General features: G+C 36.1%; 42 protein-coding genes, 1 CRISPR repeat array and 2 riboswitches. Of the genes, 6 read left to right on the top strand and 36 right to left on the bottom strand.

Annotated elements, in window-relative coordinates:
• Window positions 1-265: 265 nt before the first annotated feature.
• Window positions 266-2,938: direct repeats of the CRISPR family, unit length 30 nt; unit sequence ATTTACATTCTACTCTAGTTCTATTAAGGG.
• A 185-nt stretch (window positions 2,939-3,123) separates the two neighbouring features.
• The 10 genes from cas2 to JOC73_RS12660 form a co-directional block, all read right to left on the bottom strand.
• Window positions 3,124-3,402 (bottom strand): CRISPR-associated endonuclease Cas2, encoded by a 279-nt coding sequence (gene cas2 / locus JOC73_RS12615; protein WP_204403813.1) that lies wholly within the window; start codon window positions 3,400-3,402, stop codon window positions 3,124-3,126.
• 4 nt (window positions 3,403-3,406) lie between these two features.
• Window positions 3,407-4,399, bottom strand: coding sequence for a type I-B CRISPR-associated endonuclease Cas1b (cas1b, locus tag JOC73_RS12620; RefSeq protein WP_204403814.1), 993 nt, complete (start codon window positions 4,397-4,399; stop codon window positions 3,407-3,409).
• 10 nt (window positions 4,400-4,409) lie between these two features.
• Complete coding sequence (cas4, locus tag JOC73_RS12625; RefSeq protein WP_204403815.1) at window positions 4,410-4,901, bottom strand: CRISPR-associated protein Cas4; 492 nt, start codon at window positions 4,899-4,901, stop codon at window positions 4,410-4,412.
• Window positions 4,902-4,914: 13 nt separating this feature from the next.
• Window positions 4,915-7,167, bottom strand: a complete 2,253-nt coding sequence (gene cas3, locus JOC73_RS12630) for a CRISPR-associated helicase Cas3' (RefSeq protein ID WP_204403816.1) — start codon at window positions 7,165-7,167, stop codon at window positions 4,915-4,917.
• A gap of 28 nt (window positions 7,168-7,195) precedes the next feature.
• A complete protein-coding gene (gene cas5b / locus JOC73_RS15190; RefSeq protein WP_243427972.1) occupies window positions 7,196-8,128 on the bottom strand; it encodes a type I-B CRISPR-associated protein Cas5b in 933 nt (310 codons plus the stop codon).
• Window positions 8,115-8,993: a type I-B CRISPR-associated protein Cas7/Cst2/DevR gene (cas7i, locus tag JOC73_RS12640; RefSeq protein ID WP_204403817.1), complete on the bottom strand. Its 879-nt coding sequence runs from the start codon at window positions 8,991-8,993 to the stop codon at window positions 8,115-8,117. Before cas7i ends, cas5b begins: the two co-directional genes overlap by 14 nt.
• Window positions 8,993-10,681: a type I-B CRISPR-associated protein Cas8b1/Cst1 gene (gene cas8a1, locus JOC73_RS12645; protein ID WP_204403818.1), complete on the bottom strand. Its 1,689-nt coding sequence runs from the start codon at window positions 10,679-10,681 to the stop codon at window positions 8,993-8,995. Before cas8a1 ends, cas7i begins: the two co-directional genes overlap by 1 nt.
• Window positions 10,682-10,692: 11 nt before the next feature.
• Complete coding sequence (cas6, locus tag JOC73_RS12650; RefSeq protein ID WP_204403819.1) at window positions 10,693-11,427, bottom strand: CRISPR-associated endoribonuclease Cas6; 735 nt, start codon at window positions 11,425-11,427, stop codon at window positions 10,693-10,695.
• Window positions 11,428-11,534: 107 nt separating this feature from the next.
• Window positions 11,535-12,482 (bottom strand): helix-turn-helix transcriptional regulator, encoded by a 948-nt coding sequence (locus tag JOC73_RS12655; protein ID WP_204403820.1) that lies wholly within the window; start codon window positions 12,480-12,482, stop codon window positions 11,535-11,537.
• 279 nt (window positions 12,483-12,761) lie between these two features.
• Complete coding sequence (locus JOC73_RS12660) at window positions 12,762-16,520, bottom strand: phosphoribosylformylglycinamidine synthase (RefSeq protein ID WP_204403821.1); 3,759 nt, start codon at window positions 16,518-16,520, stop codon at window positions 12,762-12,764.
• Between the two features lie 117 nt (window positions 16,521-16,637).
• On the opposite strand from JOC73_RS12660, the gene JOC73_RS12665 reads away from it, so the two are divergent.
• Window positions 16,638-17,534: a LysR family transcriptional regulator gene (locus tag JOC73_RS12665; protein WP_204403822.1), complete on the top strand. Its 897-nt coding sequence runs from the start codon at window positions 16,638-16,640 to the stop codon at window positions 17,532-17,534.
• A gap of 202 nt (window positions 17,535-17,736) precedes the next feature.
• Here JOC73_RS12665 and JOC73_RS12670 read toward each other — a convergent pair whose 3' ends face one another.
• From JOC73_RS12670 to JOC73_RS12685, 4 genes are all read right to left on the bottom strand, one after another.
• Complete coding sequence (locus JOC73_RS12670; protein WP_204403823.1) at window positions 17,737-19,215, bottom strand: DEAD/DEAH box helicase; 1,479 nt, start codon at window positions 19,213-19,215, stop codon at window positions 17,737-17,739.
• A 358-nt stretch (window positions 19,216-19,573) separates the two neighbouring features.
• Complete coding sequence (locus JOC73_RS12675) at window positions 19,574-20,161, bottom strand: DUF3793 family protein (protein WP_204403824.1); 588 nt, start codon at window positions 20,159-20,161, stop codon at window positions 19,574-19,576.
• Between the two features lie 207 nt (window positions 20,162-20,368).
• Window positions 20,369-20,566 (bottom strand): hypothetical protein, encoded by a 198-nt coding sequence (locus tag JOC73_RS12680; protein ID WP_204403825.1) that lies wholly within the window; start codon window positions 20,564-20,566, stop codon window positions 20,369-20,371.
• A gap of 290 nt (window positions 20,567-20,856) precedes the next feature.
• Complete coding sequence (locus tag JOC73_RS12685; RefSeq protein ID WP_204403826.1) at window positions 20,857-21,048, bottom strand: hypothetical protein; 192 nt, start codon at window positions 21,046-21,048, stop codon at window positions 20,857-20,859.
• A 209-nt stretch (window positions 21,049-21,257) separates the two neighbouring features.
• Here JOC73_RS12685 and dapG point away from each other — a divergent pair, with 209 nt between their 5' ends.
• Entirely contained in the window at window positions 21,258-22,478 is a 1,221-nt protein-coding gene (gene dapG / locus JOC73_RS12690; RefSeq protein ID WP_204403827.1) for an aspartate kinase, read from the top strand.
• Between the two features lie 104 nt (window positions 22,479-22,582).
• Here the strand turns inward: dapG and JOC73_RS12695 are convergent, their stop codons facing one another.
• The gene (locus tag JOC73_RS12695; RefSeq protein ID WP_204403828.1) at window positions 22,583-22,927 is read right to left on the bottom strand and encodes a YerC/YecD family TrpR-related protein; all 345 of its coding nucleotides are present in this window, start codon (window positions 22,925-22,927) and stop codon (window positions 22,583-22,585) included.
• A 248-nt stretch (window positions 22,928-23,175) separates the two neighbouring features.
• Here JOC73_RS12695 and JOC73_RS12700 point away from each other — a divergent pair, with 248 nt between their 5' ends.
• On the top strand, window positions 23,176-23,406 hold the full coding sequence (locus JOC73_RS12700) for a hypothetical protein (RefSeq protein WP_204403829.1): 231 nt from the start codon (window positions 23,176-23,178) through the stop codon (window positions 23,404-23,406).
• Between the two features lie 48 nt (window positions 23,407-23,454).
• Here the strand turns inward: JOC73_RS12700 and JOC73_RS12705 are convergent, their stop codons facing one another.
• From JOC73_RS12705 to JOC73_RS12790, 18 genes are all read right to left on the bottom strand, one after another.
• Window positions 23,455-24,252: a methyl-accepting chemotaxis protein gene (locus tag JOC73_RS12705; protein WP_204403830.1), complete on the bottom strand. Its 798-nt coding sequence runs from the start codon at window positions 24,250-24,252 to the stop codon at window positions 23,455-23,457.
• A 165-nt stretch (window positions 24,253-24,417) separates the two neighbouring features.
• Window positions 24,418-24,612, bottom strand: coding sequence for a hypothetical protein (locus JOC73_RS12710; protein WP_204403832.1), 195 nt, complete (start codon window positions 24,610-24,612; stop codon window positions 24,418-24,420).
• A gap of 154 nt (window positions 24,613-24,766) precedes the next feature.
• Complete coding sequence (purD, locus tag JOC73_RS12715) at window positions 24,767-26,020, bottom strand: phosphoribosylamine--glycine ligase (protein ID WP_204403834.1); 1,254 nt, start codon at window positions 26,018-26,020, stop codon at window positions 24,767-24,769.
• 375 nt (window positions 26,021-26,395) lie between these two features.
• Window positions 26,396-27,922 carry a bifunctional phosphoribosylaminoimidazolecarboxamide formyltransferase/IMP cyclohydrolase gene (gene purH / locus JOC73_RS12720; RefSeq protein WP_204403836.1) on the bottom strand — a complete coding sequence of 509 codons (1,527 nt, stop codon included), beginning with the start codon at window positions 27,920-27,922 and terminating at the stop codon, window positions 26,396-26,398.
• A 14-nt stretch (window positions 27,923-27,936) separates the two neighbouring features.
• Window positions 27,937-28,557 carry a phosphoribosylglycinamide formyltransferase gene (gene purN, locus JOC73_RS12725; protein ID WP_204403838.1) on the bottom strand — a complete coding sequence of 207 codons (621 nt, stop codon included), beginning with the start codon at window positions 28,555-28,557 and terminating at the stop codon, window positions 27,937-27,939.
• Window positions 28,545-29,582: a phosphoribosylformylglycinamidine cyclo-ligase gene (gene purM / locus JOC73_RS12730; protein ID WP_204403840.1), complete on the bottom strand. Its 1,038-nt coding sequence runs from the start codon at window positions 29,580-29,582 to the stop codon at window positions 28,545-28,547. The genes purN and purM overlap by 13 nt, the downstream gene beginning before the upstream one ends.
• 12 nt (window positions 29,583-29,594) lie before the next feature.
• A complete protein-coding gene (gene purF, locus JOC73_RS12735; RefSeq protein WP_204403842.1) occupies window positions 29,595-31,028 on the bottom strand; it encodes an amidophosphoribosyltransferase in 1,434 nt (477 codons plus the stop codon).
• A 73-nt stretch (window positions 31,029-31,101) separates the two neighbouring features.
• Window positions 31,102-31,812: a phosphoribosylaminoimidazolesuccinocarboxamide synthase gene (gene purC, locus JOC73_RS12740; RefSeq protein WP_330613197.1), complete on the bottom strand. Its 711-nt coding sequence runs from the start codon at window positions 31,810-31,812 to the stop codon at window positions 31,102-31,104.
• Window positions 31,813-31,834: 22 nt separating this feature from the next.
• Window positions 31,835-32,347 (bottom strand): 5-(carboxyamino)imidazole ribonucleotide mutase, encoded by a 513-nt coding sequence (gene purE / locus JOC73_RS12745; RefSeq protein WP_204403844.1) that lies wholly within the window; start codon window positions 32,345-32,347, stop codon window positions 31,835-31,837.
• Window positions 32,348-33,517, bottom strand: a complete 1,170-nt coding sequence (locus tag JOC73_RS12750; RefSeq protein ID WP_204403846.1) for a 5-(carboxyamino)imidazole ribonucleotide synthase — start codon at window positions 33,515-33,517, stop codon at window positions 32,348-32,350. It abuts the gene before it with no gap.
• 179 nt (window positions 33,518-33,696) lie between these two features.
• A complete protein-coding gene (locus JOC73_RS12755) occupies window positions 33,697-35,049 on the bottom strand; it encodes an NCS2 family permease (RefSeq protein WP_330613198.1) in 1,353 nt (450 codons plus the stop codon).
• Window positions 35,050-35,212: 163 nt separating this feature from the next.
• Window positions 35,213-35,314, bottom strand: a riboswitch (purine riboswitch).
• A gap of 141 nt (window positions 35,315-35,455) precedes the next feature.
• Entirely contained in the window at window positions 35,456-36,988 is a 1,533-nt protein-coding gene (gene guaA, locus JOC73_RS12760) for a glutamine-hydrolyzing GMP synthase (protein WP_204403848.1), read from the bottom strand.
• A 33-nt stretch (window positions 36,989-37,021) separates the two neighbouring features.
• Window positions 37,022-38,479, bottom strand: coding sequence for an IMP dehydrogenase (guaB, locus tag JOC73_RS12765; protein ID WP_204403870.1), 1,458 nt, complete (start codon window positions 38,477-38,479; stop codon window positions 37,022-37,024).
• Window positions 38,480-38,678: 199 nt separating this feature from the next.
• Window positions 38,679-38,780, bottom strand: a riboswitch (purine riboswitch).
• Between the two features lie 220 nt (window positions 38,781-39,000).
• Window positions 39,001-39,147 carry a hypothetical protein gene (locus JOC73_RS12770; RefSeq protein ID WP_204403850.1) on the bottom strand — a complete coding sequence of 49 codons (147 nt, stop codon included), beginning with the start codon at window positions 39,145-39,147 and terminating at the stop codon, window positions 39,001-39,003.
• A gap of 71 nt (window positions 39,148-39,218) precedes the next feature.
• The gene (locus tag JOC73_RS12775) at window positions 39,219-39,539 is read right to left on the bottom strand and encodes a S41 family peptidase (RefSeq protein WP_330613200.1); all 321 of its coding nucleotides are present in this window, start codon (window positions 39,537-39,539) and stop codon (window positions 39,219-39,221) included.
• 193 nt (window positions 39,540-39,732) lie between these two features.
• Window positions 39,733-40,128: a thioesterase family protein gene (locus JOC73_RS12780; RefSeq protein ID WP_204403854.1), complete on the bottom strand. Its 396-nt coding sequence runs from the start codon at window positions 40,126-40,128 to the stop codon at window positions 39,733-39,735.
• Between the two features lie 50 nt (window positions 40,129-40,178).
• The gene (locus tag JOC73_RS12785; protein ID WP_204403856.1) at window positions 40,179-40,379 is read right to left on the bottom strand and encodes a hypothetical protein; all 201 of its coding nucleotides are present in this window, start codon (window positions 40,377-40,379) and stop codon (window positions 40,179-40,181) included.
• A gap of 11 nt (window positions 40,380-40,390) precedes the next feature.
• A complete protein-coding gene (locus tag JOC73_RS12790; protein ID WP_204403858.1) occupies window positions 40,391-41,488 on the bottom strand; it encodes an aldo/keto reductase in 1,098 nt (365 codons plus the stop codon).
• Window positions 41,489-41,679: 191 nt separating this feature from the next.
• Between JOC73_RS12790 and JOC73_RS12795 the strand changes: the two genes are divergently transcribed.
• The 3 genes from JOC73_RS12795 to JOC73_RS12805 all read left to right on the top strand — a co-directional run bounded on the left by JOC73_RS12795 (window position 41,680) and on the right by JOC73_RS12805 (window position 42,619).
• Window positions 41,680-41,886: a hypothetical protein gene (locus tag JOC73_RS12795; RefSeq protein ID WP_204403860.1), complete on the top strand. Its 207-nt coding sequence runs from the start codon at window positions 41,680-41,682 to the stop codon at window positions 41,884-41,886.
• A gap of 94 nt (window positions 41,887-41,980) precedes the next feature.
• A complete protein-coding gene (locus JOC73_RS12800; protein WP_243427970.1) occupies window positions 41,981-42,259 on the top strand; it encodes a hypothetical protein in 279 nt (92 codons plus the stop codon).
• Window positions 42,260-42,337: 78 nt separating this feature from the next.
• Window positions 42,338-42,619: a spore coat protein gene (locus JOC73_RS12805; RefSeq protein ID WP_243427971.1), complete on the top strand. Its 282-nt coding sequence runs from the start codon at window positions 42,338-42,340 to the stop codon at window positions 42,617-42,619.
• Between the two features lie 90 nt (window positions 42,620-42,709).
• Here JOC73_RS12805 and JOC73_RS12810 read toward each other — a convergent pair whose 3' ends face one another.
• The 3 genes from JOC73_RS12810 to JOC73_RS12820 all read right to left on the bottom strand — a co-directional run.
• Window positions 42,710-45,799, bottom strand: a complete 3,090-nt coding sequence (locus tag JOC73_RS12810) for an S-layer homology domain-containing protein (RefSeq protein ID WP_204403862.1) — start codon at window positions 45,797-45,799, stop codon at window positions 42,710-42,712.
• Between the two features lie 130 nt (window positions 45,800-45,929).
• Window positions 45,930-46,088 carry a hypothetical protein gene (locus JOC73_RS12815; RefSeq protein WP_204403876.1) on the bottom strand — a complete coding sequence of 53 codons (159 nt, stop codon included), beginning with the start codon at window positions 46,086-46,088 and terminating at the stop codon, window positions 45,930-45,932.
• Window positions 46,088-46,343 (bottom strand): hypothetical protein (locus JOC73_RS12820; protein WP_204403864.1); only part of this gene is annotated, 256 nt, incomplete at its 5' end. The genes JOC73_RS12815 and JOC73_RS12820, both read right to left, overlap by 1 nt.

Genomic DNA, 46,343 nt, shown 5'->3' on the forward strand with positions numbered 1-46,343 from the left:
ACAATCCAGTAGAGCAGGCAACAACTAACCTCTACTGGATTTATTGTATCAACTATTGGATTTAGTTTCTATACGTCGATTCTTTGGCGGTTACAACACGACTACCGGGATCAAACTTTAAAACAAATCTAAAAACACTGGATCTGATGTTACCATGGGATTCGTTAGTTCAGCAAATATGCAAAAACAATTAAGGGGATGACAAATGTCATCCCTAAAATTTTGCAACCCATCAAATATTGGACGCTTACATTATTTAGGATAAATTTACATTCTACTCTAGTTCTATTAAGGGCCTTTAAGAGCAGATTTTACAAATGCAATACCTTTAATTTACATTCTACTCTAGTTCTATTAAGGGGTGGTCAATAATGCCACGTCCTAAATCAGTCACTAATTTACATTCTACTCTAGTTCTATTAAGGGCGTCGTAAACCACAGGCAATGGCCAACAATATTACATTTACATTCTACTCTAGTTCTATTAAGGGTGACTCTAGAACATGTGAAGATAATATGGGTATACGATTTACATTCTACTCTAGTTCTATTAAGGGATATTATTGATGAGTTAGAAGGACTTGATATTAATGCATTTACATTCTACTCTAGTTCTATTAAGGGTACCTCAGACGAACAAATTGAAGAAGAATATAAAGAAATTTACATTCTACTCTAGTTCTATTAAGGGTATCAGATAAAGTATTCTCTGTCTTCCAAGTAGCTACATTTACATTCTACTCTAGTTCTATTAAGGGGTTCTGGAGCTATTCTAACAATATCTTCTTTAGATATTTACATTCTACTCTAGTTCTATTAAGGGGTAATATTGTTGGCCATTGCCTGTGGTTTACGACGATTTACATTCTACTCTAGTTCTATTAAGGGTTGATTTCCATAATTAATTACATTTAAGCTATGCCAATTTACATTCTACTCTAGTTCTATTAAGGGTGAATGAAGGGGGTTCTGGGGCACAACCTGTTACCTCATTTACATTCTACTCTAGTTCTATTAAGGGAGATGGGACTCTACACACAACCAAGGCACAGCGAACATTTACATTCTACTCTAGTTCTATTAAGGGATATTGATTGCATTTATTGCTACGTCTACCTCTTCAGATTTACATTCTACTCTAGTTCTATTAAGGGCTGAAGTAAAACAAGCTGAAGCCAATGCCCTAGAGGGATTTACATTCTACTCTAGTTCTATTAAGGGGGTGATACGCCATTGCTTAGAGTGGATTTTTTAAATAATTTACATTCTACTCTAGTTCTATTAAGGGTTAATCATTAACGCTCACCTCACCTGTTAAAATCCCATTTACATTCTACTCTAGTTCTATTAAGGGCTAAAAATTGATTGTTGCAATAATCCTTTATCCATATTTACATTCTACTCTAGTTCTATTAAGGGTTGAAGTAAAGGGGGAGTAGTATGGGTGCTAAAAGTATTTACATTCTACTCTAGTTCTATTAAGGGCCATGATGACATTCTTCACTTACAAAAAATCTAATATTTACATTCTACTCTAGTTCTATTAAGGGATAGTGATCAAGCTATCTTAGATTTTCTTAAGACTATTTACATTCTACTCTAGTTCTATTAAGGGATTGATCAGGAAATAAGAAAGGTGGGGTTGAAGTAAATTTACATTCTACTCTAGTTCTATTAAGGGGAAGTGATCAATAAATTTTACATACTTGGAAAACAAATTTACATTCTACTCTAGTTCTATTAAGGGTAACGGCAATACTAAATGTCGCAACAGCCTTTCCACATTTACATTCTACTCTAGTTCTATTAAGGGCCCAAAATGTTAGAATATCAGAAAAGTATAGTAACGAATTTACATTCTACTCTAGTTCTATTAAGGGGAGCTACTGAATCACCTTCATGACTTACTAGAGCATATTTACATTCTACTCTAGTTCTATTAAGGGTAAGTAGAGTTCTAATATTTCCGTTTTGGACAATTTTATTTACATTCTACTCTAGTTCTATTAAGGGATACTTAATAAAATTAATCAAAAGGAGAATTGAAAATTTACATTCTACTCTAGTTCTATTAAGGGTCAAAGATCTCAGGGTTAATGCCCATTGTTCTGTTGTATTTACATTCTACTCTAGTTCTATTAAGGGAACGCCCAGTACGGGCTAGCTGCATCATATTATCCATTTACATTCTACTCTAGTTCTATTAAGGGTTAGACCACCTCCAGAGTAGTCGGACTTGATTTAAAAATTTACATTCTACTCTAGTTCTATTAAGGGCGGATGATGGAGTTAGTCCAGGGCGACTTAGAGCAGATTTACATTCTACTCTAGTTCTATTAAGGGTTGCTGCTTTCATAAGTTTCCTCCTTATTTATCTAAATTTACATTCTACTCTAGTTCTATTAAGGGGGTCCTCATACAGGTGAATATGAATTTGGTAAAGATAATTTACATTCTACTCTAGTTCTATTAAGGGTTAACTCTCAGTGTCTGAAGCTTATCTATTAGCTCTATTTACATTCTACTCTAGTTCTATTAAGGGTTGAGTCGTACCATATGTCCCCATTCACAGGGGCTGAATTTACATTCTACTCTAGTTCTATTAAGGGGGTACCGTAGGACTGCTAGGGGACGGCGTAACAGACATTTACATTCTACTCTAGTTCTATTAAGGGCACAATTTAAAAAACGAAAAACAAGAGGTTTATTAGAATTTACATTCTACTCTAGTTCTATTAAGGGTGACCAGATGGATTTACGGCATTTACACTTTCCCCATTTACATTCTACTCTAGTTCTATTAAGGGTGAGCTTGTAGTAACCCGCTCACTTGCGCTTCGCTATTTACATTCTACTCTAGTTCTATTAAGGGTCCACTACTTTGTTAAGATTGTTCTTATCTACACATATTTACATTCTACTCTAGTTCTATTAAGGGGCGTTTTAACCAAAATATTTAAATTACTTAAGTGTATAGCCTATTTCTGTCTACCTATCATTTTATTATGTATTTAGGGTCTAATTTCCATTGTTACTTAGCAGTAGTTATCTCGCATGCTGATAAAATAGCCGATTGTCGATCTCCAATACTTTTTACACTACTAGGGGTCGACAGATTGATTACTAAAAAAAATTAGATGTTTTATCATCTTTTACACCCAAGAATTCTTTAGTTAGCCATTTTTCATCTCTACTTTTAAATATAATGAATGAGTCTTTATGATCCCTGATGTATTCATTTAGTTCTTTCTTTAATTTCATTAGATTAACTTCCGTTAAATTTCCTTCAAAGACGGATTTTTGTATATGGGTAAGATATCTCTTACATATTTTAAAGGTATTTCTTTGAACTTTTGGACCATCCTTGTCCATCATTATATCATACATTAAGACTATATACATAGTATCACCACCAAATCCTAAAACCACTATATTCTTTCTCGCCGATTATATCTTTTATGAGCTTATAGCACTCTAGCCTTATCAGATATCTATAGGAGACTTCTCTTCCTAAATCTCTGTGGGCTATTGTCCTTTTCAATCTTGAATCATACTCCATAAGGATTATTTTTTTTGCAGATTCCTTTAAATACAAGTAGTTAGAGTCCTCTTCAAAATCATCTTCAGTAATCTGATTTTTATTTAATAGTGAAAAAATCATTCTATCTCCAATTAAAGGCTTGAAAATCTCTGCAATATCTAAGCATAACGAAAATCTTTTTATCCCTGGCTCATGTAAATAGCTTATTGTTGGGTTTAGCTGAGTTTTATATATCTCCGAAAGTACAGTTGTATAAATAAGGCTATTCACAAATGAGATTAGTGAGTTAATCATATTATCAGGGGGTCTTTTTACCCTTTTATGAAAATCAATCTCTTGCTTTACAATACTGTTCCAAGTAGAATAATAGATTTTTCTAATATTCCCTTCAACACCCATCAGTTCATTAATGCTATTTGCAAGATTCAATCTATTAGTCAAACTCTGTATATCAGCCATAGGGGTGTCCAACTCTATTCCCCTGCCATTGTAGTACCTCAAGTTTCGATAAATATTATATGCGGCAGCCTTTAAAATCTCTTTTGCCAGTTTTATTCTACTATCTTGATTGTCATACTTTTTCACTTGATTTACCAGCAAAAATCCACTAACATTACTTTCTCTAGGATAAAAAGTACCACTATAGAAGCCATAATAATTGAAAATATGCATTATTATTTTTTGCTGAGATAAGAAATTTAGAAGCTTAGTATTCATCCCTACTTCCCCAAATAAATAAATTTCATCTGTTACCTCTGCCTTTAAATTCTTTTTGTCCCCCTCTATAGTTCGTATTTCTATGTTGTTATCTTTCCGACGCAAATCCCCATCCTTGAAAACATAAAATGTCTCTCCCATAGCCTCCTCCTTATATATAACACAGTTCATAATACGCACATTTTTTACATACTGCTTTATTGACCTTATCAGGGGGTAGCTTTAAGTTGACGATCCTTTGTATATCCTCTAAAATCTCTTCTATTTGTTTTTCATCCTCTTCCTCTAAGAATACATTCTCCCGTTTCCTTAATAAAGGATAATCCAGTATCCCTTTTTCGATTGCAACCCCTTTATGTTTAAGTACCCACATGTAATATTTAATCTGCCACTTTGAAGCTTCCTCTATTTTTCTTGATTTCTTAACTTCATGGATTACCTTCCAATCCTTTAAAAAATCAATATTTATGGTTTCATCTATCAAAATATTTTTCTTTTCTCGACTATAGGACGTCTCATCTATTATTTTTCCCATATTTACTAAATCGCTACTATGCTCCATCGTCATGTCATTTATAAAAAACCAAAGTTTTCTTTTGCAAACAAAATAATAGTAGACCATTACCCCTGTAATTTTCTTCATGATCTAACCTCCATTAGATAAAATTACTTTGTGGATGCTTTTCAACAGGTTCTTCCTTTTCTAAATACTCCACCCCAAGTTCTTCTGTGTACTTACATTCAAATATCGGAATAGACTCATATTTGCTAATTATCAGTTCTTTAATAATGTTACCCCACACCTGTTCGGAACGAATACTTACAGTAAAGTTCATTAAATTATTTCTTGCTACAATTTTTCTACCTCTTATCTCTTTTCGTTCTTGGTCTTTGGCTGTAGTGGGATATTCTTCTAAAAGCGTGTTTATATATTTTTGTATCTCTTCTTGATTGTTCTCATATACTTCCTTTGGAATGACTGTCTTAGACTGGATGTTTCTAAACATTTCTTTCACTTTACTTTTACATAATTCATGGTCTTCAAAGGATTTAACATAGTCCAAGTTCTTTTTTATTTCCTTATAGTATTCAGTATCCTTTAAATTTTCTTTAGTATATAACTCACTTACCAACTGCATCTTTGTTTCTTCATTCAAAGGTCCCTCAATATTCCTTAAAGCATCTTTGGATAGCTGGTAGATTTTTTGATCAATAACATAGCCCACACCACTACATTTATTCTCTCCACCATCAAACACAAAACAGTTGTAGCCCTGCTCTTTAAACTCTCTACCTCGATAACACCTACCCAACCTCTGAAAAAGACCGTTTAAGTCCGACAACTCTGTAAATAAAATATCAAAATCAATATCTAAAGAGGCTTCTACCACTTGAGTAGTTACCCATATCCCATATTCTTCGGTATTTTTTTTGTCCCCTATAAATAGTATTTTATCTTCTTTGCCTTTACGGTCTTTTTTGATAAAGCGGCTATGAAAAAGATTGACCCTATCTACTTCATGAATATCCCTTAGCTCCTTATAGACTCTTTGGGCTTCATTTACTGTATTGCAGATTACTAAGACCTTATTTTTCTTATACTTGTCAACAATCTTTTGTGTATCGATTTTACTTGGGATTCGCCTTACACAATGCCTAATTCTTTCTTTATTGGTAAAGGTCTTTGGTGGTACAAATTCAATACCTTCCTCCTTCAATAAATCCAGCACTATACTAGGTAGGGTAGCTGTAAGGATTGCAAACTTACCTCCTACTTTTGTAATGTAGTATAATCCTAGTATCAAGTATGATAATAAGTCGGCAGAATACATTTGAACTTCATCTATTACTACTTTTGAATAGGCTAAAGTTGCCAACTTGGGTTCAAACCCCTTATACCTATATACAAAGTCGAAAATCTGATCTAAAGTACATACCGTTATGGGGAGGGAAAGTTGTCTCGTTTTGTTATAATACTCATCAATATCTATTTCATCATCTTGAAGATTTTTACTGAGATATTCGCTATATGTATCGGAATGTAATAGCCCAACTCTATTGTCAATATCTTCTTTAACGATTTTTCCTGCAACTCTTTCGTACATTGCATTGAGGGCTGTTTTTAATGGTAGGGTAAAAAATCCTTTGTGATCTCCAATCCATAGTAATCCTGCTTCTGTTTTTCCCATTCCTGTTTCTGCTATGGCGACTACATTATCATTTCTATGATCAATCATATGTTTTTGAAGGTCATTCCAATCTGAATCTGGATTATTATTTTGTTGCCAATCCGTCATTAGTTCTTCCATGCTATTAAGTAAGAATTTATTTTCTCTCTCAACAATAATACCTCCACTGGCGGCATAGTCTAGTCGATTTAAGAGTCCTTTAATTTTTATATAGTCAAAGAACATTTCTTCACCGTTATGGAGTTGGTGGATTCTTTTATTTTTTAAAAAATATTTTCCCCTTAGTTTACGTACTTCTAAATCATTTACTTTATCATATACAAAGCCACTGGCTTCTTCTTTTAAGGCTTGTATTTCTTTTTCTAAGGTTTCTTTATCATAGGACAATTCCCTTTCATGATGATAAGCTATGGAGTTTGCTATTATTTTAATATCATCATGACTAAACCCCTCCTCCTTTAATTTTTTTTCATTTATAAAGGCTAAACTTAAAATTCCGTGGGGTATTTCGTCTTCCCATATTTTACGTTTTGTTATTTTATCTTGAAATTTCCGACTCATTTTACCGAGGTCATGATATAAACAGGCTAGGTGTAATATACCCCAATTTATTTCTAAATTGGGGTATAGAGATTTAAGTTCATTATAGTTTTCTATCAATTGATCGGTATGCTGTATAATATCTTCTTTTGGATTTGATTTTGCCAAATATTGATTCACAGTATACCACCTTCTCCTACTTTTTTAGTTAGACAGCAAATACAATACAATCATCTTCATCAACTAAAACATCTGTACTAGCAATAATTTTAGAAGAAAATAGAACATCTACTTTGTTCCATTTTCTAAATTCTTTACCTTTGCCAAAGGACTCTAACTTATAATTCTTCGTTAATGTATATTGTGTGCCACTGGTACTTACCCCATCAACACCTTCTAGTAATATAGCTTCATCATTTATCATCTCAATAGGGATATACGCAGTATGAGCTTCATCTAATTCTATATCTTCCTCTAACTCCGTCTCAGTTACCTCCACCACCTTGACTTCCTCTATGACCACCAAGTCCTCCCGTCGACCCAATGATGGGTATTCCCTAGGATAGCGTAAAGCCTTTTCTATTTCTTCAACAAGACTTTGGTCTTGGGGTATTATATGCAGGAGCAACTCTACATCTACTAAGAGTTCAGTTGTGGCAATATTTTTCGTTACTGACAATAAATTTTCTTTGGCTATTTTATAATCTTCATCATTTAATGATTTAACCTCACCTCCAAATTCTTTATATTTATGTATACCTGGAAACACGCCTCCTTTGAATTGATGAGTACCTCTTGAAGTTTTTAAAACCTCAAATCTATCATAACCACAACTTTTGCATTTCTTAATTTTTGAAGAATTTTCAAATCCACAATTTAGACATTTATGTTTTCTTTTTTGGTCATTTTCTTGAAATGTTGGAGAAAATTCATATATTGTAACTAAGTCATTCATCTTTGAATAATACCTACCTTGCACACTCACCTTCATTTCCTTGTATTCTTTATAGTCACAAAGGCTATGTACCATCCCAATGACTGTTGAGTATGGGGGTAAGGGGTAAGTCTCCTTTAACTGAAAGCTAGTGGGCTTTTTGTAGTTTGCTGACTCCTGCCATAGCTTTAGTCTAATTGCCTTCATAATACTCACTGACCTTTGCTTTTAAAGTCTCGATAAGTGCTGGCATAGACTTAGGATTCAGCTTTGATTTGATTTCATTGTCATTATCAAATCTACCTACGATTAAACCACAGTGGGTATCTTTTTTGATGTTTTCAAAAAGAACTCCTTCGATCTGTTCCACAACGACTCTATTGTCTTTAACATCCAATACATTTTGGAAGATTGGATTTTTAATGTCATACACTCCACCAATAGCAAAAAGTGGCTTCAAGTCTTCTCTTCTTCCTCTTATATCCCTATACAATAAAGCAACTGTTTCTAATAGTTTATTTACTCGTCTTGCCTTCTCTACATTAGATATTTCTATGTCGCCATTGGCATCTATACCGATTTGGTCAAGGTCAGCTGTCATCGTGTACCGATAATATGATCGATGGATTTCGGCTTGGGCAATGTTCATATTTTCATTGATTCGATCAGCCAATCCTTTATTTGTTAGGAAGTCTAAGTCTCCCTTAAAAGACTCCAAAGAAATAGCATTTGAGAGCCTTACTTTTGCAGAACGCTTCTTCACACCATCTCCAGTTTTCAGGTATCCAAAGAAGTCTATCTCCGGATAGTCTTGTATGGTAGCATCCTTTTCAAACTGAATTGCTTTTTTATCTCCACCACCTTCTGCCTTTACTTCTGCTGATTCTTCCCCAAGTTGTTCTGCAATGTTATGTCTGATGGCTTGTCTAGATATATATGTATATTGTTCTCCTTTTCCTCTAGCCATCTTTTTTAATGAAGCAACATTTCCTACTGATTCTCCATAGTTGGCACTTTCAGCCTCAAATATGATGGATAGTGTAAGTCCCTTTGGTTTCATATTGTTTTTCATTATTCATTTCCCCCATTCTTTTTATCTTTATCATTCTCGTTATCTTTACCCTCGATCAAACCAGCAACAAAGGCATAGCCAATGGTTTTAAATTTCTCATCATCCCTCAATGCCTCCATAAAGATATTTGGTACTGTCTTCTGAACATATAGGTAGCAATTCAACAAAGTGTCCATAAACATATTTTTATTACTTGTCTTTAGTGCGTTTAATAGCCTGTAGGCAATACCATTGAGTTTATCCTTTGCTTTCTTATTTTTATAATCTTCTCTTAGGTAATAGCCTGAGTTCTTGGCTAACCCTACTATATCCTTATTTGCCTTTTCCATATAACCCATCCCCTCCATGATTCTTTTATTGATGTTCATTATTCTAACTACTTGTCCCGTTCCAAATCTAACCTTTTTAGTATCTTGACTGGTGATCTTTACAACTAAAAGTTTGTGTATTAATAAAAAAAGGTTTTGATTATTTAAGATCCGTTCTATTACCAATTCATATATATTGAAATAGTCCTTTCCTTCAGTAAATCCACCCTTTATGATTCTATTGAGATCATCTTTTGAAGTGTTAATGATATTCAGCATTTGTCTAGATAGAATATTGAAACGGTACTTCCCATCCTCCAACTTTACCACTTGAATATCAGCAAGTTCATATTTCATTTTTTCGTTTGATTGTTCATTGATGGCGTATACTAACCCCCTGTAGGTAAGGTTTGCATTGATGTCTGTTTCATTAAGAATTTGAGTCTTTACATTGTTATTTATGTTGATGGCAGTCTCTAGGCGAGTACTTTCATTGATATAGACTCCCCGATCATATACATAAGTAAATCCAGCAGGTATACAAGAGTACACCAATTTACAGATAGGACAGACAGCTATGTCATTATTAAAATTCCAAACATGGGATGATTTTCTACTAACGTCAAATCCCATATTGTTTAAAAAGCTAAGATCATTTTTCATGTCCTTCATTTTTCCATTGCAAGTAAAACAATCGTACTTGTACTTCTTTTTATCTTCTTCTACATAGTCCTTTACAGGCTCTATGAAATATCCTTTGTAGTCAAGATACATATCCTTTTCCTTAGTTTGGGGATTTAAAAAACAAATTCCTTCCCAAGCATTTTTAACTATTGTATAAATTACATTCTTAGCCGCAAGGTACTTTCTACTGTCTGCCTCTTTACAGTAGTCTATTAAGACTTGCACTTTTTTGAAGGCATCTTTGATATCCTGTAGCTTGTCCTCTATCTTTTCAGATTTTTTTAGTTTGATTGTCTCTAGTTCTTTCGTTAGCTTTATTACATCTAACTGATTGTCCATTACTCCATAGGCTGCTTTATAACTGGCACTGTTTAAGTAGTATTTTAGTACGTCTTTGATATATTTATTGAGTTTATCCAAATCATCATCCTTGAAGGTATCAAAGTCGTTATCTTCATGGTATTGAAGGATTTTCTCATAGGATACAATCTTATACCACGAAAGAGTTTTCTCATATTTGTCTATTAAGTATTTAAAGTACTTTTCTTCAAAATTTTCTAAAGCCTCAACGTCAAATTCAAGTTGTTGGGAAGTAACTTCGACTTGATCGCCTGAATGTTTTAAGATATTACACAAACCAACGATACCAGAATTAATCAGCCAATCTCCCATCTTTAACGTGATTTTTTCTCCCACCTTTTCACCCCCTACACAATGTCTACCATTCCAAACCCACTACCCCTTTTGCTTCCTATTCCTGCCTTATATAGATAATCTAAAATATATGGTTGGGCTTTTATTCTGATTTTCCCTATACTTGAATGTACTTCTATCCCGTAATTTTTTACCTTGACTTTTCTAATATCAGAATCAACCTCTACCTTAATATCTTCGAAATCTAACAACCCTCTTTCACCGAAAACATCTGATAGTTGATACTTGAGGTTCTCCATAAAAATAGCCTGTCCTTCTTCAGTTTCCAAGGAGTGATACCAAGTTTTCTTGTTGTCTCCACCATGCTCCCGAACTACAATAGGGCTCAAGGTCTTAAAAATAACTTGTTGATCGTAGATTGGTTTTTCCTTCACTAGGGTCATTTTTCCTATAGTGATGATGTTGTTATGAATGGTCTGTTTCTTCCCTTTATTGGTTAAGAAGGAATTGTAGAACATAATTCCATCCTCTGGACTATAGGCTGAAAAATTTAAAATAACTTTTTTGTCGGGAATAATAATCTCATCCTTTGTAAAACGACAGTTCTGCATATATAATGCAAAGGTAAAATCTTTAATCTTGTTTTTACTTTCCTTTTCTTCATATAAACGTTGGTAATACTCTTGATTGTAGGAGCTAAAACAGCTCTTCATGATTGATAATATGATTCTATTTTTGTCTTTAGGTAATGCTTCGTTTTCTAGTATAAGCTCTACTGAAAATCTCATTTCTCCACCTCCTATGAATTTAATAATACCAGTTAATTAGGAAACATATTGTACAGATAGGAAAAATTCGCATAATTTTTTAAAAACTTACGTTGTGTTTCCAAGCATTATTTATATAGTTCGATAATTTTACTAACTTCTTTATGAATATGTTCTTTTAATTCCACAGGCTCCAACACTTCCACACTGCTTCCCATCCCCATAACCCAAGTTATAATTTCTGTATATCCCTTCATTTTAGCTTCAAATCGTATAGTTTTATCATCAAGTTGTTGTATTTTCTGACCCTTGCAAATGTATTTCTCCTTAATAATCTCACTCATTGGATAATAAATGTTTAATTTTAGATCAATAGCTTCATCAGTATATATTCCAAAGGACTTGTCCATTACTTCATCAAAGTTGTAATCTACTTTAATATCAAAAATCTCGTTTGTTATATGGTGTTCCATAATTCTAGATAACTTAAAAAACCGTATATCCTTTGCACTACTACAGTATCCATAGAAATACGAGGCTCCTTTATAATCAAATACTCCATAAGGTTCTACTAAACGCTCTCTTATTTCTACCTCTGATTCTTTTAACGATTTGTAAGACATTCTAATTCTATTTTTGTTGTGAATAGCAAGGTTTACATCAACCCAAGCTCGTTTTTCTTTTCGTATAATGTCTTCAGACTCACTGGCGGTCTTATGATGGTAATGTATTTCCTCTCCGTTACTTTGGGAATTCAAAATCTTACTTACTAAAGTTTCAAATTTTGGTCCATAGTGATATTTACCACTTTTAATTGACTCCTTCGCCATTTTTAAAGCACTTACTTCTTCATCTGTTAAGCCTAAACCATCAAAACTCCTTCTATTCTCTATATAGTACCCTCCGTATCTCCCTAACTTTGATCCTATATAGATGCCAGCCTTTTCTAAATCATTTTTGTACTCCTTTACCATTCTGTGGCTTACCTCTAGTTCTTTGGCTATTTCGTCAACTCCCATCATTTTTCTTGATTGAAGCAAAAAATACATATTGAGTGCATTGGATACTCTGGACATCTCTTTCCCCCCGAAATCAAAATAAGTAATCGTTTTATAAAATCACTATATTTACCATATTATCACATACTTGTCAAAGCGTACAATATTCCAACGAATATTTCGTGAAACAAAGACCCGTGAGTAAAAAAATAAATCCAACTTAAAATAGCCCACCCCAAAACTAGGGTGAGCGTATACCATAGGCATATACTAATCAACCTTGAAATAAAAGTCCCCCTACAGCAAATGTTTTTTTAACCATCTACTGTAAGGGGAGCATATTAAAACTAATCCCTATTATTTACCTGTAAAGTAAGCGACTCCAGCTTCAAAGATTTTCATATCTTTTTCACCATATATATTCTTTGCTACATTAGAGCCTACTCGCTCCGAGTGACCCATCTTACCAAAAATTCTACCGTCGGCACTGGTGATCCCTTCGATAGCATATATTGATCCATTTGGATTGTACAGACCATCATAGGTTGCCTTACCTTCCTCGTCAACATATTGGGTTGCAACTTGACCTTTTTCAAGTAATTCCTCCAGTACTGCATCCTTAGCGAAGAATCTACCTTCCCCGTGGGATAAAGGGATTTCAAAGGTATCCCCTACATTGACTTTACTTAACCAAGGGGATAGATTAGATACGACCTTCGTCTTAGCATATTTAGCAACATGTCGACCAATTTTATTATAGGTCAATGTCGGACTCTCTTCATCCAATGGCCTAATTTCTCCATATGGCAGTAATCCTAATTTTACGAGGGCTTGGAATCCATTGCAAATTCCAATCATTAGACCATCTCTTTCCCGTAATAGCTCATGAACAACATCTTTAATTCTTGGATTTTTAAAGACGGAGGCAATAAACTTACCAGAACCATCTGGTTCATCCCCAGCACTAAATCCTCCTGGTAAAGCAATGATTTGAGCTGTAGATATGGCCTTAGCCAGTTTGTCAATCGACTCTTCAATCCAAGTACTATTTAAATTTCTAAATACGATTACCTCTACCTCTGCCCCTGCTTTTCTAAATGCCCTTGCCGTATCATCTTCGCAGTTTGTCCCTGGGAAGGAAGGAATTACGACTTTAGGCTTTTCTATTGTCATCTTAGCTTTTCTAGTAGTTCCATTTTTATATTCATAGGGTTTGATTTCCCCTTCGATAGATTGCTTGATTGGGAATACAGTATTTAGTGTTGATTCCCATACCTTTACAGCTTCATCAAGGCAAATTTCAACACCTTCAACTTTAATCACTTTTTCTTCAATGGTCTTACCTAATAATCTATATTTAAATCCTGTATCAACTAAATCGAAATCAGATGCTACTTCTAAAACAATCGAACCATAGGCTTCCTCCATTAATCGTTCCCTTGTGATATTTGCATCTATCTCGATTCCGATTTCATTACCAAAAGCCATCTTTGATAGGGTGGCAACTAATCCACCCTTTCCAACCGTATGGGATGCCAGCACTTTACCTTCATTGATTAATTGATTGATTGCAGTATAGCCAGTTCTTAAGTTTTCAAAGTCTGGTACTTCTTGATTGTCCCTTTCTGCTTTGAACATGATTAATTTTGAGTCTACCTTTTTCAGCTCAGGTGTAACAACAGTCCTCACATCCACTGGAGCAACTGCAAATGATATCAATGTTGGAGGTACATGAATGTCCTTGAAGGAACCAGACATAGAATCTTTACCACCAATGGCAGCGATCTGGAACTCATTTTGAGCCAAGCCAGCCCCCAGTAGTGCTGCGAAGGGTTTACCCCATTTCTTAACATCATCACCCAAGCGTTCAAAGTATTCTTGGAAGGTCAATCTTGTCCTATTGTATTCACCACCCATAGCCACTACCTTTGCGACAGATTCCACCACTGCATACAAAGCTCCATAGAAGGGACTCCATACTGCAAGGTCTGGGGAATATCCGTGGGTCATGATTGTACCTGTATTGGTTTCTCCATCCTTTACAGGAATCTTTGCAACCATACCTTCCGATGGTGTGTTGTAGGTCTTTCCACCAAAGGGCATCAATACGGAAGCCGACCCGATGGTACTATCAAACATTTCCACCATCCCCTTTTGGGATGCTACGTTTAGGTCGCTTAAAGTTTCTTGCCAGATTGATTTAATATCTTTATTTTCTAGATTCCTTGAAAAATAGTTTTCCTCAGCTGCAGGTGCCTCCACCGATACCTTTGTTGAGCTGCTTGTTCCATTGGTGTCTAAAAAGGCTCTGCTGATATTGAAAATCCAGTTGCCCCTCCACTGCATTCTTAGTCTGCCAGTATCGGTAATATCCGCCACGACTGTGGCTTCTAGGTTTTCTAGCTCTGCGTATTTTTTGAATGTATCTAAATTTTCTTTTTGGATTACAACCGCCATTCTTTCTTGAGATTCTGAAATGGCAATTTCAGTCCCATCCAGCCCTTCATATTTCTTAGGCACTCTATCTAAATAAATATCGATACTATCTGCCAATTCACCGATGGCAACAGATACTCCTCCAGCACCAAAGTCATTACATCTTTTGATAATCTTGCTTAACTCAGGATGTCTAAACAGTCTTTGAAGTTTTCTTTCCTCTGGGGCATTTCCTTTTTGAACCTCTGCACCACAGGATGCTAAGGAGTCTTCTGTATGTTCTTTTGAAGAGCCTGTTGCTCCACCACAACCGTCTCTTCCAGTTTTACCACCTACTAATATCACGATATCCCCCGGTTGAGGTACTTCCCTGACGACTTCTTTCTTTGGAGATGCAGCGATTACGGCTCCAACCTCCATCCTCTTTGCTAAGAACTTTTCGTTATAATATTCTTTAACTTGTCCAGTGGTTACACCAATTTGATTTCCATAGGAGCTGTATCCGTGGGCGGCTCTGGTGGTAATGGTTTTTTGGGGTAGTTTCCCTGCTAAAGTCTCGTTGAATGGTGTTCTTGGGTCGGCTGCCCCCGTCACCCTCATGGCTTGATATACATAGGACCTACCAGAAAGGGGATCTCGGATAGCCCCTCCTAAACATGTTGCCGCTCCACCAAAGGGCTCTATCTCAGTAGGGTGATTGTGGGTTTCATTTTTGAACATAACAAGGTACTCTTCATCCCTACCGTCAACATCCACAGTGACTTTGATGCTACAAGCATTAATTTCTTCCGATTCGTCAAGGTCTTGAAGTTTTCCTAATCGCTTCAATTTCTTCATTGCAATGGTGGCTAAATCCATTAAACAAACCTTCTTGTCCTTTTCTCCATGAACAAAGGCTCTATCCTCAAGATACTGTTGGTATGCCGACTTCACAGCCTCATTATATTTACCCTCTTCTATTTCAACATCCGTCAATTCCGTCATGAAGGTAGTGTGTCTACAGTGATCTGACCAGTAGGTGTCTATTGCCTTCAATTCTGTAATGGATGGATTTCTCTTTTCTTCATTTTTAAAGTACTGTTGTATGAATTCGATATCCGAATCACTCATTGCAAAGCCTTTGTCAGCTTTGAAGGATAATAGTTCATCCTTTGAATATTCAATAAATCCATGGAAAATCTCAACGTCCGCAGGCTCTAGGGCTTCTAATTTTAAAGAACGCTCCATCCCAAAGCCTAGCTCCATTGATTCAACTGGATTAATCATGTAGTTTTTGATTGTTTCTTTTTCTTCATCGGTTAAATCTCCACTGATGGCAACTATTTTTGAAGCTCGGATACTTGGTCTGTCTTCCTGGGTCAACAGCTGAATACATTGCTCAGCTGAGTCTGCCCTTTGATCGAACTGTCCCGGTAATAATCCAAATCTAAATGTAAAATCACTGTTTTCAAATTCCTTAGCATCTTCATACACTAGATCTATATTAGGCTCTGAAAATACATTTTCTATTGCTAGTCCATAAACTTCCTCCGTCAATCCTTCAACATCGTAGCAGTTGATTACCCTCAAATCTATAATACCATCTATATTTAAATTCTCTTTAAACTCCCTCATTAAATGATCTGCTTCTACAGTGAATCCCTCCATTTTTTCAACAAACAATCGTTTAACAGAACTCATTCCATCGTCCTCCTTAAATTCACTATATTTTTAAGTATTTTCTAGTTTAATTTTAGCATAATAAGATTTATAATAATAATTAATAATAATAATGTTCCATATTAGGAGGTCTAATGATTGGATGTTAATTTAGAACTATATAAAATATTCTATTACGTTGCTAAAAACCTAAGTTTTACCAAAGCAGCGGAGGAACTTTTCGTCACCCAATCCTCCGTCAGCCAGTCTATGGCTCAGCTAGAAAAAAAGCTGGATATTGTCCTATTCCACAGGACAAACAGGAGAGTCAGCCTGACCCATGAAGGAGAAATGCTTTTCTCCCATGTATCCCAAGCCATCAACATCATCAAGTCAGGAGAGAGGATTCTTGAAAATACAAAGGTCTTGGAGTATGGAGAGCTGAAACTGGGTGCCAGTGATACCATCTGCAAATATTTTCTATTGCCTTATTTCAGTCAATTTCATAGGATTTATCCTAAAATAAGAATTAATATTACCAATCAACCCTCAATCAGAACCATTGAGTCCGTCCGTAAAGGGGAGTTGGATTTTGGAATCATTAATCTTCCCTATGATTCTGTTCCTAATGATTTGAATGTTGAGGTGTTGTCCAATTTCACTGAAGTACTGATTACCAATAGGTGCTTTTTCAAAGGCACTGAAGGCATTACTTCTATCCAGCAATTGATGGATTATCCTTTGATTACCTTAACAAAGGAAACCAGCACTAGAAGGTATCTGGATAGCTATTTTCAAAAACACCAACTGACACTGGAGCCAGAGTTTGAGCTGGAGAGTATTGATTTAATCATGGAGTTGGTACAAATCGGCTTAGGCATCGGATTTGTAATTGATGCTGCCGTCGCAGCCTTAAAAAATGAGGATGTTTCAATAATCAATTTAAAAGAGCCTTTACCCACCCGCTCCATTGCCTTTATTTCAAATAAAAAACTCCCCTTGAGTATACCTGCTCAGGAATTTTTGGAGCTGTTATCAACCAATAAAGCGGATTAATGATATGAATATTTATGGCTATAGGTTCAGTAATTAATGTCTAGTCTAATGAAAAAGTAATGGGTTTTAACAAACAAGAAAAACAGCAAAGTGGGTACACAAAAATACTCATATTGCTGTTTTTTCAATGAACGAAGTTTAATCACTCTAGCAAATTCTCTTTACAATCAAATATTATATGCTTGAAGAGCAAAAGAGTATATTAGCGTCGATTTTTGCGATTGTCGTTTCGATTGTTTTTATTGTCGTTTCTATTATCATTTTTATTATTTTTATTTTTATCATTAAATTTATTACCACCAAAGGATTTGCTCTTGTTTTTATTATTATGATCCATGCCTTGGCCCTTATCTTTGTCTGACCACTTATCTTTTCCCTTATCTTTAAATTTACCCTTGTCTTTATCTTGGTAATGGTCTTTGCCTCGTCCTTTACCTTTTCCTCTGTCTTTTCCTCGTCCTCTGTTGTCTCCTCCAAAGTCCTTCTTACCTTTGTAGTTGGACTTACCGTGATCCTTTGAAGATGTTTTTCTGTCTTCATGGGATTTTTCGATATCCAACTCCAGCATTAGTGGATATCGCTCCAACTGGTGATTGATCCCCTCTTCAATTTTCCTTAAGGCATCCTTATCCTTTAGGGCCGCAAAGGTAATGGCAACTCCTTTTTCTCCTGCCCGTCCAGTTCTTCCGATTCGGTGGATATAGCCTTCTAGATCTTGAGGAATATCATAGTTGAAGATATGGGTGACACCCTCTACATCTAATCCCCTAGCGGCAACATCTGTGGCTACCAATATTTGAATCTTAGCCTTCCTGAATTTATCCATTACCCGCTCCCGCTTTGCCTGACTCAAGTCTCCATGAAGCTCATCTGCATTGTATCCATTGTTAATCAATGCAGCAGTCAGGGTGCTAGCTCTTCTTTTTGTCCTACAGAAGGCAATAGCTAAAAAAGGTTGGGTTTCATCTAATACTTTAAACAGGGAGGCTTGTTTCTGTCGATCAGTGGTCTCCACCACCATTTGTCGTATCTCATCTAAGGTGATGGCTCTTCCTCTTGCATGTACCGTCACAGGGTCCACCATCAACTTCTTAGCCAAAGCACTTACAGCCTTTGGAATCGTAGCTGAGAAAAGTAGCGTCTGACGACTTGGGGATGTAATATTACTTATAATCACCTCAACATCTGGCAAGAAGCCCATGTCCAACATTTGGTCTGCCTCATCCAATACCAAAGTATTGAGTCTACAGAAATTAAGGGTTCCTCTTCTTATATGGTCTATTAATCTACCTGGTGTTCCTACGACAATATGGGCTTTTTTCTTCAGCTTCCTTATTTGTGCCTCAACATCTTGGCCACCATAAACTGCTAATACACTTATACCACGACCCCTAGCCAATTTATCTGCTTCATTTTTTATCTGTAAAGCTAATTCTCTAGTTGGCGTGATCACCAACCCCTGCACAAAAGGAAACTCAGGATTAATTTTTTCCATCATCGGTAGCATGAAGGCAAAGGTCTTCCCTGTTCCTGTCTGGGCTTGGGCGATTACATCCTTTCCCTCCAATAAAAGTGGGATGGCTTTTTCTTGAATTGGGGTTGGCTCTTTAATCCCTTGCTTCATTAAACTTTTTACAAAAGTTTCGCTAATTCCTAAAGCTTTAAAAGCATTTATATCCATATGTATTCTCCTTCTTATATCAAAATTTATCCTAATTAGTCTTCAACTTATTCTACTCTATTTTCATATAAAGCAACACCTTTTTTTATTATTTTTCCTCCTTCATTCCCCACAAAAGTGGTGGAAGCTGCTGAAGTAATGATAAATATAATAATAAAAGAGTAACCGCTAGGGAAACAATTATTAAAGCCATTAAATATATTATTTATTGGAGGACTACATCCTATTCAATGGTAAAGAAGCAAAATCTTCCTATAAAGGATTTATGATCAAAAAAAAAATCTCTACATCTGATTTAGATATAGAGATCCTTAATCTAAAAAGCATTTATTTAATTTAATATTTTATCATAAGTACTTTATGCTGACAGTACAATTCCCTCAGGGGTAGTATGTTCTAACATTCTTTTCATTGCTTCCCTTGCCATCTTAAAAGCATTTCTTTTTTCATCAGAAAGTCTAGTGTCTCCATACACCCGCCACCCTTCTACCTTAGTCAATCTTAGGGAGGGATGCCCTATAAAGCCCAGTACATCCTTTAATGGATACCCAAGGAATACCCCTATTTCATCTGGAATATTACCTTCATTAATTTTATTAATTAATTGGGCTAAATAGACCTCTAATGAATATTCCTCTGGATAGCCTATACCCTTTAGAAACTTTAGATTTCTAGCTTCCTTTAAGGTTTCATCTAATGTGTTTGGATTGTAGAAGAACATTTTAATACAATCATTTCCAAAGTCTAATTCTTTATATTGTACTTGTTTGGAATTTGTAAATAAACCTTTAATACTGTTGGTAATGATTAAATCCTTTTCCTTCCTTTGGGGAAAACTCAAAATCTCCGCTGGCTTTGCTCCTAAAAATACCGGACCTAGAAGCTCAACATACCAGCTCAAAAAATCATGCTCGGTGTTTAGACAAAAGCAGTTATTAATTTTCATTTCCCAAACACCTCCTTTTAGAGAATTTATTCCTACATACTTCGTCTTAATATTATATTGGTTGCTATTGATTATTATTATCAACTGTATACTATTATCATATAATATTTTTCACGCTTTGTCAAAAATATTTTAAAAGCACAACATAAAAAAAGAAGGGTCACCCCTCCTTTTCTTATCCTGCTACAATATTAGTTTTTTACTAAACTATCTCCAGAAATAGTTTCCACCAAATAGTAAAACTAATAGTAAGAAGAAGAATAGTAAGCTATCTCCAGCCTCTGCAAATAGACCGCAGTTACAGAAGATGATTACTAACAATAGGAAGAAGAATAATAAACTATTCTCTCCACCAAAAAGACCTGCTATTGGATTACAAGTTGCTTTAGCTGCTACTTCACTCATTCAAGTCACCTTCCTTTAAATATTCGTTATGGATTTTAGAACTTAAAGCTTCTTTTTTTTTTAAGTTCTACTATATACTATGAGTTAGCTAAAAAAGTGTTACTGTTGCTATAAAAAGTAATTATTATATTACTTTTTTAAGAACAAAGTCTTCTTCGGAAGATTTAATTGATGACTTATGTTAAAACTCACTTACGATAAAGTTCTCTTTTCTATCCATTTAATGTAGAACCTTCCTATTCGATGTAATAAAAGGAATGGCTTTTACCACTCCCCCTTTTGAAAACATATTATCTAAAAAATGTTCGCCCCCCCAATAGAAGGATTAAAAGTAAAAGGAAGAATAGCAGACTATCTCCACTCTCAGCAAAAACGCCACAGTTGCAGAAAATGATGATTAATAGTAGAAGAAAAAATAGCAAGCTATTCTCTCCACCTAAAAAATTTCCTAGAATTCCAGTTCCTTTTACGGCTTCACTCATATAGTTACCCTCCCTCCATGTATCTTTTTAAAGGTTTAATACCATAATATGTGGTATAGGGAGAATCGTGAATTGTAAAATGGATAATATGCTATCATTTTCTATAAAATCATTGACTTTATCCATGAACATTTATAAGATTAAAGCATAATTTAAGTAATATAGTGTGTTTTAAAAAATATAGTAAATGGAAATACGAGGTGATTCCCTTGAGTATTATTGTTCAAAAATTTGGTGGTACTTCTGTATCTACTAATGAGAGACGAAGTATGGTTGTCGATAAAATTATGCATGTGAAAAATCAAGGAAAATCGGTGGTGGTTGTCGTTTCAGCTATGGGACGTAAAGGCGATCCCTATGCCACTGATACCATTAGAAATCTAGCACTGGAAACCAACCCCTACTGTAGCTTGAAAAATATTGATTTATTGATGAGCTGCGGAGAAATTATTTCTGCCGTGTCATTGGCTTCGATGTTAGAACTGTCTAATGAAAAGACTGTTGTTTTAACAGGAGCTCAAGCTGGTATTGTAACTGATGACAATTTTAGTAATGCGGAGATACTCAATATTGATGAAGGTAAAATTCTTCCCTATTTAGAAGAAGGTTACATTGTAATTGTCTGTGGCTTCCAAGGAGCAACAGATAAAGGTGAAATTACAACCCTTGGTAGAGGCGGCAGTGATACTACCGCTACAGCCCTTGGGGTAGCTTTAGGTGCCCAGCAGGTGGAAATCTATACAGATGTTGATGGTATTATGACGGCAGACCCTAATGTTGTTCCTACAGCAAAAATCATTGATGAGATTAACTATGCAGATGTTTTTCAAATGGCGGATAAAGGTGCTAAGGTTATTCATCCTAGGGCAGTAGAAATAGCTCAAAAAGGAAATATCCTAGTAAAGATTAAAAATACGATGTCAGACCACCCCGGCACTAGTATTTGTTATTGTCGTGGCAACAAAGAAAACCTATATTCTACAGACACTACACAAAAACTTTTAACTGCCATCACCAGCAAAGATCATATAGCACAAGTATCTATTCTAATGGAGGATAACTTGGAGAGGGATAGCCAATTACTGGCGGCTCTTTCTGACGCCAAAATCAGTATAGATATGATAAACTTTTTCGTAGATCGCAAAGTCTTTGTGATTGATGAGACACAAGTCCCTTTAATACACAAGATACTAAAGAAAATGAATGTTCAATATACAATCCTAGATGATTGTAGTAAAGTTACCATTATTGGAAGCAGAATCACTGGTATACCTGGGGTAATGTCTACAATCGTTCGAGCCCTCTCCAATGAACAGATTAAAATATTGCAGACCTCAGATTCCCAATCAACTATATCATGTCTTGTAAAGAAACCTGATGCTAAAAGGGCTGTAAATATTCTTCATGAAGCTTTTCATTTATATAAATAAAATTAATAACTAAAAAAAGAGCCTAGGCTCTTTTTTTTATAGGATAATTCTTTAATTATTTGTTTGTAAACTGTACTCACATTTTTTGAATTCGTACTTTGGTTTTAAGCATTTTGCTTATTTTCTTCTGCCGTTTCCTCTTTGTCTTCCTTTTTTATGCTTTCCAGCCTTTCCATGGCTAATTTGTAACCATCAGAACCATAATGAAGACATCTATTTACCCTACTGATGGTAGCTGTACTCGCTCCTGTTTCTTTCTCAATCTCAATATAGGTTTTTCCCTTTTTCAATAACTTTGCCACCTGTAGTCTTTGGGAAATGGACTGTAATTCTTTTATTGTACAGATATCTTCAAAAAATTGATAACATTCCTCAATATCCTTCAGTTGTAATATCGCCTCAAAAAGCTCATCATTATATTGATCTTTAAACCTAGATTGGAAAGACATATGACTCACCTCAAATCTATTTAATACTATATAGTATTCTACATACTACGTCTCTTTCCTTTATTATTTGTCCCATTATTCTAAAATTTACTAAACTAAAACTGCTTACAAACTAGTCTTTATCTATATAAATACCATTGCTTCTAGGGTTTTCTCTGATTGAAAATTTATAATGAAAATTTTTCTACTTTTATATCCCTCTAAACTCCACATACTATATTTATAAATAAGGATTGGAGGATTGATAATTGATGAAAATAAAATCTAGAGAAAGCTTCAGAAATCCTCAAGATATGATTGATTCCACCTACAATGCTAGGGACTTTCAAATTCCTGAAAAAACCATTAATTCCTATGTAATGCCATTGGATATGGTTAATGATGTAGATGCCTTTGCTTCCGAGAAATTCTATGGTGAGTCTTGGCAGAAAGAGATCAAAAAAATAACCCATAACAATCAACGGCATACATTAAGTTAATCTATAATGAATAGACAGATTCTTTGAATCTGTCTGTTTATTATAATCTTATATTTTATGGATGTTTGTTACTAGATTGTCTACAGCATATTCTAAATTCTTTCCTAGCTGTTTTTGCTCATCCGTTAACTTATTGAGCTCTTTTATTTCATCAGATACACTCACAACCTCATGATTAATGCTTGCTAATATATTACTAATTTGCTTAGTGAAATCAGTGGCATTGTTAGCCAACTTCTGAACTTCCTTTGCCACAACTGCAAAGCCTCTTCCTTGTTCTCCTGCCCTAGCTGCTTCAATAGAGGCATTTAAACCTAGAATGTGAGTTTGCTGAGTGAGTTTATCCATTGTTTGAATAATCTTATTAGTTTCCTTTACCAAATACATCGTTTTTGATGCAAACCCATTAAAATTATCACTAAGTTCTGAAGTATTGCTAATTGTTTGATTCATCTTTTCAATACTATCTACAGTAATATTACTTAAGGCCTCCACTTCATTTATCTGTTTCTCAATTTTTTCTAAAAGTTCTTCCTCATTCTCCACTATCATCATCATTAAATTTGCTGCCATACTGCAGATAATTGTACTGTTTTCATCAGAATACCTATTGATCTGATCCTTTACCTGTCTTACTCCTGTAGCTTCAATAATAACATCAACCTTGTTTCCTAGCAGCTCTTGAATACTACTGGTAAAAAAAACATTTAACTCCTTTGCTAATTTGATTCCAGGAGCTTCTTCGTTTATATCAACGATTCCCACAACAGTAATATTTTTCATTTTATTTAATGTTCTTAGAATGGAAGCTCCACCGTTTCCGCCTCCAATTATAGCTATTTTCATTATACCACCTCTTTTTATTAATTATTTTTTACTATTCGCTGTTAAATTCCATAATCCTTCCTATATAGTGGTATAAATCCATAATATGCTAAATTTCTCTCTTTACTGAGATTTTTTATAACAAAAAAAGTCCTAGGAGTACCCCCTAGGATTTTTTTTGTTATATTATACAACTCCGAATCCACCAAAAAATCCTGATCCACCGAACAATACAACTAATAACAAGAAGAAGAACAATAAACTATCACCATAATCAACAAATAAACCACAGTTGAAGAATATGATTACTAACAATAAGAAGAAGAATAATAAGCTACTTTCTCCTCCGAATAAACCCCCGATAGTTGTACCAAAACCCATAAACTCACTTCCTTTTCTGAAATATTATTTGGCTAGTATTTCGCTAGCCTTAATTCATACTATGAAGTTATGGGCTTTAGTGTTAATATTTTTCCAAAATAATGGCATAAAACACTTTGTATTAGCATACAAAATAAAAAGTTAATACAAGTTCCTACTTTACTGCTATATCCCTTCGATAAATCATTCCATCAAAATGGATTTCTTTAATATTATCATAAGCCTTACTTCTAGCCTCTTCTATCGTATCTCCTATGGCTGTAACCCCCAACACTCTACCTCCAGAAGTAACGATTTCTCCTTCTCGAAGTATGGTTCCTGCATGGAATACAACAATATCTGTCTCAATCTTTTTTAATCCCTTTATAATTTTACCCTTTTCATATTTGTCCGGATAACCCTCAGATGCTAAAACAACACATACAGCTGCCTTACTACTCCATTGAATAGCTATTTTGTCAAGTTCTTCCCTTAAAATATATTGGAAAATTTCTGCCAAATCCGATTCTAGGCGAGCTAATACTACCTGAGTCTCAGGATCTCCAAAACGAACATTATACTCTAACACCTTCGGCCCATCTTGAGTAATCATCAATCCCACAAAAAGAATACCATGATAATCCATTTCTTCCCCTTGAATCCCCTTAAGGGTAGGCTCTAAAACCTGTACCATTACCTGCTGGGCAATTACATCGGTGTAGGCATAGTTTGGAGAGTAAGTTCCCATCCCCCCCGTATTAGGCCCTTTGTCACCATCATAAACTCGTTTGTGATCTTGACTTCCCACCATAGGGACGATTGTTTTACCGTCTACAAAACATAATACAGAGGTTTCAATGCCCTCTAGAAACTCCTCTATCACAACTTCCTTTCCCGCATCTCCAAAAACTTGCTCCACTAAAATTTCTCTAAGCCCCTTTTCAGCCTCTTCAGCAGTACTACAAATTAAGACTCCTTTTCCAGCCGCCAATCCATCCGCTTTAATAACGACGGGATAACTATAGTCCTCTAAAGCCTGCACTCCCGCCTCAAAGGAATATACCCTATGGAATTTGGCAGTAGGAATATTATACTTCTCCATAAACTCCTTAGAAAATGCTTTGCTCCCCTCCAATTCAGCTGCCTTCCTAGAAGGCCCAATAATCTTTAGACCAGCCTGATTAAACTCATCAACAATCCCCATCACAAGAGGAACCTCTGGTCCGACAATAGTCATGTCTATTTTCATTTCCCGGGAAAATTCGACTAAACCAGCAATATCCTCCGCCTTTATGTTGACACACTTCGCCAATTTACCAATACCAGGATTTCCGGGTGCACAATATAGATCAGAAACCAACGAACTCTGCTTTAACTTCCATACAATGGCGTGTTCTCGACCACCACCACCGATTACCAATACCTTCATGGCTACACCACCCTTTATTATATTTCCTTTTATTTATTCTATCTTAAATATGACAGATGGAAAACCCATTGAGTTTTGGATTTTCCATCGGATTTTACTCTATAAAACTTTATAATAAGGTGGAAAATCTGTTAAGAAATTGAAATTTGTTTGTTAAGAACGAGGTTTCATATTTTAGATTTCCCACCATATCAACGTGGGTACATAAGGAGTAATTTTGACTACATGTCCATAATTCCCAACGATGGGAGGTGGTAAATCCGTTTATAAATTTGCATGTCTGAACGTAGTGAGTTTGCAAATTTTAGGATTTATCCTCCGAATGAGTTGTTGGAATTATTCATGTAGGAGATTTATGACGTTGCATTAATATTTCTAGTGTTTAAAGTGCCTCATCCCCGTAAACACCATCCCAATACCAACCTCATTACAAGCCTTGATAGAATCCTCATCCTTAATAGAGCCCCCTGGCTGAATAATGGCAGTCACCCCAGCCTTATACGCTGCATCTACACAGTCCCTGAAGGGGAAGAAGGCATCAGAAGCCAACACGCTACCCTTTAGATCAAGATGAGCGTTTTTCACTGCATTATCCAAAGCCCAGATTCTCGAAACTTGACCTGGTCCAATGGCTACAGTCTGTTGATCCTTCACTAGAACAATGGCATTTGACTTTACGTGCTTCACTACCTTAAAGGCAAATAATAGATCCTCCATTTCCTTCTCAGACGGTGCTTTTTCAGTTACTGTTTTAATTTCCTCCAATAGGGCGTCGTCCTTCTCTTGTACTAGAATACCCCCTAACACCTTTTTCATGTCATAGCCCTGCTTTTTCGCCTTTATATCTTCAAGTTTAATTAATCTAACGTTTTTCTTTGCTTTAAATATTTCTAGAGCTTCCGCAGTAAAGTCTGGCGCTACCACCACCTCTAAGAATATATCCTTCATCATATCAGCAGTTTGTCCGTCTATTTGATCGTTGGCTGCCACAATGCCACCAAAGATTGATTGAGGGTCAGCTTCATAGGCTTTTTTGTATGCCTCGAATATATTTTCAGCAGTAGCAACACCACAAGGGTTCGTATGCTTTACCGCCACAATCGTTGGTTTGTCAAATTCCTTTAATAGCTCCAATGCGCCATTTGTATCGTTAATATTATTAAAAGAAAGCGCTTTACCCTGTAATTGTTCTCCACCGCCTAAAGCGCCAGCCTGACTACCAAACTCCCGATAAAAAGCTGCCTTTTGATGGGGATTCTCTCCATACCTCAAATCCTGAACCTTTTCATAGGTCATGGTCAAAGTTTCAGGGAAGGTCTTCAACCCTCTTCCTAAGTATCCTGCAATTAAAGTATCATAATGACTCGTATGTTGGAACACCTTTAACGCTAGGTTATATCTAGTATCAAGAGTAGTATTTCCTCTATTTTCAATTTCCTCCAACACTTTGTCATAGTCCTTAGGGTCAATGATGACAGTCACATCTGGGTAATTTTTAGCGGCAGAACGTAACATAGTAGGCCCGCCGATATCAATATTTTCCACCGCATCCTCTAAAGTTACGTCTTCCTTTGAAATTGTTTCTTTAAAAGGATAAAGATTAATAATTACCATATCAATCGGTTTAATGTCTAATTGCTCAATTTTCTCCATATGATGAGGATTGCTTCTCATGGCTAAAATTCCACCGTGGATTACTGGATGTAAAGTCTTAACCCTTCCATCTAAGCACTCTGGGAAACCAGTTACATCTGAAGCATCTATCGCATTAAGCCCAGAATCCCTTAATAGCTTTGCTGTTCCGCCGGTTGATAATATTTCTATACCTAGTTGTGATAGCTTAGTTGCAAATTCAACAATTCCCCTCTTGTCTGATACACTGATTAATGCTCTTTTAATCATGACATCACCCCACTCTATATTTTTACTCGATCATCAATTACCACCAATAGCCCCTCTTCATAGAGTTTTACCGCCCTTGGAAGTAGTTGGTGCTCGATGGCTAATACTTTTTCTTGAATCGTATCAACAGTATCATCAAAGTCAACCTTCACTGCTTCTTGAAAAATGATGGGCCCTCCATCTGTTTCCTCATTGACGAAGTGAACAGTTGCCCCTGTTATTTTAACCCCTCGCTTAATAACCTCTTCATGAACCTTTCGTCCATAAAACCCCTTACCACCAAAGCTTGGTAGCAAGGAAGGATGGATATTAATAATTCGATTTCGATATTTTTCTATGATTTTTTGTGGGATGATGGCCAAGTACCCAGCCAATACCACCAAATCTATTTCCTCCTGCTGTAGCATCTCCAAAAGTTTTAAGTCCCGATCTTTTCCCTCAGGATAGGTAGCACGATCTAATACAGCAGTCTTGATATGATGATTTTTAGCTCTGGTTAATCCATAGGCATCGGGCCTATTGGAGATTACCAGCTTTATTTCAGAGGAGAAATACCCCTTTTCACTAGAATCAATTAAGGATTGGAGGTTTGTTCCTCCTCCAGAGATGAGGACAGCAACCTTTACCCTTGACATAATACCACCTGTCTTTGTCCTTCAGTTATTTCACCAATGATATAGGCTTTTTCCCCAAGGTTATTCATGATTTCCAATACCCTTTCAGTGTCAGCTTTCTTTACCACCATCATCATACCAACCCCCATGTTGAAGGTTTTATACATTTCATCCATCTCCACATTGCCCATTTCTTGAATCACAGAGAAGATTGCAGGGATTTCCCAGCTACCCAGTTGGATGCTGGCATCTACCCCTTCTGGTAATATCCTTGGGATATTTTCATAGAAACCGCCACCAGTAATATGGACAAGTCCTTTAACTTCTATTTGCTTTAATAATTCCAGCACTGGCTTTACATATATTTTCGTTGGAGTCAGTAATTCTTCCCCTAAAGTCTTTTCTAAGCCATCTATTTTATTATCTACTGAACATTTCTTTACATCAAAGAACAACTTTCTTACAAGGGAATAACCATTGCTATGGATTCCACTGGAGGGTAATCCGATGATTACGTCTCCAGCTTCAATGTTAGCTCCAGTAATTAATTTAGATTGATCTACGATTCCCACTGCAAAGCCTGCCACGTCATATTCTCCGTCGGCATAAAAACCAGGCATTTCTGCTGTTTCTCCACCGATTAAAGCACATCCAGCCTTTTTACAACCATTGGCAACACCCTTTACGATTTCAGTGATGCTCTCTGCCTTCAGCTTTCCAGTAGCCACATAGTCTAAAAAGAATAGGGGTTGGGCGCCTTGACATAGAATGTCATTTACACACATTGCCACACAGTCTTCCCCGATGGTATCATGGCGATCCGTCATAAAGGCAATTTTCAACTTTGTTCCTACACCATCGGTACCAGATACAAGGATGGGCTCCTTCATTCCTGTTAAGTCTGGCTTGAATAGCCCACCAAACCCTCCAATGTCTGTTAAAACTTGAGGAGAAAAGGTTCCTCTAACATGTTCCTTCATTAAATTAACTGCTCTTTGTCCCTCTTCCGTATTTACACCCGCAGCACTGTATGTTAAATTTTCCATATTATACCCCCCTTAAAGTCTCTCAAATACTTTAGAGCTTGTAATTACATTTCCCTGCATACTGCTTACATCAATTGGGTAGCTTCCACTAAAGCAGGCATGACAGAAGGAATCATTATCTAATCCTACAGAGGCAATCAGCCCCTCTAAACTAATATATCCTAAGCTATCGGCTTCTATTAACTTTCTTATCTGCTCCACCGTCTTAACCGCTCCTATCAATTGGTTCCGGTCTGGAGTATCTATCCCGTAATAACAACTGTGGGAAACAGGTGGAGAACTGATTCTTACATGGACTTCTTTAGCTCCTGCCTTTTTTAAGGAGTTTACAATCTTCTTGCTTGTTGTTCCCCTTACAATAGAATCATCGATCATTACGATTCGCTTTCCCTCTATATTTTGCTTTAAAGGATTGAGCTTTAATCTTACAGCTGCCTCCCTTAGGCTTTGGTCTGGTTGAATAAAGGTTCTTCCAATATATCTGTTTTTAATAAAGCCTTCTCCAAAGGGGATACCAGATGCCTCTGCATACCCAATGGCAGCGGGGATAGAAGTATCTGGTACAGCGATTACCATATCTACATCGGCAGGATGTTCCTTTGCCAATATCCTCCCGGCATTCATACGGGCTTGATATACTCCCACTCCGTCAATGATACTATCGGGTCTTGCAAAGTAGATATATTCAAAGATACAGGAGGCCTTTTTAACTTGTTTCTCAATTTTTTTGATTTGATAACCCTCTTCATTGATGGTGACAATCTCACCGGGTTCAATGTCCCTCACAAACTCTGCCCCCAATACATCTAGAGCACAGCTTTCAGAGGCTAACACATATCCATCCTCCATTTTGCCTAAGCAAAGAGGTCTTAGCCCATGGGGGTCCCTTACTCCGATTAGTTGATCTTCTGTTAATACCACTAGCGCATAGGCTCCACGAATCAACTCCATCGTTCTTTCAATAGCATAGACCATTCCCTCATTACTGAAGCGGGCAATTAAGTTTACGATCACTTCACTGTCTATCGTCGTTTGAAATACGATTCCATCATCTTCGAGTCTTTCTCTTAATAGGGCGGCATTAACTAGATTTCCATTGTGGGCTAGTCCAATGCTTCCCCTCCTATATTTGACCACAAGGGGTTGGGCGTTTGCCACATAGCTTTCTCCAGTGGTGGAGTATCTAACGTGACCAATTCCGATATGACCCTTCAGCTTTTCTTCAAAGATACCATCCTTAAATATATCCTGTACTAACCCCATATCCTTGTGAAAATGAGTGTGAAGACCATCAGTGGTGGCAATACCAGCACTCTCCTGTCCCCTATGTTGAAGACTGTGAAGTCCATAATATACCATCTTTGCAACTTCTATGTTTTTGTTTCGATATACCCCTACAACACCACATTCTTCCTTTAGTTTATCGAAATTGAAAGTTTCAAACATTCCATGCCCCTCCATTCTCCGGTTAAATTTAAAGCCCTTCTGTCACAAATCATTGAATACCCAAGTAATATTCTTATTTTTTCAATCTATTTAAGACTTCTTGATAAGCCTCTTCTACATTGCCTAAGTCCCGTCTAAAACGATCCTTGTCTAATTTTTCATTCGTATTTGAATCCCATAACCTACAGGTATCGGGAGAAATTTCGTCAGCTAAAATAACTTTACCATCATAAACCCCAAATTCCAGTTTAAAATCAACTAATTTTAAGCCCTTGGTCAAGAAGAATTCTTGAAGTATTTCATTAACCTTTAGAGCTTGTTCTTTAATGTATTGGATTTGCTCCTTTGTTGCTAGTTCTAATGCAATGGCATGATCGTCGTTGATTAGCGGATCACCCAACTCGTCATTTTTGTAGCAGAATTCCAAAACAGGAGATTTTAAAATTTTACCTTCCTCAAGTCCTAATCTCTTTGCCATTGAACCTGCTGTAACATTTCTAACAATCACCTCTAAAGGTAGAATGGTAACTGACTTTACCACCATTTCCCTTTCATTAATTAAGGAGATAAAATGATTTTCAACCCCCATTTCCTCCAGCAGCTGAAACAGAATTGCCGACATTTGATTGTTAATTGCTCCTTTTTCAGCAATGCTCCCCTTCTTTTCTCCATTAAAGGCGGTTGCATCATCCTTGTAGGTCACGATTAACTGATCTTGAACCTCTGTTTTATATACTTTTTTTGCTTTACCCTCATAAAGCATCTCTAATTTAGTCAATTCCATTTTATCTTCCTCCTCACTATCTTTATTTCAAGTATTCCTCATAGCCAATTTCCTCAAGCCTCTCAGCCTTTTCCTCCACCATTTCCTTCAAGCCCTTCTTATAGGCTCTTAACTTTTCCTTTACTTCCTCATCCATCAAGGCAATGATCTCCGCCGCCAATATCCCAGCATTCTTACTGCCATTGATGGCTACTGTAGCCACTGGAATCCCAGGAGGCATTTGAACGATGGAGTACAAAGAATCTAAGCCGTCTAATGTTCTACTTTTCACTGGTACTCCGATTACTGGAAGATTTGTTAGGGATGCCACCATCCCTGGTAAATGGGCTGCCCCACCTGCTCCAGCAATGATTACCTTAATACCCCTCTCTTCCGCTTCCTTAGCATAATCAAACATTCTTTCTGGGGTACGATGAGCTGATACGATGGTGCATTCATAGGATACATTAAATAAATCCAACATTTCCGCAGCATCCTTCATAATTGGCAAATCCGAATCGCTTCCCATGATTATTCCTACCCTAATGTTCTCCATCTAAATTACCTCCTCACCAATAACCTTTATCGTATTCTTCACAATTTCTGCCCTTTCAAAGGCTTCATCAATTGTATCTCCTAAGATTGTCACGTGCCCTACCTTTCTGTAGGGTGAAGTAGTTATTTTTCCATAATAATGTAGGAATACCTGCGGTAGTGCCAAGGCTTCCTTAGCCCCCACCAACTTTGCCTTCCCCCTATAATTAGCTTCCCCAAGAATATTAATCATTACACCAGCACGATTAAGTTGTACTTTACCAAGGGGGAGTTCCAAAATACTTCTTATGTGTTGACCAAATTGCGATATGCTACAACCTTCTATGGTGTAATGTCCTGAGTTGTGGGTTCTTGGGGCAATTTCATTGACCAGCACATCCTCTTCCTCAGTAACAAACATTTCTATACAGAAGACCCCTACCCCTTCTAGTACTTCCATTGTTTTAAAGGCCAGTTCCTTTGCCTTTGTTGCTACTATGTCATTAACTCTTGCAGGGAAAATGGTCATCTTCAATATATTATTTTCATGTAGGTTTTCACACAGGGGGAATACTTCTAAATCTCCACTAATACCCCTCCCCACCACTACAGAGATTTCTTTAGTAAAGGGAACAAATTCCTCCACCATCAGCTTCCATACCCCTTCTCCAAGGGCTTTATAGGCTTCTTCTATTTCATCGTGGCTCTTGATTAAGTAGTTGCCCTTACCATCATATCCACCTCTACAACTCTTAAGTAGTAGTGGAACACCAAAAGTTTCCACTGCCCTATTAAGATCATCAAGAGAGTCTATAACTTCAAAATTTGCTACGGGTATATCATTGGATTGTAGAAATTGCTTTTGATACGCTTTGTCTTGGATTTTCATTAGGGTATGGGGTGAAGGATATATTTTATGTCCTGACTTTTGTAGGTCAATAAGTACTTCTGCATTAATATGTTCAAATTCATAGGTAATTACATCACATTTTTCAGCTAATTTTTTGATTTTAAGAGGGTCATAGAAGTCCCCTACGATCAGCTCATCTACTATTGAAGCCGCTGGACAATCAGCGTTTGGATCTAGGACAACGAAGTAAATTCCCATTTTTTTTCCCTCTAGGACCATCATTTTTCCTAACTGTCCTCCTCCAACAATTCCAACTTTTATTTGGCTAATATCTTGGTTCATTTCTTTGTTCCCTCCCTCAATTAGAATAATAAATTACATTCATTAAATATATTTATAAATATTAGAGTTTGTTAATATTTCGTATATAATCCTAATAATTAAGCTATTTAAGTTACATATTGGGTAATTAAAAGCAGCTAAGGAAATCTTAGCTGCTAATATTAATTTATAACCCTCAATTAGTGGGGTAAAATCGTAAATCTTAGTACGAATAGGATTGCTAAAACAATCATCGTAGGATGGATTTCTTTAAATTTACCTGCTGCTACTTTTGTAATACAGTAGAAGATAATACCACCAGCGATTCCATTTGCAATACTGAAGGAGAATGGCATCAATGCAATCGTAAAGAATGCTGGTAATGCTTCTGAAAAATCATCAAAGTTAACATTTCTCACAGAACCCATCATTAATACCCCAACAATAATTAGTGCAGGTGCTGTTGCTGCTCCTGGTACCATTAATGCAAATGGAGCTAGGAAGATAGAGAATAAGAATAATACTCCTGTTGTTACTGCTGTTAAACCTGTTTTACCACCTTCTGCTACTCCAGCAGCAGACTCAACAAAGGTAGTCACTGTAGATGTCCCTAATACAGCACCAGCAGATGTTGCCACTGCATCGGCTAATAAAGCTTTGTTCATATTTGGAAGTTTACCATTTTCATCCAACATTTTTGCTTTTGCACCAGTTCCGATTAAAGTCCCGATTGTATCAAACATATCGACTAAGCTGAAGGAGATAACTACTGTAATCACACTCATAATTGCTCCTACAACACTTGCTTCACCAAGATTTAATAATCCTGCAAAGTCCATTTTCATAAATGTTGGAGTAATATCTAAAGAGAAATCCATCAATTGAGTATTTGTTACTCCCATTGGGATCCCGATTAATGTTGTTGCAACGATTCCGATTAATAAGGCACCTTTAGTACGTTTTACCATTAAGATAGCTGTGATGACAACTCCAATAACCCCTAGGATTGCCGCAGGTTCTTTAAAGTTAGCTAAAGCTACTAATGTTACTGGATTACCAATTACTATACCTGAGTTCTTAAATCCTAGTAAAGCAATGAATAAACCAATACCACCACCGATGGCATGTTTTAAAGAATTTGGAATACCTTCAACAATCATTTCTCTAACGCCAGTTACTGTAAGAAAAATAAATACGATACCTGAAACAAAGATTGCCGCTAGAGCCTGTTGCCATGTATATCCCATTCCTAAAACAACGCCGTAGGTAAAGAATGCATTTAATCCCATTCCCGGTGCCTGGGCAAAAGGTAGGTTCGCATAGAATCCCATGATTAATGTACCAATTGCTGCTGATAAAGCTGTTGCCATGAATACTGCATTAAAGCTCATACCTGCTTGAGATAAAATATCTGGGTTTACGAATAAAATATAAGCCATGGTGATAAAAGTAGTAATACCTGCTATAATTTCTGTTTTTACGTCGGTTTTGTTTTGCTTTAGTTGAAACTGTTTTTCTAAAAAGCTTGTGTTTGCCATAGTGTTTTGAGCCACTTTGGATTCCTCCTTAATTTTTCTTTTTTTATAAAAATATAAAACCCGGAAGGATAGGCATCATAGATGAAGTGAAACCTATCCGTCCGGGCTTTTATCCCCTCGGTGTAGCATTTTTCTAAATGCCTGTACCGCTCGGACCTTCCTTTTTAAAGAAAGGAACCCTAGGTACACTTTCACCCATAGTAGAATGATTTACGGTCATCCTGTAGAAACTGTCGAACCTTATTATCGACATTATACGAGCCAAATATTCGTTTTTGATTAATTCTTTAACCTAAGTTTATTTTAACAAATCAAAGGGGCTAGGTCAATATGTTTTTCGAATATTTTTATCAAATTTATTGGTATTAATTTGTGTTATTGCGAACATATTAAAGTTTAAGAAGCTATAATGTTCGTGTTTTTACTCCCACTCTACTGTTGATGGTGGCTTACTTGTAATGTCATACACAATTCTATTAACGTTATCTACTTCATTGACGATTCTTCTAGACATTCTTTCCAATACTTCAAAGGGAATACGGGCCCAATCGGCTGTCATGGCATCGGAGCTGGTGATGGCACGGATACCAATCGTGTGGGCATAGGTTCTTTCGTCCCCCATGACACCAACACTCTTGATGTTAGGAAGAACAGCAAAGTACTGCCAGATTTCTCGATCAAGGTTTGCCTTTTTAATTTCTTCACGAACAATCGCATCAGCTTCACGAACAATGTGCAGCTTTTCTTCTGTAATTTCCCCTAATACCCTCACTGCTAGACCTGGCCCCGGGAAAGGTTGTCTCCAAACAATCTCCTCTGGTAATCCCAGTTCTGTTCCTACTTCTCTAACTTCATCCTTGAAAAGATACTTAAATGGTTCGATTAACTCAAATTTCATATCTTCTGGAAGTCCACCTACATTGTGATGACTCTTGATTACCGCTGCTGTATCAGTGCCACTTTCAATGATATCTGGGTATAGGGTCCCCTGTACTAAATAGTCTATTTCCCCTAATTTATTGGCTTCTTCTTCAAAAAGACGAATGAATTCTTCACCTATAATCTTTCTCTTCTTCTCAGGATCATCTATCCCTGTTAACTTTCCTAAGAAACGATCTTTTGCATTCACTCTAATGAAATTCATCTTAAATTTATTTTTAAAGATTTCTTCAACCCAATCCCCTTCGTCTTTTCTTAAAAGACCATGGTCTACGAAAATACAGGTTAAGTTTTCTCCAACAGCTTGATGCACTAGTACCGCTGCTACAGAAGAGTCTACTCCCCCAGATAGGGCACATAGAACCTTCTTATCTCCCACCTGTTGTCTAATGGCTTCAACTTCTTCTTCGATATAGTTTTTCATTGTCCAAGTACCTTCACAGCCACATACTTCATATAGGAAGTTCTTAAGCATCGCCTTACCATTCTCAGTATGCTCTACCTCTGGGTGGAATTGTACTGCATAGTGTTTGTCTGCTACATTTTCCATTGCCGCAACTGGACAGTCCTCTGTAGAAGCTGTGATGACAAAGCCTTCTGGAGCTTTTTCAATGAAATCCGTATGACTCATCCAACAAATTGAGTCCTGTGGAATGTCCTTAAATAATAAGGAATCTTCATTTATGTTTAAAGCAGTCTTTCCATACTCTCTATTTTTTGCTCTATTTACTTTTCCGCCTAATGACTCTGCCATTAATTGTCCACCGTAGCAGATTCCAAGGATTGGAATACCCATCTTAAATATTTCCTCATCACATTTTGGTGCCTTTTCTCCGTATACACTGGAGGGCCCACCGGTAAAGATAATTCCTTGTGGGTTCTTTTGTTTTATTTCATCTACAGAAATCTTGTAGGATACTACCTCACAGAAAACATTAAATTCCCTTACTCTTCTTGCAATTAATTGATTATATTGTCCGCCAAAATCTAGAACTAAGATTAACTCGTTATTCATTTTTATCCATCCTTTCCAGTGGGTACTAGGTTCTTATTCGCTTATGCTATAGTTTGGAGCTTCTTTAGTAATGGTAATGTCATGGGGATGACTTTCCTTTAGACCTGCTCCTGTGATTCTAATGAATTGACCCTTTTCTTGCAATTCTGCTATTGTAGCAGTTCCACAGTATCCCATACCTGCCCTTAATCCACCGATTAATTGATATACCGTATCCTTTAGAGGTCCTTTGTAAGGCACTTTTCCTTCTACACCTTCTGGTACTAGTTTTTGATTTTCCACTTGGAAATATCTATCCTTACTTCCTTTTTTCATGGCTGCAATCGAACCCATTCCCCTATAGGATTTGAAGCTTCTTCCTTTAAAAATAATTGTTTCTCCTGGGCTTTCCTCAGTACCAGCAAATAAGGAACCGATCATTACAATTCCTGCACCTGCTGCAATTGCCTTTGGAATGTCTCCTGAATATTTAATTCCTCCATCAGCAATAATCGGTACACCATAGGGCTTTGCTGCCTGAGCACAGTCATAGATAGCGGTGATTTGTGGAACTCCAATCCCTGCCACTACTCTAGTTGTACAGATGGACCCTGGTCCAATTCCAACCTTTACTGCATCTGCTCCAGCTTCAATTAACTCTACTGTTGCCCCCGCTGTAGCAACATTACCAGCAATCAACTGTAAATCAGGATATTTATCTTTAATTTTCTTAACTGCCTCAATAACTCCCTTAGAGTGTCCATGGGCTGTATCAATTACAACTACGTCAACCTTTGCATGATATAGGGCATTTACACGATCCATCATATCGGCAGTAACCCCAACAGCAGCACCTACCAATAATCTTCCCTGTTGGTCCTTAGCTGAGTTTGGATACTTAATGGCCTTTTCAATATCTTTGATTGTAATCAGACCCTTTAACATTCCGTCTTCGTCTAGTATAGGAAGTTTTTCAATTTTATGACTCATTAATATCTCTTGAGCTTCCTGCATTGTAATTCCCTCTAGGGCTGTTACTAGATTTTCCTTAGTCATTACTTCTCCGATTTTTCTTTTATGATCCTTCAAGAAACGCATATCTCTATTGGTAATGATACCTACTAATTTTCCATTAACAGTAATCGGTACTCCTGAGATATGGTATCTAGCCATTAATTCTTCTGCATCTTCTACAGCATGTTCTGGTGATAGGAAGAAGGGATCAACAATGACACCATGCTCGCTTCTTTTTACTTTATCTACCTCTAGCGCTTGTTCTTCGACGGTCATGTTTTTATGGATGATTCCAATACCACCTTCACGGGCCATTGAAATAGCCATTTTACCTTCTGTTACTGTATCCATACCTGAACTCATCATAGGAATATTAAGTTTAATCTTCTTCGTTAAGTTTGCCGAGATATCAACTTGATTTGGTAGAATTTCTGATTTTGCAGGAATTAATAAGACATCATCAAACGTTAAACCTTCTTTTACTAATTTTCCCTCCATCATTGTTGCTCCTCCTCTATTTTAAATTTATCATTATATCCAAAGTTCTCTTTTATATTAATTTAATGTAGAACTCTCTTATTCGTTATAAAGAAAAAAGACCTGCATAATAATTTCCCTCTTTTAGAGTGAAATTATTATACAGGTCTTAAAAAAACTTTAAGTCCTTGGTATCCTTTTATAAATACCAACCATCACTTAATATAATAACTCCACCCATAGTCAAATGTTTTACGGTCATTTGGTAGAAACTGCCGAACCATATTTTCGGCCTTATATGAGTGCTTCGATTAAATTGTTATAACTAAGTTATCAGATGGCTAGGTGTATGTCAAGAATAAAAACAAAGATTTTCAACATGTTTCGATTTTTTTATATTTGGTGCGGAATGATATCGTTTTCAGGAGGGTTTTAGCAAATAACACCATTATAACCATAAGAAACTGTCTGATTTAGTGTTGACAATCCAATAAATCTAATAAAGGAATATTTGTGTTTCAATAAACATTATTAATAATATGTTATTTTTTCAAATTATTTAGAACAAATCCACCTAATATCCCTATAACAATTCCAATAGGGATATTATTAAACACAACTCCAAAACTTGTTCCTAAGCATATACCCAGAGTAATGAAATTAATTTTTTCTTTCTCTTTCATATTCATATAATCTCCCCCTTTCTTGACATTAGACTGCAAGATAAGTGATAGGTCTTGGTTCTATTCTACTTTAAACTTTATGAATTATTATCAAATTCATTTAGGTAGAAGATTCTGTCTAAATAATTTTCAATACTGTTATACTTATGATTATCTTCATAAATATATTTATCAATCTCATTAACGTCATCTCCATTTATGTCCCATTTAAAAGTTACAATACTCATGATGAAGTTATATTTATCATTATAATACTGTGTTTGACCTATATTCTTTTTATACGTTTTTTCTCCAATCAAATATGCATTTGACAGATTTTCCCTTAATGATAGTGCTAATATTTCACTGCAGCTCATGGAATGTTTATCAACAATAATAAAAATCTTATTGAATTTGATATAATCATCATTTGAATAATAGGAACCCTGTCATTCATGTAATCTTTAATTCTTTCTAATTATGAGATTTTCCAACTGTGAGACATAAAAAAGCGCCTCCTTGAAGTAGCCATTATTTTAAACGGTCTACTTCAAGGGGAGTATAACATTTTAGTGTTTAGCATTGCTTTTTTTCAAACAACTTCTGTATAACTTATTTTCCTTTTTGATTCACCCGATCCAAAAACTTATCCATTTGGATAATATATCTCTCATGGGTTCCTTCTCCGATTTTTTCCTGTTCATCAAAGGCTTCTACTTTAAAACTCAATTTTTTTCCTTCAATTTTAACTAACTCCGCCACTGCATAGACCTTCATCCCTACTGGTGTTGCTGCTAGATGTTTTACATCTAAATGAGTCCCTACACTGGCAAATCCCTCTGGTAAATGGGGATCAACTGCCTTTAGGGCTGCCCCCTCCATTAGACCAATCATGAGGGGTGTTGCGTAGACCTTTACACCACCACTACCAAAAGCTTCAGCCGTATCTTTATCTGTTACTGTAATTTCTAATTTTCCTTCCATACCAACTTTAAGGTTAAATTCCATTAAGTTCACCTCTTTAGTTATTAAATGATATATTACAATATTATTTTACACTATTTCTTTAAAAACCAAAATACATATCCACATTGATTACATACATAGTTTTTTGCAGCTTTATTAGCCCAATCAAAGCCTAAAAATGATGCCCCAGCAGTATTCATTAAAGTCTCTCTAGTCCAAAATTCATCGTGGTCACATACTGGACAAACTAAAGACTTACCCATTATCTCATGTTTAGATGCTTCCTGTGTCATTTTAGCACCTCCTATTTTACAAACTCAGCCATTTCCTTCAATCGTTCAATGATAGGAAGTTTTTGAGTACATAAATTTTCACAGACTCCACAGGCAATACATTCTTCTGGTAATATATCCTCTGGCTTCAAGCTTCCTCTTTCCTTTAACCAATGAAGATGCTCCATCATTCTTTCAGGCCCATCTAGTATAGATAGATTGTAGGCTTCTAAGTAGTTTGGAATCTTGATTTTCTTAGGACACTTCATGCAATAGCCACAGGTAGTACATAGGGTATTGATTCCTGTGCCAATCTTTTCTTGGATTTCTTTCTCTTTTTGTGGAGAGATCATCAACGGTCTTTCAATAGTTTGGACATTCTCCTCCACCTCTTCAATAGTTCCCATACCTGCTAATACTACTGTGATTCCTTTTTGAGCGGCATTAAATCTCAGGGCTGCTTGAGGTACTGTTTCATCCTCATAGCTTCTTAAAAAATCAAAGTACTGTTGATGCTGTGGGATCAAGCCACCACCTAAAGGATTCATGGTAACCACCCCAATATTATGCTGGATGGCCGCATCAACCCCCTCTTGTCTATAAGGATGGTTAATGGCGTTATAACCTAAAAGAACCCCTTCGTAGGCATCATCTTCAATGATAGTTTTAATATCTGAACCGTTACAATGGGTTGAAATTACTAGATGGTCAATAAGTCCTTCTTTTTTAGCCTTCATAGCACCTTCATAGGGTCCACCGGGAGCCATTACACGTTTATATTGGTCAAGGTCCATCACACACCACATATGAAAGAAATTAATTTTTTCAACTCCCATTCGCTCCATAGAGTTTTCAATTCTCCATCTAACCTGATCAGCTGTAGCTTCTTTATTTACGCTACTTTTTGTTGAAACATAAAACTCTCCAGGCATATTTTTAAATGCTTTTCCAAATATGTATTCACTTCTATCCTTACAATAAAAAGGAGCTGTGTCAAAATAATTTATACCTAGGGCATTAGCTCTACGAACTACCTCTGCACCGTAGTCTTCATCTTCTCCAAACCGCATTCCGCCAAAACCGATTACCGATACTTTTTTACCTGTTTTTCCATAATCTCTGTATTCCATCCCAGTCACCCTCCTTATCTAATGTTTCCCATTTCTATTATATCCTATTATTAGAATTTTTCCAATTTATATAGAGTTGCGAAATTATTTTTTAATAAAATTATTACCATCATTGGAATCTATTAGTAGGGTTAATTGTCTTACAATGAGATAAGCTAATATAGAAGATTAAAACCAAAGGAGGTTTTACTATGGCTAGTTTTTGGGAAAAGCTAACAGCCCATTGGTTCCGAAATAGTGCAGATAATGCCGCAATGAAACATGAGTATGGAAGTGGCTATGGTGAAGTTGTTGATGAGCTTGAAGCTGAAGATCAGTCACCATTAGTATCCACATCTCAATTGGTGGTGAATCCAACGATTGAAATGGAGGAGAATATGACAAGTCATAGAAACTAGTCATAACTCCCTTTTATTTACAGCTATATGATTGATCTTTACCTCAAATAATACTGTTGGTAACACAAATAAATGAAATCTAAGGAGGGTCAATATGCCAAATATGATGAATAATGGGAATCAACAACAAGGGCAGGGAATGATGCAGGGAACCATGCAGCAGGGGACACAACAAAGTAATATGCAGCTTGATGCCAATAATCTTAAAATATTAGAAGACCAGCTTTCCCACGAGTCTTTAATGAATAAAAAGTTTTCAGTTTATGCCCAATATTGTACTGATACTCAATTAAAGAACCTTTGTCAGCAGGCAGCACAAAAACACAAGGCTCATTATAACGAATTATTAAATTATTTAAACTCTCATCAATAATATAATTAGTTAGATTCATTCTTACAGATTAAACAAAGATAAAATACAACTGCAAATTAAAAGGAGGTCTATATAAATATGATGAATAATCATCCTAATTTATCTGAAAAGGAACTAATGAATGACCTATTAACATCTTGTAAGCAAGTAACATCAGCCTATAACGTTGGTATCACTGAAGCCTCTTGTCAAAATTTAAGACAACATTTGACCAATTGTCTGAATGATACTCAAAATACTCAATATCAAATTTTCGAAGCCATGAAGCAAAGAGGATGGTACCAAATCAAGAAGGCTCAACCTCAAGATGTTCAGAGCGCTAAAACTAAATACAATCAAGAAGCGAATCAACTTCAATAGTCTCAATAGTTAACACAAGAAAGCCGAGTCAATAGGATTCTATTTGACTCGGTTTTTTAGTAACTTCATTTTAAATAGTCTTTGTTATGATTATGGTTCTACAGTTACATCCAATTTAATCATACCATTTGTCTTACCATTCATTAATCTAATACTAATATCTACATCTGCTGCTCCAATAAATGTAAAGGTTCCATTATGATGATTGATAACAGCTTCCTTACCTTCTCCAAATACATCAATTCCAAATACAGCATTTTCCATAATAGCGTTTTCACTATTATATACTTTTGGGTTAATAGCGAGTTTATCGCCTACTTTAACATTAATACCTTGATTCGTCGGAACCGTAATCGACGAACCTGTTGTACTCGTTATTGTTGCTTCCAGTTCAAAGCGGTCTATCATAAAGCTCTTTAGATGAGATTTGTAAGAGACACCACTTTCATAGGGTAAATTCCAAAAAGTAATTTTTTTCGTATTACTTGTAAAGGAAGCCTGAGCAGAGATTAAAGCAAAATAATTATCCTGTACACCATTAACATATCTTATAGGAGTAAAATTCATTATTGTAGAAGAAGCTGGTACAGCAGACAAATATACCTCAAGTTTATCTTCATTTAACACCTTGAATTCGGACAATACAAAACCCATCTCCAGTGCTTGAGGTTTTAGATTAGCAGTGTATTGAGCACCTTCCACATAAGGTATGTTTACATCTAGAGTGACCGTCTCACCATTCATTGAGTAACTCCATAATGTAATACTCCTATTATCCCATTGGAAAGAATCATCCAGTACCCCATTGATTGTGCGGGTTACATCAATGTCTGAAGGACTTAAGCGTGAGTAACCTACCTGTTGATGTACAAACTGTAATTTAGTACTTAAGGTTTCCCTTTCCTCTATAATCTCTACTTCACCTTCATTGATAACTGTAACGAAAAAAGATTTCACCACATCTTGATAACCTTCTCTAGATGCTGTAGCCACAATTTCCACTACCCCACTTTTTAATCCTGAAATTTTTCTTGTAGTTTCATCGATACTGACTATATCTGGGGTTTGTGTCACTAATGTTACCTGTGCATCAGCTATATTCACCTTAACTAAGTTATCTACCTCAGCTCCTACTACAATTGTTTCATCCTTAACATCTAGTAGCAAGTTTTGGATTTTATGTACTGTAAAAGGCATCGTAGTAAGGTATTCCTCATTAGTTTGTCCCTTGTAACCTAAATAATAGATTACTTCTTGGTCAAAGGCTAGCGGTCTAATCTCTGATAGGAAAGAGATATTTAGTTTTCCACCAAAAATATCACTATAATCCCTCCAACTAGGTAGTCCTGTATATAGGGTTGGTTCATTAAACTTAGTATCCACCACGCCATTTATTGTTCTATATAGATCTAAATCAGGTGATAACTGAATAGTATCAATAGCTTTTACATAAGAAGCATATATGGAAACATTGCTATTATAAGTCACTTCCTTTATTAAATGTTCAAAATTGTTATTTAGTACTTCTACATGATACTCATAGTGTTCTGTAATAGGAAGGATTCCCTCTATTGTACGGGTTATTTGCAATGTATTTGTATGACTAATCCAATTATGTTTTGAAAATACTTTAACTCCATCAAAACTTTCATCTTTAATGCCATTTTGGCTTCTGGTAACAATAAAATCAGCTGCTGTTGGTAGAGTTGCTGGTGCCTCCTCAAATCTTACAAGTATTGCTGGAGAGAAAATTAAGTTGATTTCCTTTAAAATCGGTCTTCCCTGTTCATCTAACCCAGTATCTATTACTGTACCATTGTCAACTGTACCGTCGTTTGGTGTCCCGTGATCCACTGGTGTACCGTTTCCAGAACCTCCAGTAGCAGGTGGATAATAAATAACTTCTGGTTGCACTGTTGATTCTTTCTTTACAGGACTCTTTTCAAAAGTTACCCCAACCACATTAACCTTTACTTTTTCCAAAGTCCCTTGTCCTGTAAATTTGATTTCAACGTCTACCACTGCACTGGCTACTGTTGAGTCTTCACTAATATTCACCCTTGAGCCTTTTGCACTTTCATGTACCTTCATTGCCTCTACGATCGCCTGTGTAAGATTGACATCTATATCGGATGCTTTGACATCTACTGCTTTAAAAGAACCCTTCACCTCAACTATTGTATCTTTTGTTAGGTTTTCAGCAATAATCACTGTTTCAATCTCACTGTCTTCACTTGCATTTTCTAGTTTAGCTGCGGTTTCAACAATAATATCTTGGATCTTTGTACCATCACTAGTAACCAACCTCACTGGACTAGCTAGCTTTTTAATGGTAACTTTTCGTAAAATCGCATTATACATATAGATACTGTTTTCTCCACCACCATTTATATGGGTATCCCCCATAACAGTTATGTTTTTAAGATATACTTCTCCTTCTCCAACAACTTCTGTAATGATTAAATCACCATTGATAGTATAGTTTTCTAAGGTCACATCTCCAGATTTTATGTAGACATTCCCATCTAATTCTCTACCTTCTTCACCTATGTAATGACCTGCTTTTATAATATGTAAATCTTTTGCCTTTTCTTCTAAAACCTCCAACAACAGCATTTCTGAATCCTTTACTGATATATCTAAGGCATTTTCCATCCCATAGGCCACCATGCCTCTTGTAACATGATCAAAAGGACTTATATTTGAATCTACTTTTAAGCCCACTTCTGACGCCATTTTTAAATGATCGGTCGGCCATTGCAAACTTGGGTCTTTTAGGTCATCACTATACCCTAATGCCCTCATAAGAACCACCAACATTTCAGTATAGGTTATGGTATTTTTTGGTCTAAAGGTCTTTGCATTTGAGTCACCTTCAAACAGTCCCTCCTGTACAGCATAACCTATGAAAGGTGCATACCAAGCTGTTTCATCAACATCTACAAAATCTGCTACTATGTTAGCCTCTTTCACTTCTTCGTCAGAGAATCCCTGTAATCTCAGGGCAATTACAGCAAACTCCCCCCTTGTAGCCAAATCCTCAAGTCTTAAGCCCCCTTGCCCGAAATACCCCTTATTAACTACTCTTTTTAGATCATCGGGTACCTCGTTTGCAAATACAAATGCAAACCCATTAAACACCATTGATATGGCTAATAATATTGATAATACTTTTCTCAACTGATTTCCTCCTTACATAGTGGTAGTCATAATACTAATACTCTTCTACACAAAACTCACCTACTAATAGGTAGCATTGCAACTCATTGAGGGAATATGGTAATTATTTCTAATATTTCGACACTATCAACTATAATCCCTTTATTTTCCTGAAATTTTTCCCATATTTTTTGATTAAGGCATCGAATCCTACTCCAACTTCAGAACCTATTACCTTTTCTACGATTACAGATCCTTCTAATCCTGCATTGTGGGCAATTTGTCTAACTGACTCTTCGTTTTGAATCATTACTTCATTACAATATCAAAAATTGTATCCGTGATTGTAGTTCCATGCCCCAGCTTATAAATGGTGGCACTTCTGAGTTTATAGTGTTTATAATAAAGTAGGGTAACTATTTTCATAGCTACCCCCTTATCAAACCGCACGTGCCCTACTAAGGCATACGTGTAAATGGTAAAATAAAATGGAGAGATTTTGGCAAACAAAAACGGAGAATAATTTCCAATATAGTACAATAAGAATACTCCTTCTGATAGAATT

Source organism: Alkaliphilus hydrothermalis, assembly GCF_016908555.1.
GTDB lineage: Bacteria > Bacillota > Clostridia > Peptostreptococcales > Natronincolaceae > Alkaliphilus > Alkaliphilus hydrothermalis.

What these genes read in the sequence shown, in the direction of transcription:
- cas4 (WP_204403815.1), bottom strand. Translation starts at nt 4,901, where the DNA reads ATGAAGAAAATTACAGGGGTAATGGTCTACTATTATTTTGTTTGCAAA.
- JOC73_RS12670 (WP_204403823.1), bottom strand. Translation starts at nt 19,215, where the DNA reads ATGGATATAAATGCTTTTAAAGCTTTAGGAATTAGCGAAACTTTTGTA.
- JOC73_RS12805 (WP_243427971.1), top strand. Translation starts at nt 42,338, where the DNA reads ATGATGAATAATCATCCTAATTTATCTGAAAAGGAACTAATGAATGAC.
- JOC73_RS12695 (WP_204403828.1), bottom strand. Translation starts at nt 22,927, where the DNA reads ATGTCTTTCCAATCTAGGTTTAAAGATCAATATAATGATGAGCTTTTT.
- guaB (WP_204403870.1), bottom strand. Translation starts at nt 38,479, where the DNA reads ATGGAGGGAAAATTAGTAAAAGAAGGTTTAACGTTTGATGATGTCTTA.
- JOC73_RS12710 (WP_204403832.1), bottom strand. Translation starts at nt 24,612, where the DNA reads ATGGGTTTTGGTACAACTATCGGGGGTTTATTCGGAGGAGAAAGTAGC.
- cas1b (WP_204403814.1), bottom strand. Translation starts at nt 4,399, where the DNA reads ATGGGAGAGACATTTTATGTTTTCAAGGATGGGGATTTGCGTCGGAAA.
- JOC73_RS12800 (WP_243427970.1), top strand. Translation starts at nt 41,981, where the DNA reads ATGCCAAATATGATGAATAATGGGAATCAACAACAAGGGCAGGGAATG.
- JOC73_RS12750 (WP_204403846.1), bottom strand. Translation starts at nt 33,517, where the DNA reads ATGAACCAAGATATTAGCCAAATAAAAGTTGGAATTGTTGGAGGAGGA.
- purD (WP_204403834.1), bottom strand. Translation starts at nt 26,020, where the DNA reads ATGAAGGTATTGGTAATCGGTGGTGGTGGTCGAGAACACGCCATTGTA.
- JOC73_RS12680 (WP_204403825.1), bottom strand. Translation starts at nt 20,566, where the DNA reads ATGAGTGAAGTAGCAGCTAAAGCAACTTGTAATCCAATAGCAGGTCTT.
- purE (WP_204403844.1), bottom strand. Translation starts at nt 32,347, where the DNA reads ATGGAGAACATTAGGGTAGGAATAATCATGGGAAGCGATTCGGATTTG.
- JOC73_RS12790 (WP_204403858.1), bottom strand. Translation starts at nt 41,488, where the DNA reads ATGGAATACAGAGATTATGGAAAAACAGGTAAAAAAGTATCGGTAATC.
- purC (WP_330613197.1), bottom strand. Translation starts at nt 31,812, where the DNA reads ATGGAATTGACTAAATTAGAGATGCTTTATGAGGGTAAAGCAAAAAAA.
- purH (WP_204403836.1), bottom strand. Translation starts at nt 27,922, where the DNA reads ATGATTAAAAGAGCATTAATCAGTGTATCAGACAAGAGGGGAATTGTT.
- JOC73_RS12795 (WP_204403860.1), top strand. Translation starts at nt 41,680, where the DNA reads ATGGCTAGTTTTTGGGAAAAGCTAACAGCCCATTGGTTCCGAAATAGT.
- JOC73_RS12815 (WP_204403876.1), bottom strand. Translation starts at nt 46,088, where the DNA reads ATGATTCAAAACGAAGAGTCAGTTAGACAAATTGCCCACAATGCAGGA.
- cas5b (WP_243427972.1), bottom strand. Translation starts at nt 8,128, where the DNA reads ATGAAGGCAATTAGACTAAAGCTATGGCAGGAGTCAGCAAACTACAAA.
- JOC73_RS12770 (WP_204403850.1), bottom strand. Translation starts at nt 39,147, where the DNA reads ATGAATATGAAAGAGAAAGAAAAAATTAATTTCATTACTCTGGGTATA.
- JOC73_RS12675 (WP_204403824.1), bottom strand. Translation starts at nt 20,161, where the DNA reads ATGAAAATTAATAACTGCTTTTGTCTAAACACCGAGCATGATTTTTTG.
- JOC73_RS12660 (WP_204403821.1), bottom strand. Translation starts at nt 16,520, where the DNA reads ATGAGTTCTGTTAAACGATTGTTTGTTGAAAAAATGGAGGGATTCACT.
- JOC73_RS12685 (WP_204403826.1), bottom strand. Translation starts at nt 21,048, where the DNA reads ATGAGTGAAGCCGTAAAAGGAACTGGAATTCTAGGAAATTTTTTAGGT.
- guaA (WP_204403848.1), bottom strand. Translation starts at nt 36,988, where the DNA reads ATGAATAACGAGTTAATCTTAGTTCTAGATTTTGGCGGACAATATAAT.
- cas2 (WP_204403813.1), bottom strand. Translation starts at nt 3,402, where the DNA reads ATGTATATAGTCTTAATGTATGATATAATGATGGACAAGGATGGTCCA.
- JOC73_RS12705 (WP_204403830.1), bottom strand. Translation starts at nt 24,252, where the DNA reads ATGAAAATAGCTATAATTGGAGGCGGAAACGGTGGAGCTTCCATTCTA.
- JOC73_RS12780 (WP_204403854.1), bottom strand. Translation starts at nt 40,128, where the DNA reads ATGGAATTTAACCTTAAAGTTGGTATGGAAGGAAAATTAGAAATTACA.
- cas7i (WP_204403817.1), bottom strand. Translation starts at nt 8,993, where the DNA reads ATGAAAAACAATATGAAACCAAAGGGACTTACACTATCCATCATATTT.
- purN (WP_204403838.1), bottom strand. Translation starts at nt 28,557, where the DNA reads ATGTCAAGGGTAAAGGTTGCTGTCCTCATCTCTGGAGGAGGAACAAAC.
- JOC73_RS12655 (WP_204403820.1), bottom strand. Translation starts at nt 12,482, where the DNA reads ATGTCCAGAGTATCCAATGCACTCAATATGTATTTTTTGCTTCAATCA.
- JOC73_RS12785 (WP_204403856.1), bottom strand. Translation starts at nt 40,379, where the DNA reads ATGACACAGGAAGCATCTAAACATGAGATAATGGGTAAGTCTTTAGTT.
- cas6 (WP_204403819.1), bottom strand. Translation starts at nt 11,427, where the DNA reads ATGAGATTTTCAGTAGAGCTTATACTAGAAAACGAAGCATTACCTAAA.
- purM (WP_204403840.1), bottom strand. Translation starts at nt 29,582, where the DNA reads ATGGAAAATTTAACATACAGTGCTGCGGGTGTAAATACGGAAGAGGGA.
- purF (WP_204403842.1), bottom strand. Translation starts at nt 31,028, where the DNA reads ATGTTTGAAACTTTCAATTTCGATAAACTAAAGGAAGAATGTGGTGTT.